This is a genomic window from Variovorax defluvii (assembly GCF_039541515.1).
In the GTDB taxonomy this organism is placed as follows: domain Bacteria; phylum Pseudomonadota; class Gammaproteobacteria; order Burkholderiales; family Burkholderiaceae_C; genus Variovorax; species Variovorax defluvii.
On sequence record NZ_BAABGJ010000021.1, the window covers coordinates 1 to 56,927 of the forward strand.

At 66.7% G+C, this 56,927-nt stretch carries 49 protein-coding genes, 1 pseudogene and 1 riboswitch (1 of these 51 running past the window's edge); of the genes and pseudogenes, 18 read left to right on the top strand and 32 right to left on the bottom strand.

Translation table 11 applies throughout. The features are described 5' to 3' along the window. Window positions 1–1,783, bottom strand: a pseudogene (locus ABEA07_RS12340) (hypothetical protein); the annotation flags it as partial. Between the two features lie 350 nt (window positions 1,784–2,133). Next, window positions 2,134–4,038 carry a hypothetical protein gene (locus ABEA07_RS12345; RefSeq protein WP_345538152.1) on the bottom strand — a complete coding sequence of 635 codons (1,905 nt, stop codon included), beginning with the start codon at window positions 4,036–4,038 and terminating at the stop codon, window positions 2,134–2,136. Between the two features lie 266 nt (window positions 4,039–4,304). On the opposite strand from ABEA07_RS12345, the gene ABEA07_RS12350 reads away from it, so the two are divergent. Then, window positions 4,305–5,690, top strand: a complete 1,386-nt coding sequence (locus tag ABEA07_RS12350; protein ID WP_345538153.1) for an aminopeptidase P N-terminal domain-containing protein — start codon at window positions 4,305–4,307, stop codon at window positions 5,688–5,690. 80 nt (window positions 5,691–5,770) lie between these two features. Here ABEA07_RS12350 and ABEA07_RS12355 read toward each other — a convergent pair whose 3' ends face one another. From ABEA07_RS12355 to ABEA07_RS12385, 7 genes are all read right to left on the bottom strand, one after another. Then, entirely contained in the window at window positions 5,771–6,367 is a 597-nt protein-coding gene (locus ABEA07_RS12355; protein WP_345538154.1) for an ATPase, read from the bottom strand. Continuing rightward, a complete protein-coding gene (locus ABEA07_RS12360; RefSeq protein ID WP_345538156.1) occupies window positions 6,367–6,747 on the bottom strand; it encodes a TA system antitoxin ParD family protein in 381 nt (126 codons plus the stop codon). The genes ABEA07_RS12355 and ABEA07_RS12360 overlap by 1 nt, the downstream gene beginning before the upstream one ends. A gap of 66 nt (window positions 6,748–6,813) precedes the next feature. Beyond that, window positions 6,814–8,385 carry an FAD-dependent oxidoreductase gene (locus ABEA07_RS12365; RefSeq protein WP_345538157.1) on the bottom strand — a complete coding sequence of 524 codons (1,572 nt, stop codon included), beginning with the start codon at window positions 8,383–8,385 and terminating at the stop codon, window positions 6,814–6,816. Window positions 8,386–8,388: 3 nt separating this feature from the next. Further along, window positions 8,389–9,948, bottom strand: a complete 1,560-nt coding sequence (locus tag ABEA07_RS12370; RefSeq protein ID WP_345538158.1) for a polyamine aminopropyltransferase — start codon at window positions 9,946–9,948, stop codon at window positions 8,389–8,391. Window positions 9,949–9,964: 16 nt separating this feature from the next. Further along, the gene (locus ABEA07_RS12375) at window positions 9,965–10,186 is read right to left on the bottom strand and encodes a DUF350 domain-containing protein (protein ID WP_345538159.1); all 222 of its coding nucleotides are present in this window, start codon (window positions 10,184–10,186) and stop codon (window positions 9,965–9,967) included. Between the two features lie 21 nt (window positions 10,187–10,207). Next, on the bottom strand, window positions 10,208–11,689 hold the full coding sequence (locus ABEA07_RS12380; RefSeq protein WP_345538379.1) for a DUF4178 domain-containing protein: 1,482 nt from the start codon (window positions 11,687–11,689) through the stop codon (window positions 10,208–10,210). 78 nt (window positions 11,690–11,767) lie between these two features. After that, on the bottom strand, window positions 11,768–12,820 hold the full coding sequence (locus ABEA07_RS12385) for an SPFH domain-containing protein (protein ID WP_345538160.1): 1,053 nt from the start codon (window positions 12,818–12,820) through the stop codon (window positions 11,768–11,770). A 155-nt stretch (window positions 12,821–12,975) separates the two neighbouring features. Between ABEA07_RS12385 and ABEA07_RS12390 the strand changes: the two genes are divergently transcribed. From ABEA07_RS12390 to ABEA07_RS12400, 3 genes are all read left to right on the top strand, one after another. Further along, complete coding sequence (locus ABEA07_RS12390) at window positions 12,976–15,315, top strand: NADP-dependent malic enzyme (protein WP_345538161.1); 2,340 nt, start codon at window positions 12,976–12,978, stop codon at window positions 15,313–15,315. Between the two features lie 183 nt (window positions 15,316–15,498). Continuing rightward, a complete protein-coding gene (locus tag ABEA07_RS12395) occupies window positions 15,499–15,912 on the top strand; it encodes a guanyl-specific ribonuclease (RefSeq protein WP_345538163.1) in 414 nt (137 codons plus the stop codon). Between the two features lie 47 nt (window positions 15,913–15,959). After that, the gene (locus ABEA07_RS12400; RefSeq protein WP_345538165.1) at window positions 15,960–16,394 is read left to right on the top strand and encodes a barstar family protein; all 435 of its coding nucleotides are present in this window, start codon (window positions 15,960–15,962) and stop codon (window positions 16,392–16,394) included. Window positions 16,395–16,784: 390 nt separating this feature from the next. Here the strand turns inward: ABEA07_RS12400 and rsmA are convergent, their stop codons facing one another. The 3 genes from rsmA to ABEA07_RS12415 are packed head-to-tail and all read right to left on the bottom strand — an operon-like array spanning window position 16,785 to window position 21,506. After that, the gene (gene rsmA / locus ABEA07_RS12405; RefSeq protein ID WP_345538166.1) at window positions 16,785–17,576 is read right to left on the bottom strand and encodes a 16S rRNA (adenine(1518)-N(6)/adenine(1519)-N(6))-dimethyltransferase RsmA; all 792 of its coding nucleotides are present in this window, start codon (window positions 17,574–17,576) and stop codon (window positions 16,785–16,787) included. A gap of 31 nt (window positions 17,577–17,607) precedes the next feature. Continuing rightward, window positions 17,608–19,014, bottom strand: a complete 1,407-nt coding sequence (locus ABEA07_RS12410; RefSeq protein ID WP_345538167.1) for a peptidylprolyl isomerase — start codon at window positions 19,012–19,014, stop codon at window positions 17,608–17,610. 11 nt (window positions 19,015–19,025) lie between these two features. Further along, entirely contained in the window at window positions 19,026–21,506 is a 2,481-nt protein-coding gene (locus ABEA07_RS12415) for an LPS-assembly protein LptD (RefSeq protein WP_345538168.1), read from the bottom strand. A 92-nt stretch (window positions 21,507–21,598) separates the two neighbouring features. Here ABEA07_RS12415 and ABEA07_RS12420 point away from each other — a divergent pair, with 92 nt between their 5' ends. The 4 genes from ABEA07_RS12420 to ABEA07_RS12435 all read left to right on the top strand — a co-directional run bounded on the left by ABEA07_RS12420 (window position 21,599) and on the right by ABEA07_RS12435 (window position 25,138). Next, window positions 21,599–22,693, top strand: a complete 1,095-nt coding sequence (locus ABEA07_RS12420) for an aminoglycoside phosphotransferase family protein (protein ID WP_345538170.1) — start codon at window positions 21,599–21,601, stop codon at window positions 22,691–22,693. After that, on the top strand, window positions 22,690–23,427 hold the full coding sequence (locus tag ABEA07_RS12425) for a 16S rRNA (uracil(1498)-N(3))-methyltransferase (RefSeq protein ID WP_345538171.1): 738 nt from the start codon (window positions 22,690–22,692) through the stop codon (window positions 23,425–23,427). The genes ABEA07_RS12420 and ABEA07_RS12425 overlap by 4 nt, the downstream gene beginning before the upstream one ends. An 82-nt stretch (window positions 23,428–23,509) precedes the next feature. Then, on the top strand, window positions 23,510–23,956 hold the full coding sequence (locus tag ABEA07_RS12430) for a YidB family protein (RefSeq protein ID WP_345538172.1): 447 nt from the start codon (window positions 23,510–23,512) through the stop codon (window positions 23,954–23,956). A 9-nt stretch (window positions 23,957–23,965) separates the two neighbouring features. Next, a complete protein-coding gene (locus tag ABEA07_RS12435; RefSeq protein ID WP_345538173.1) occupies window positions 23,966–25,138 on the top strand; it encodes an MFS transporter in 1,173 nt (390 codons plus the stop codon). On the opposite strand, the gene ABEA07_RS12440 is transcribed toward ABEA07_RS12435, so the two are convergent. Both ABEA07_RS12440 and ABEA07_RS12445 read right to left on the bottom strand, forming a co-directional pair. Then, on the bottom strand, window positions 25,135–25,974 hold the full coding sequence (locus ABEA07_RS12440) for an alpha/beta hydrolase (RefSeq protein WP_345538174.1): 840 nt from the start codon (window positions 25,972–25,974) through the stop codon (window positions 25,135–25,137). The two genes, ABEA07_RS12435 and ABEA07_RS12440, sit on opposite strands and share 4 nt — an antisense overlap. A gap of 2 nt (window positions 25,975–25,976) precedes the next feature. Further along, on the bottom strand, window positions 25,977–27,470 hold the full coding sequence (locus tag ABEA07_RS12445; RefSeq protein ID WP_345538176.1) for a M20 family metallopeptidase: 1,494 nt from the start codon (window positions 27,468–27,470) through the stop codon (window positions 25,977–25,979). Window positions 27,471–27,594: 124 nt separating this feature from the next. On the opposite strand from ABEA07_RS12445, the gene ABEA07_RS12450 reads away from it, so the two are divergent. Beyond that, a complete protein-coding gene (locus tag ABEA07_RS12450) occupies window positions 27,595–28,416 on the top strand; it encodes a DUF72 domain-containing protein (protein WP_345538177.1) in 822 nt (273 codons plus the stop codon). Between the two features lie 16 nt (window positions 28,417–28,432). Here ABEA07_RS12450 and ABEA07_RS12455 read toward each other — a convergent pair whose 3' ends face one another. From ABEA07_RS12455 to ABEA07_RS12475, 5 genes are all read right to left on the bottom strand, one after another. Continuing rightward, window positions 28,433–28,957, bottom strand: a complete 525-nt coding sequence (locus ABEA07_RS12455; RefSeq protein ID WP_345538179.1) for a bactofilin family protein — start codon at window positions 28,955–28,957, stop codon at window positions 28,433–28,435. Between the two features lie 186 nt (window positions 28,958–29,143). Beyond that, window positions 29,144–29,731, bottom strand: a complete 588-nt coding sequence (locus tag ABEA07_RS12460; protein ID WP_345538180.1) for an IMPACT family protein — start codon at window positions 29,729–29,731, stop codon at window positions 29,144–29,146. 27 nt (window positions 29,732–29,758) lie between these two features. Further along, window positions 29,759–30,346, bottom strand: coding sequence for a methionine biosynthesis protein MetW (metW, locus tag ABEA07_RS12465; protein WP_345538181.1), 588 nt, complete (start codon window positions 30,344–30,346; stop codon window positions 29,759–29,761). Then, entirely contained in the window at window positions 30,346–31,497 is a 1,152-nt protein-coding gene (gene metX / locus ABEA07_RS12470) for a homoserine O-succinyltransferase MetX (RefSeq protein ID WP_345538182.1), read from the bottom strand. The genes metW and metX overlap by 1 nt, the downstream gene beginning before the upstream one ends. A 117-nt stretch (window positions 31,498–31,614) precedes the next feature. Continuing rightward, window positions 31,615–32,181 (bottom strand): TMEM165/GDT1 family protein, encoded by a 567-nt coding sequence (locus ABEA07_RS12475; protein ID WP_345538183.1) that lies wholly within the window; start codon window positions 32,179–32,181, stop codon window positions 31,615–31,617. Between the two features lie 8 nt (window positions 32,182–32,189). After that, window positions 32,190–32,372: riboswitch (yybP-ykoY riboswitch) on the bottom strand. 246 nt (window positions 32,373–32,618) lie between these two features. Here ABEA07_RS12475 and ABEA07_RS12480 point away from each other — a divergent pair. Beyond that, window positions 32,619–33,128, top strand: a complete 510-nt coding sequence (locus tag ABEA07_RS12480; RefSeq protein ID WP_345538184.1) for an RNA recognition motif domain-containing protein — start codon at window positions 32,619–32,621, stop codon at window positions 33,126–33,128. Window positions 33,129–33,216: 88 nt separating this feature from the next. Here the strand turns inward: ABEA07_RS12480 and ABEA07_RS12485 are convergent, their stop codons facing one another. From ABEA07_RS12485 to ABEA07_RS12500, 4 genes are read right to left on the bottom strand one after another with little or no spacing between them, the layout of a single operon-like run. After that, window positions 33,217–33,990 (bottom strand): SDR family oxidoreductase, encoded by a 774-nt coding sequence (locus tag ABEA07_RS12485; protein WP_345538186.1) that lies wholly within the window; start codon window positions 33,988–33,990, stop codon window positions 33,217–33,219. Continuing rightward, complete coding sequence (gene lptC / locus ABEA07_RS12490) at window positions 33,987–34,628, bottom strand: LPS export ABC transporter periplasmic protein LptC (RefSeq protein ID WP_345538188.1); 642 nt, start codon at window positions 34,626–34,628, stop codon at window positions 33,987–33,989. Before lptC ends, ABEA07_RS12485 begins: the two co-directional genes overlap by 4 nt. Then, complete coding sequence (locus ABEA07_RS12495; protein WP_345538189.1) at window positions 34,625–35,173, bottom strand: KdsC family phosphatase; 549 nt, start codon at window positions 35,171–35,173, stop codon at window positions 34,625–34,627. The genes lptC and ABEA07_RS12495 overlap by 4 nt, the downstream gene beginning before the upstream one ends. After that, window positions 35,173–36,174 carry a KpsF/GutQ family sugar-phosphate isomerase gene (locus tag ABEA07_RS12500; RefSeq protein WP_345538191.1) on the bottom strand — a complete coding sequence of 334 codons (1,002 nt, stop codon included), beginning with the start codon at window positions 36,172–36,174 and terminating at the stop codon, window positions 35,173–35,175. The genes ABEA07_RS12495 and ABEA07_RS12500 overlap by 1 nt, the downstream gene beginning before the upstream one ends. A 65-nt stretch (window positions 36,175–36,239) precedes the next feature. Here ABEA07_RS12500 and ABEA07_RS12505 point away from each other — a divergent pair, with 65 nt between their 5' ends. After that, window positions 36,240–38,225 (top strand): monovalent cation:proton antiporter family protein, encoded by a 1,986-nt coding sequence (locus tag ABEA07_RS12505; RefSeq protein ID WP_345538193.1) that lies wholly within the window; start codon window positions 36,240–36,242, stop codon window positions 38,223–38,225. 1,153 nt (window positions 38,226–39,378) lie between these two features. Here the strand turns inward: ABEA07_RS12505 and ABEA07_RS12510 are convergent. From ABEA07_RS12510 to rpmH, 6 genes are all read right to left on the bottom strand, one after another. Then, complete coding sequence (locus tag ABEA07_RS12510) at window positions 39,379–39,846, bottom strand: cyclic nucleotide-binding domain-containing protein (protein ID WP_345538194.1); 468 nt, start codon at window positions 39,844–39,846, stop codon at window positions 39,379–39,381. Between the two features lie 92 nt (window positions 39,847–39,938). Continuing rightward, window positions 39,939–41,345: a tRNA uridine-5-carboxymethylaminomethyl(34) synthesis GTPase MnmE gene (mnmE, locus tag ABEA07_RS12515; protein WP_345538195.1), complete on the bottom strand. Its 1,407-nt coding sequence runs from the start codon at window positions 41,343–41,345 to the stop codon at window positions 39,939–39,941. 74 nt (window positions 41,346–41,419) lie between these two features. Beyond that, window positions 41,420–43,093: a membrane protein insertase YidC gene (yidC, locus tag ABEA07_RS12520; RefSeq protein WP_345538197.1), complete on the bottom strand. Its 1,674-nt coding sequence runs from the start codon at window positions 43,091–43,093 to the stop codon at window positions 41,420–41,422. Further along, window positions 43,090–43,377: a membrane protein insertion efficiency factor YidD gene (gene yidD, locus ABEA07_RS12525; protein ID WP_345538198.1), complete on the bottom strand. Its 288-nt coding sequence runs from the start codon at window positions 43,375–43,377 to the stop codon at window positions 43,090–43,092. The genes yidC and yidD overlap by 4 nt, the downstream gene beginning before the upstream one ends. Next, complete coding sequence (locus ABEA07_RS12530) at window positions 43,374–43,763, bottom strand: ribonuclease P protein component (RefSeq protein WP_345538199.1); 390 nt, start codon at window positions 43,761–43,763, stop codon at window positions 43,374–43,376. The genes yidD and ABEA07_RS12530 overlap by 4 nt, the downstream gene beginning before the upstream one ends. A gap of 76 nt (window positions 43,764–43,839) precedes the next feature. Further along, window positions 43,840–43,974 (bottom strand): 50S ribosomal protein L34, encoded by a 135-nt coding sequence (gene rpmH, locus ABEA07_RS12535; protein WP_088958522.1) that lies wholly within the window; start codon window positions 43,972–43,974, stop codon window positions 43,840–43,842. Window positions 43,975–44,265: 291 nt separating this feature from the next. Between rpmH and dnaA the strand changes: the two genes are divergently transcribed. From dnaA to ABEA07_RS12570, 7 genes are all read left to right on the top strand, one after another. Further along, entirely contained in the window at window positions 44,266–45,645 is a 1,380-nt protein-coding gene (gene dnaA, locus ABEA07_RS12540) for a chromosomal replication initiator protein DnaA (protein WP_345538202.1), read from the top strand. Between the two features lie 267 nt (window positions 45,646–45,912). Continuing rightward, window positions 45,913–47,019, top strand: coding sequence for a DNA polymerase III subunit beta (gene dnaN, locus ABEA07_RS12545; RefSeq protein WP_345538204.1), 1,107 nt, complete (start codon window positions 45,913–45,915; stop codon window positions 47,017–47,019). Between the two features lie 100 nt (window positions 47,020–47,119). Beyond that, window positions 47,120–49,741 (top strand): DNA topoisomerase (ATP-hydrolyzing) subunit B, encoded by a 2,622-nt coding sequence (gene gyrB / locus ABEA07_RS12550; RefSeq protein ID WP_425584126.1) that lies wholly within the window; start codon window positions 47,120–47,122, stop codon window positions 49,739–49,741. A 203-nt stretch (window positions 49,742–49,944) separates the two neighbouring features. Then, window positions 49,945–50,445 (top strand): hypothetical protein, encoded by a 501-nt coding sequence (locus tag ABEA07_RS12555; protein ID WP_345538205.1) that lies wholly within the window; start codon window positions 49,945–49,947, stop codon window positions 50,443–50,445. 104 nt (window positions 50,446–50,549) lie between these two features. Continuing rightward, window positions 50,550–51,014 (top strand): carboxypeptidase-like regulatory domain-containing protein, encoded by a 465-nt coding sequence (locus ABEA07_RS12560; RefSeq protein WP_345538207.1) that lies wholly within the window; start codon window positions 50,550–50,552, stop codon window positions 51,012–51,014. Window positions 51,015–51,204: 190 nt separating this feature from the next. Next, window positions 51,205–52,395: a metallophosphoesterase gene (locus tag ABEA07_RS12565; protein WP_345538208.1), complete on the top strand. Its 1,191-nt coding sequence runs from the start codon at window positions 51,205–51,207 to the stop codon at window positions 52,393–52,395. Window positions 52,396–52,614: 219 nt separating this feature from the next. Further along, entirely contained in the window at window positions 52,615–53,187 is a 573-nt protein-coding gene (locus ABEA07_RS12570; protein WP_345538210.1) for an acyloxyacyl hydrolase, read from the top strand. Here the strand turns inward: ABEA07_RS12570 and ABEA07_RS12575 are convergent. The 3 genes in view from ABEA07_RS12575 to ABEA07_RS12585 are tightly spaced (at most 42 nt apart) and all read right to left on the bottom strand, a layout consistent with a single transcriptional unit that may run on beyond the window. Then, window positions 53,175–54,686, bottom strand: coding sequence for a UdgX family uracil-DNA binding protein (locus ABEA07_RS12575; protein ID WP_345538212.1), 1,512 nt, complete (start codon window positions 54,684–54,686; stop codon window positions 53,175–53,177). The genes ABEA07_RS12570 and ABEA07_RS12575 overlap by 13 nt on opposite strands. Window positions 54,687–54,728: 42 nt before the next feature. Beyond that, window positions 54,729–56,009: a putative DNA modification/repair radical SAM protein gene (locus tag ABEA07_RS12580; RefSeq protein ID WP_345538213.1), complete on the bottom strand. Its 1,281-nt coding sequence runs from the start codon at window positions 56,007–56,009 to the stop codon at window positions 54,729–54,731. A 39-nt stretch (window positions 56,010–56,048) separates the two neighbouring features. Beyond that, a protein-coding gene (locus ABEA07_RS12585) for a lysylphosphatidylglycerol synthase domain-containing protein (RefSeq protein ID WP_345538214.1) crosses the window boundary here: on the bottom strand, window positions 56,049–56,927 show its 3' portion. Its footprint extends 123 nt past the window's final position; only the last 879 of its 1,002 coding nucleotides appear in the window; its start codon lies off the right edge, out of view; the stop codon is at window positions 56,049–56,051.

Here is a 56,927-nt window from a genome sequence, read left to right on the forward strand (position 1 = left end):
ACGAGAACAGCGGCTTCAGGTCGATGAAGGCAGCCTTCTTCTCCGACTTGGAGATCACCACGGCGACGCCCGCCTTGGCATAGCGGTTGTAGTTCTGGCCGCCCGGCGCGAAGCTGGCGCGCTTGGCCCCGTCGGTCAGCGGCGAGTAGGTCTGGCCCATGAACTCGCCGTACTTCTCCGGCAGCGCCGTCTGGAACTGGTCGAAGCCGGTGGTCACCGCAATTTCCGTCGGCGCGTTCATGCCCGGCAGGTCCACGTAGCCCAGCACCTTCATGAAGGCGATGTTGCCCATGTTCGGCAGGCCGGGGTAGACACCGAACCACTCGTGCCACCAGTCGTACCAGCGGTCGTAGGTGGTGTTGCGGATGCCGGTCGCGTTGCCGCCGTTGGGGTTGTACGGGTCGCAGTTGTTGCACAGGCCCGCCAGCGAGATGACCGCCACCTGGCCCTTGAGCGCCGTCGTGTCCCACACCGTGACCAGCGCGTATTCGCTGGTGTTGGTGATGGCGATGCCGGTGGGCACCTTGTTGGCCGGCAGCTTGACCGAGGCACGGTTGTTGGCCGTGTTGGAGCCGGCCGTGCCGATCAGGCCGTCGTTGAAGGCCACCAGCGAGGTCGCGCAGAAGCCGGTGCGGCCGCCGCAACGGGCCACCGCCACAGGATTGCCGGTGGTGAGGCCGGCCGCCTTGTAGGTGGTGGTGTTGTAGTTGTTGCGACCGGCGCTGCCGTCCCACGCCGCCGCGTTCTGCCAGGGCAGTTGCGGCTTTTGCGTGAAGGTGTTGTGGTCGATCGCCGTGATCGTCAGATCGCCCACGCCCAGGCGTGCGTTGGGATCGTCCGCGACGAAGCCCACGTGGGCCTGGTTGGTGGAGTACAGACCCGCGTCGGCCAGGACCGGGCCGCCCACTTGCCACGTGCCGTCGTGATAGCTCATGGTCTGGTCCCCACGCTGGTACAGCGTGGGGATGCCGCTGTTGTTCACGGCCGGGGCGTTGCCGTAGCGGTAGGCCAGGCCTTCGACCTTGGCCAGGCGGGGGGCCATGGCGCGGTAGGCGTCGGCCACCACTTTGCCGGTGCTGTCGACGACGTCACCGGAGATGGGAGCCGGAGCCGGAGCCGGAGCCGGAGCAGGAGCCGGAGCCGGAGCCGGAGCCGGAGCTGGAGCCGGAGCCGGAGCCGGAGCAGGAGCCGGAGCCGGGGCCGGGGCGGGCGCGGGAGCCGGAGCCGGAGCCGGCGCGGGCGCTGCCGCACCGTCGGAGTAGCAAGCCTTGGCGACGTAAGGCGCCGGATCACGGCCGAAGAAGTCGTTCGTGCACTGTGCGGTCCCGGTCACCGTTTTCGAGGTCCAGGAACTGTTGGCCCCGTAACGTACCTGCGTCGCGGACGCGACGGTGAACGACGCGCCTTCGGCAGCCAGGCGGGTGCCGGCGGCAGGCGCAGGCGCCGGAGCGGGTGCGGGAGCAGGTGCGGGCGCGGCGGTCTGCACATAGCAGGCCTTCGCCACATAGGGCAGCGGATCGCCGAAGGTGGCGTTGTCGCAGGCCACCGTGCCCGAGAGCGTCTTGCTCGCGAACGTCGTGTCGGCCCCGTACTGGACGACCGTCCCCGTGCCGACCGTGAAACGTTGGTCCTCGTTGGCGATCTTGGTCCAGGAGGCGTCGAGCGCCTTGGCGAGCGCGACGTCACCCTTGGCCGTCGCCCCGGCATCAGCCGTTGAAGAAGTGGTGGTCGTGGCCGGAGAAGTGGCTGCAGGCGTGTTCAAGCCCGCAGAAGAAGCGGTCAATCCACCGCCGTTGTTCCCACCTCCGCCGCCGCAACCGGCGAGTGCACCAGCTGCTACAAAAAGCAGAAGCGCGCTTTTGTCCGTGACTTTCAAGCAAATCCCTCCAATATTGGTGAAGTTCGGGTTTGTACGGGTTAGCCTTTGTCGAGGCAACCTGTCTTGCACTTCTTTTCCTATGTGTAATCGCGCCCCAGGGGGCGTGTTACTAAGGTTGTGCTTACTAACGAATGCAACGCAACTTTCCCCGCGTCCGCGCCACCGCTTTCCGCGACAGAACACATGCATTGCCCAAAAGATGGCCCGCACACAGGCGGGCCATTTCTGACCGGTTAACTAAAGATGCGTTCAGATCAGGGCACGTTGGCCGTTCGAATGGTGAAAGGCCGTCCGTCCACCGCATAGCTGCCACCGAACTCGACGTTCACATCACCGGTGGGCTGGACCGGGCAGCCGCCCGGGGGCTGGCAGGACCAGGATCCGCCGCGGTTGGCGAACACGATCGAGCCATAGCGGTAGTTCGAGATCTTCTTGCCGGCATAGTCGGCCACGCTGAGGACCATGTTGTCGCTGGCAAAGTTGTCAGCGTCTTCCACGGCGACCGGGTCGACCATGCGTTGGTCGCGGAACTCGCGCACCACGCTGCCGCTGTTGCCGTCGGCAGAGAAGCGCACCCACTGGATCTTCCGATCGCCGCGCGAGGCCACCAGGACCTGTCGATTCAGCGGCTCGAAGCTGCGATCGGCCGGGTCGATCTTCGAGATGGCCAGCGAGGTCGGGTTCTTGCCGATCTGCACGCGGCTACGCTCGACGACGTCTCCCGCGGTCGTACCCGAGGGCACATTGCCCAGACCGTAGATGCGCAGCGAGCCGCTCTCGGTGGCGATCCAGGCACGGTGGTTGGGGCCGAAGATGGTCGTACGGACCGCGGTCGGCCGGTCATCCAGCGTCACCGTGGAGATCACGGTCGGCGTCTGCTGCGGCTTGTTCGCGAAGGTGTACGGCCACTGGTTGTCGGCCTGTCCCAGATTGGTGAACTCCGTCGGGCCGGAACCGAAATAGACGCCGTTGACGTAGGTGAACAGCGGCTTCAGGTCGATGAAGGCAGCCTTCTTCTCGGACTTGGAGATCACCACGGCGACGCCCGCCTTGGCATAGCGGTCGTAGTTCTGGCCGCCCGCGGCGAAGGTGGCGCGCTTGGCCCCGTCGGTCAGCGGCGAGTAGGTCTGGCCCATGAACTCGCCGCCCTTGTCCGCCAGTGCCGTCTGGAACTGGTCGAAGCCGGTGGTCACCGCAATTTCCGTCGGCGCGTTCATGCCCGGCAGGTCCACGTAGCCCAGCACCTTCATGAAGGCGATGTTGCCCATGTTCGGCAGGCCGGGGTAGACACCGAACCACTCGTGCCACCAGTCGTACCAGCGGTCGTAGGTGGTGTTGCGGATGCCGGTCGCGTTGCCGCCGTTGGGGTTGTACGGGTCGCAGTTGTTGCACAGGCCCGCCAGCGAGATGACAGCCACCTGGCCCTTGAGCGCCGTCGTGTCCCACACCGTGACCAGCGCGTATTCGCTGGTGTTGGTGATGGCAATGCTCGTGGGCACCTTGTTGGCGGGCAGCTTCACAGTCGCCCGGTTGTTGGCCGTGTTGGAGCCGGCCGTGCCGATCAGGCCATTGGAGAAGGCCACCAGCGAGGTGGCGCAGAAGCCGGTGCGCCCACCGCAACGGGCCACCGCCACCGGGTCGCTGCCGACGAGACCCGCGGCTTTGTAGGTGGTGATGTTGTAGTTGTTGCGTCCGGCGCTGCCGTCCCAAGCCGCCGCGTTCTGCCAGGGCAGTTGCGGCTTCTGCGTGAAGGTGTTGTGGTCGATCGCCGTGATCGTCAGATCGCCCACGCCCACGCGGGTGTTCGGATCGTCCGCGACGAAGCCGATGTGCGCCTGGTTGGTCGAGTACAGACCGGCGTCGGCCAGGACAGGGCCACCCACCTGCCAGGTACCGGCGTGATAGCTCATGGTCTGGTCCGGTCGCTCGTGCAGCAGCGGAATGCCGGTGTTGTCCGCGGCAGCCGGCTGGCCATAGCGATACTCGACACCAGCGGTCTTGCCGAATTGGGCCGCGATCGCACGGTAGGCATCGCCCGCCGGGTTGCCGGAATTGTCGATGACTTCCTGGGTCGGATTGGTCGGCGCCTGGGTACCGGCGCCAGAACCGGTACCTGTCCCGGCATTGCCTGCGCCGCCTGCTCCGGTGCCCTCTCCCACACCGGCGGCACCCAGGGCGGCAAATCCGCCTCCGCCTCCGCCTCCGCCTCCGCCGCCTCCCCCGCAACCTGCAATGAGCGCGCTCGAGATCACCGTCAGCAGAAGCGCGCTTTTATATGAAAATTTCAACAAAAACACCTCCAGTTTGACAAGATCGTGATTTGTACGTGGGAGACCTCCTACAGGGCAACCCTTCTTGCAAATGTTTTCCTGGTGTGTTTCCACTCTCCTGGAGACCGGTTACAAAGGTAGAACCTGGACACGTTATGACCGCAAATCATCAAGCGCCTCGCCGCAAACAACTTTCTACATATTTGGGCACCGAGGCGATCGCCATCATTCCGACGGCACCTGAACGGCCCCGCAACCGAGACACGGACTTCCTCTTCAGGCACGACAGCTATTTCTATTACCTCACTGGTTTCACCGAGCCCAACGCCTGGCTGGTGCTGACAAGCGAGGGCCACGCCACGCTGTTTTGCGCCCCCAAGGACCAGGAGCGGGAAATCTGGGACGGCTACCGGCTGGGCCCGGAGGCGGCGCCGGCCGCCCTCGGTGTGGACGAGGCCTTCTCGATCGAGGAGCTGGACGCGCGCCTGCCCAAGCTGCTGGAGAACCGGCGCACGGTCTGGTACCCCTTCGCCACCCACAAGGGCCTGGAGTCGCGCATCGACGGCTGGCTGTCGGCAGTGCGCGCCCGCGTTCGCTACGGTGCGCTGTGTCCGGAGGAGCAGCGCGACCTCTGCGGGCCTCTGGATGAGATGCGGTTGATCAAGGACGCGCACGAGCAGGACACCATGCGTCGCGCCGCCGTGATCAGCGCGCGCGCCCACGTCCGGGCGATGCAGCTGTCGGCCCGCATGCTGCGCGAGGGCCTGGACGTGCGCGAGTACCACCTCGACGCCGAGTTGCTGCACGAGTTCCGCATGGGCGGCTCCCAGTACCCGGCCTACAACTCCATCGTGGCCGCGGGCGCCAATGCGTGCGTGCTGCACTACCGCGCCGACGTCGCGCCGGTGCGCAGCGGCGAACTGGTGCTGATCGACGCCGGCTGCGAGCTGGATGGCTACGCCAGCGACATCACCCGGACCTTTCCGGCCAACGGCGTGTTCACCGGTCCGCAGCGCGCCTTGTACGAACTGGTTCTGGCAAGCCAGGACGCAGCGGTCGCTGCGACGCGAGCAGGCGCTCGCTTCAATGACCCGCACGAGGCGACGGTGAAAGTGCTGTCGCAGGGCATGCTGGACCTGGGCCTGCTGGACCGCGACAAGGTGGGCACGGTCGACGACGTGATCGAGAAGCGCGCCTACTTCGCTTTCTATATGCACCGCACGGGCCACTGGCTGGGGATGGACGTGCATGACTGCGGCAGCTACGTCGAGCCGAGCGAAGCCGGCGAGGTCAGCGAGCGGCGCGACCCCTTGTCCAACGAGCTGATCAAGAACCGCCCCAGCCGAATCCTGAAGCCCGGCATGGTGCTGACCATCGAGCCGGGCATCTACGTGCGTCCGGGCGAAGGCGTGCCGGAGCAGTTTCACGACATCGGCATCCGCATCGAAGACGATGCGATCGTCACCGAAACGGGCTGCGAACTGATTTCGCGCGGCGTGCCGGTCAAGCCGGACGAGATCGAGGCGCTGATGCGGGCCTGAACCCCCCGTTTCGGGTGTTGCCAGAAACCGCCGACGGATCCGGCGCGTCCGACAACGCGGCAGGTTGGGTCACAGCTTCTTCAGGCCGCGGCGCCCGGACCGAGCAGCCGGCGGACCCAGGCCGGCATCCAGGGACCGTGGGGCTGAACCTGCCCGTTGACCACGGAGGCCACCAGGTGCGGCCCGCCGGCCTCCACCTCGGCCGCATCGAACAGCATCGCGAGCGGCACCTCGGCCAAGGCCAAGCGCAGGTTTTCCAATGTGCGAGGGTAGCGTGCCAGGATCTTGTCGGCCGGCACGCCGTGCCCGCCCTCGAGCACGCGCTGCTGCACCCGATCGAGCAGGCGGCGCGGATCGTCGAGGCACACGATGTAGAGCGCGACATCGAAGCCCCTCGTCCGCGCATCGGCCAGGAGCGCCAGCTTGGAGGGATGGGAAAAGACGGTTTCGCTCACGAAGGGGAGACCGCCCTCCAGGTGCGCGGCGCGCTGCGCGTCCGCCCAGGCACGCGCTGCTTCGGAGCGTCGCAACGCATTGCGGACGTGGCCGAGCCGCTCGCGCTCGTAGAGATCGGCGTTGATGAAGGGCAGTCGGGGGTAGCGCGGCTGGATCAGGTAGCGGTACAGCGTCGACTTGCCGGCGCCGTTGGGGCCCGCGATCAGGTGCAGAACCGGCATCAGGCCGCGCGGCGGCTGCGCGGACGGGGCTGGGCCTTGGCGCGGTTTTCGGCCACGGCCGTCTTGGCGCGCTCGGCCAGCGCCCCGGACTGGGCGAGTGCCAGGACATGGCCATGCAGGTCATCGAGTTCAGGGGAGAGCGCCGGGGAAAGCGCCGGGCGCGAGGCGTCGCTGACGATGTCGCGGCCGCCATCCTCGCGGGCGAGCAGGGCCAGGCTGTCCTGGGTGGACAGGCCCGCCCGTTCCAAGGCGCGCCCCAGGGCGGCCCAGTATTCGATCTGGCTCGCCACCGAGCGGCGCATGGGCTGGGCGGCGTCGCGTGCCTTGTCGACCAGGGCGACAGGCAGCTTGACGGAGACAAACGGGGAACCCGTGGACATCGAACCTCTCCTGATTGGCGCATTTTGCGCCACTGCGCCACACCCCGTCAACGCGACAGATTCCTTTTAACCCGCGGCGAGGTGGCCGCGGGTGAATGCCTCCTCGAACACTGAATAGCCCGACCAGTCGCTGTGCGCGAAGGCCAGGCGGCCGGCGCGGATGCGCTCGCGCGCCCCGAGCCGGGCAAGGACACCGGGTGCAGGAATGGCCATCGCATGGCCATAGCGCGTGATCTCGATGCGGGTGGCGAGCGCCGGCAGGTCGGGATGGGGCTCTGAGAGCTCCGCCAGCAATTCGTCGCGCCACGCGCTCCAGGGCCGATCGAGCAAACGGCGCCGTCCATCGGGTCCATCGTACGCGCTGGGGCCGAGCGGGCGGTACCAGCTCAGCACCGTCGCACGCGGGGTGGGGTCCAGCGCCTGGTGGCGCGCGTCGACATACCCGAGACCGCGCGTTCCGTAGACCACGTTGTCCCAGCTCGGCGCCGCGCCGGGGCGGTCGGCGAGCGGCTCGCGCACGTGCACGTTCGCCACCAGCCAGGGCGCATGGTGCAGCGACGCCGCCGCTTCGCGCAGGAAGTCGGGCGGGTTTTCCACGACGCGCGCCGCGATGAACACCGGCAGCGCGACGATGCAGCGCTCGGCCTGCCAGCGCACGCGCGAGCGCGCGGCGACGTCGAAGGCATCGACTTCGACGCCGTGCCGGGTCTCGGCGATGCGCAGGACGGCATGGGCGGGCCGGAAGCGCTCTCCGAGCGGCGCGGCCAGGCGTTGAGTGAGCCAGCCGTTGCCTTCGGGCCAGGTCAGGACGGCGTCGCGCTCGGCGCTGTCGTCGCCGGGTGCATGGAAGCCGTGCCGGCTCGCGAAATAGTGGATGCCTGCCCAGGCCGATACCTGGGCCAGGCCGGCGCCGTAGTCGTCGCGGCAGCAGTAGTCCAGGTACCAGCGCAGTTGAGGGTCGTCCAGCCCCTCGCGGTCGAGCCAGGTGGTGAAAGGGAGCGCATCCAGGTTCAGCAGCGGCGCCGCGAGTCCGGCGCGCAACACCGGCATGGTGAATCGTGCCTCGCGGCGCAGGGCCTCCACTCGCCCAGAGAAGCGCTGGTATTGCGCCAGCGTGCGTGGGGACACTCCTTGCATCGGCAACAAGCCGTCTTGCCAAGCGCCCTGGAAAAAGAGACGCTCCTGCGGGCTGTGGCAGAGGTGCCGCTCCTCATATTCCCAGCGTCCGGCTACGCGGCGTCGCAGGCCCAGCTCTTCCAGCAGGTCCTGCACCTCGTGCGCCTCGTCACCAGGCACCGGGAGGTAGTGCGCGCCCAGCGGGCAGGCGATGCCGGCCACCTGGCCGCCGCGGCTGTTGCCGCCGGGCTGGTCCTCGAGTTCGAGCAGCACCACATCCTCGACCCCCGCCAGCCTCGACGCGCGGGCGGCGGCCAGGCCGGCCACGCCCCCGCCGGCGATGACGACGCGCGTGCGCCGCACGACCGCGGGCGGCCCCGCATCGCTTCCGGCGTGGTCGCGCCACGCATGGCCGCGCTCGACGTTGACACCGGCGAAGCCGCCCAGGATGGGCTGTGTCGGCCCGCAGCCGGGCAAGGCGAGGGCGCCGGCCGCGGCGCCGAGGAATTCACGACGCTGCATCACTCAATGCCCGGTGACCTTGCCCCATTCCTGTTCGTAGGCCGTGACCAGGACCTGGTTCGACAGCCTGTTGACGTCGGCAGGAACGCGCGCCATGTCGTGCGGGAATTCGAAGAGCTGGGGCATGGCGGGCAACGCCAGAAAGCGCAGTCCCTCCGGCAAGGCCTCGGGCAGCCGATATGGCCGGCGGCTCGCGATGATGAAGCCCCATTCCCCGAAGCTGGGCACGTGCGCATGGTAGGGAGCCGCCCGCAGGCCGACGGATTCGACCGTCTCCACCACGGTCCAGAAGCTCTTGCGCGCGATCAGCGGCGAGGTGGTCTGGATCACGGCGTACCCGGCCGCCGCCAGGCGCTTGTCCAGCAGCGCGTAGAAGGAATTGGTGTAGAGCTTGCCGATCGCGAAGTTCGTGGGATCGGGAAAGTCGACCACGATCACATCGTACAGGTCACCCGGCTGCTGCAGCCATTGAAAGGCATCGGCGTTGACGACGTGGACCTTCGGCGACTGAAGCGCACCGCCGTTGAGCGCCGACAGGGTTTCGTGCGCGCTGAACAGGCGCGTCATGTTCGGATCGAGCTCGACCAGCGTGACGCTTTCCACCGACGCGTACTTGAGGACTTCGCGCACCGCCATGCCGTCGCCGCCGCCGAGCACGGCCACCTTCTTCGGCGCGCCCTGGGCCGCCATCGCCGGATGGACCAGGGCCTCGTGGTAACGGTACTCGTCGCGCTCGGCGAACTGCAGGTTGCCGTTGAGGAAGAGCCGGTGCCCGGCCCCGCCGCGCGTGACCACGATGCGCTGGTAGGGCGAGCTTTCGCTGAAGACGATGCGGTCCTGGTAGAACCTGTCTTCGGCCAGCGTGGTGACGTGCTCCGCGAAGAAGAATGCACCCACGAGCGAACCCAGCGTCAGAAGACAGGCGAGGGCATGTGCACCGAGTCCCCGCAACTCGTGCCGGAACAGCCACAGCGCCCACAGGGCGACCGCCGCATTCATGAACCCGAACAGCAGGCCGGTGCGGATCATGCCAAGCTGCGGCACCAGCAGCAGCGGGAAGGCGATCGACACGGCGAGTGCACCGAGGTAGTCGAAGGTCAGGACCTGCGAGACCAGGTCCTTGAGCACCACGTCCCGCCGTAGGATGCGCATGACCAGCGGGATCTCCAGTCCGACCAGCGTGCCCACCACCAGCACCAGCCCGTAGAGCAAGAGCCGGAAGGCGCCGGGAATGTAGGCGTTGGCGATGAAGAGCAGGGCCGGCAGCGCGCCTCCGATCAAGGCCACCAGCAACTCGATGCGCAGGAAATGCGCGGGCAGCTGGCGCTCGAAATAGCGCGAGAGCCAGGAGCCCACGCCCATCGCGAAGAGGTAGGTGCCGATGATGGTGCTGAACTGCAGCACCGAGTCGCCCAGCAGGTAGGAGCTGAGCGCGGCCGCGCTCAACTCGTAGACCAGGCCGCAGGCGGCGACGACGAACACGCTGGCCAGCAGCGCGATCTCCACGGGCTGGGGACGACGCGGCGCCGTCGCGGCCGAAGGCCCCAGGGCTGCCTCGCTCATGGGCTGCGGCGCAGGGTCAATGGATCGCTGCGGCGACGATGATGCAGATGCCCAGGCTCATGGCCGCCACCACCAGGCCGAGCGCGACGTTCTGCTTCTCGACGATCTCCTGCCAGAGGTCGTAGGGCGTGACCTTGTCGATGATGAGGAAGGTGATCCAGAACACCAGCACGCCGATGATCGCGTAGAGGATCGAGCCCAGGAAGGCCGCGGGCCTTAGCCATTCAATTCCCAACATGAGGACCTCCGGATAAAAACGTCACTTGTGGCCACCGCCACTGGAATAGCCGCCATAGGACCCGCCGTAGCCGCGCGAGCTGCCGCCCGAACTGCTGGTGCAGGTGCTGAGGATGATCAGCAGGATGATGATCACGACCAGGATCAGGATGATGGTGCCGCAGCCGAGCTTGCCCGCCGCGCTCACCGGCATCGCGTCGCTGCGCTTGAACATCTCCTTTTTGCCGTCGAGCTTGAAGGCGGCCGCCACGGCGGCACTGTCGATCTTGCTGCCCGAGGACCAGGTCACTTCGCGGGCCGAGCGCTCCATCGAGAGCAGGGCATTGCCGCTGGCGAAATCGCGGTTGAAGGTCTTCTGCCCGCGCTCGACCTGCCAGTAGAACTCGCCGGCCACGTACGTGGTCTCGGCGTTGTAGGCGTATTGCTGCTGGTAGCTCTTGCCCAGGTACCTGGCGGAGCTCCCGTTTTCCGCCATGGTGGGGGCACCGGTGGTGGGCTTGACCAGGCTCCAGCCGTCCTCCGCATCGACCAGGAAGTTGAAGCCGCGCTTCTTGTTGTACAGCAGGTACTCGTTCCAGCCGAAATGCTCGTCTTCTCCTGGTGCCACGCCCATGCGGTGTTGGAAACCCACCACCTGCCATTGCGCGCCCTGCAGCTGGCCGGTGGTGCCGATCGGGATCAGCGGCCGCACCGGCTCGTCCTGCTCGGCATGGCGCAGTTCGCCGCCGATGCCCTGCGTCAGGTCGATGATGCTGTTGCAGGAAGCGCAGGTGACGCTCTTGCTTTCGGCGAGGTTGACCGAGACGGGTGCGCCGCAATGGGGGCAGTTGAAGCTGCGGGCCTTGCCCTCCTTGGTCGACTCGTCCCGCAGTCCGGTGAGCTGCAGGTCCTCGAGCTGCACCGCACGGCCGAGGTAGGCACCGGGCGGGTGCGTGTCGTAGTCGAGGCTGAGCACCATCCCGGTATCGCTGCGCAGCTCGACCACGGCGAATGGCGCGCCGAGCTCCGGCAAGCGCGGCAGCTCGCCCTGCGCAGAGACCAGGCGGACCTCCTCGTTCGAAGCGACCGTGTAGTTCTGGCCATTGAAGGCGGTGGTCGCGCCGACGCGCAGTTCCGAGGGTGGCGGCGCCTCGCGCTGCAGGACGTACGGCAGCGAGAAGACGAAGGCGCCGTTGTCCTCGCTCAGAATGCCGGTGCGCTCGCCGTCGAGCGTCGCGACCCACTCGGTCCAGCGGCCGCCGTCATAGCTGTACTGCAGGCGGCCGACCAGTGTGAAGGGCTGGTCCTGGATGCGGCCGCTGGCGAAGAGCTGCAGCGGGCTGAAGTCGTCGAACAGCTCCGCCATCTTGCCGATGCGGGCCAGCGTCTCGCCTTGGCGCACGACGGTGCTTTGGCAGTAGGCGCAGACGGCATGGGTGGACTGCGCGGAGCGGAATTCGACCGGCGCGCCGCAACCGGGACAGGGGGCGCGGTAGTAGCGCTGCTGGGAGGAGTCGGTGGCCACGAAAGGCGACGGCAAGGGTCCGCTCACCGCGAGCTTGTCGAGCGCATGTCGACGAGCTTCAGCTGGAGCGGAGGGCGCTCAGACCAGCTTCTTCAGCAGTTCCGCCTTCTTGGCGTCGAATTCTTCCTGTGTCAGGATGCCCTTGGCCTTGAGTTCGCCGAGCTTTTCCAGCGTGGTCATCACGTCGGCAGGATTGACCACCGCGACGGCAGGCGCCTGCTGTGCCGCGGCCGCCGCTGCCGCAGGGTTGTTCGGGTTGAGTCCTTGCTGGAGGTTCTGCGCCAGCACCTGCCCGAGCGCAACGCCGGCGCCGAGGCCCATGGCGTCGCCGGCGATGCCGCTGCCCTGGCCGGCGCCTTCGGCGAACTTCGGAATCGCCTGCGCCGTCTGGTATTGCATGAACTTACCCATGTCGTTGCCGACCATCCCCATGCCGATCTTCTGGTCGAGGATCTTCTGCAGCTCCTCGGGCAAGGAGACGTTCTGGACGGTGATGGTCTCGAGCTGAATGCCGATCTTGGCGAATTCAGGCACCAGTTGCGCAGCGAGCGCCTGCGCGAACTGGATCTGGTTGGCGGCGAGGTCCAGGAAAGGCACGCCGCTGGACGCGATGGCGTTGCTGATGTTCTGCAGCACCAGGCCGCGCAGCTGGCCATCGAGGTCGGCCACGGTGTAGGCCTCGCGCGTGCCCGAAATCTCGGTGTGGAACAGCTTGGCGTCGCCGATGCGGAAGCTGTAGTTGCCGAAGGCTCGCAGCCGCACGGCGCCGAAGTCTTTGTCTCGGATGGTGATCGGCTGGGGCGTGCCCCACTTCTGGTCGACCTGCTGGCGCGTGCTGAAGAAGTAGACGTCGCTCTTGAACGGGGACTCGAAGAGCTTGTCCCAGTTCTTCAGATAAGTGAGGACCGGCAGCGTCTGCGTGGTGAGCTTGTACATGCCTGGACCGAATACGTCGGCCACCTGGCCTTCGTTGACGAAGACCGCGACCTGCGATTCGCGTACGGTGAGCGAGGCGCCGTTCTGGATTTCCATCTCGGCCATGGGGAAGCGCCAGGCCAAGGTGCCGTCACCGGTCTCGGTCCACTGGATGATGTCGATGAACTGCTTCTTGATGAAATCCATCAGCGCCATGGTCGCTCCTCGTCCTGTTCTCGGAGCCGAGCATATTGCCACATCGGCCTGGCGCCGCAGGGCCTTTTTGGCCGCACGGTCGTGCGGCAAGGCCCGTGCCACCGAGGTCTACAATCGGCGCCCCTCACAAGAAGCGTTGCACGGAGCCAAGGCACATGTCCGATCTGACTTCCCCGATCCCCACGCCCGAAGACAAGCGCGCCGAGTTGCGCCGGGCGGCTCTCGAATACCACGAGCTTCCGGTTCCGGGCAAGGTCGCGATTGCCGCGACCAAGCAGATGCTCAACCAACGTGACCTGGCACTGGCCTATTCGCCCGGGGTAGCCGCGCCTTGTGAAGAGATCGTCAAGGATCCGGTCAACGCCTTCAAATACACCTCCCGCGGCAACTTGGTGGCGGTGATCAGCAACGGCACCGCGGTGCTGGGGCTGGGCGACATCGGCCCGCTGGCCTCCAAGCCCGTGATGGAAGGCAAGGGCGTCCTGTTCAAGAAGTTCGCCGGCGTCGACGTGTTCGACATCGAGATCGACGAGAAGGACCCGGCGAAGCTGGTGGAGGTGATCGCCGCGCTGGAGCCCACCTTCGGTGCCGTCAATCTTGAAGACATCAAGGCGCCGGACTGCTTCTATGTCGAGCGCGAACTGCGCAAGCGCATGAAGATCCCGGTCTTCCACGATGACCAGCACGGCACCGCCATCACGGTGGCAGCGGCCATGCTCAACGGCTTGAAGGTGGTCGGCAAGGACATCTCGCAGGTCAAGCTGGTCACCTCGGGCGCCGGCGCCGCTGCGCTGGCGTGCCTCAACCTGCTGCTGAAAGTCGGCCTGAAGCGCGAGAACGTCTACGTGACAGATCTGGCGGGCGTGGTGTACGAGGGCCGCACCGAACTCATGGACGACGACAAGCGCGAGTTCATGCAGAAGACGGAGGCGCGCACGCTGGCAGAGGTGATCGAAGGCGCCGACGTGTTCCTCGGCCTGTCGGCCGGCGGCGTGCTCAAGCCCGCGATGGTGGCCAAGATGGCAGCGAGGCCTGTGATCTTTGCGCTGGCCAACCCGAATCCCGAGATCACGCCCGAGGATGCGAAGGCGGTGCGCGAGGATGTGGTGATGGCCACGGGTCGGACGGACTATCCGAACCAGGTCAACAACGTCCTGTGCTTCCCCTACATCTTCCGCGGCGCACTGGACTGCGGCGCCACCACCATTACTGACGAGATGGAGGTCGCTGCAGTGCACGCGATTGCCGAACTCGCGCAGGCCGAGCAGAGCGAGCGCGTCGCGGCGGCCTACGTGGGCGAGAAGCTCAGCTTCGGACCCGATTACCTCATTCCCAAGCCCTTCGATCCCCGGCTGATGATGAAGATCGCGCCGGCGGTCGCCAAGGCGGCGGCCGAGAGCGGCGTTGCATTGCGGCCCATCGCCGACCTGGATGCGTACCGTGACAAGCTGCAGAGCTTCGTCTACGCATCGGGCACCACGATGAAGCCGATCTTCGACGCCGCCAAGCGAGCGCCGAAGAAGCGGGTCGCTTACAGCGAGGGCGAGGAAGAGCGCGTGCTGCGCGCCGCGCAGATCGTGGTAGACGAAGGCTTGGCGCGGCCAACGCTGATCGGGCGCCCGGCGATCATCGCCCAGCGCATCGAGAAGTTCGGGCTGCGGCTGAAGGAGGAACTCGACTACGACGTCGTCAACACCGATTTCGACCATCGCTACCGCGACTTCTGGCAGACCTACCACCGGATGACCGAGCGCAAGGGCATCACGGTCCAGGTCGCCAAGATCGAAATGCGGCGACGCCTCACGCTGATCGGCGCCATGCTGCTGCACAAGGGCGATGTTGACGGGCTCATTTGCGGCACCTGGGGTACGACGGCCTTGCACCTGCGCTACATCGACCAGGTCATCGGCAAGCGCGCCGGCGGCTGCGCCAGCACGAAGCAGGACGTGCCCATCTATGCGTGCATGAACGGCCTGCTGTTGCCGGACCGCCAGGTGTTCCTGGTGGATACCCACGTCAATTACGACCCGACGCCTGAAGAACTGGCCGAGATCACCACCATGGCCGCCGAGGAAATGATGCGCTTCGGCATCAAGCCCAAGGCTGCACTGCTGTCGCACTCGAACTTCGGCACCAGTGACCACCCCAGCGCCATCAAGATGCGCCAGACGCTCGCGTTGCTGCGCGAGCAGGCGCCGTGGTTGGAGGTGGACGGAGAAATGCACGGGGACGTTGCTTTGGATGGCAGACAACGCGCCGCCGTCATGCCGCACAGCGCACTCGCAGGCAATGCCAATCTATTGGTATTTCCGAACATCGACGCCGCCAACATTTCGTACAACCTGCTCAAGACGGCCGCCGGCGGAAACATTGCGATCGGCCCGGTGCTGCTCGGTGCGGCCAAACCGGTGCACATCCTCACCGCCAGCGCCACCGTGCGCCGCATCGTGAACATGACCGCCCTGACGGTGGCCGACGCCAACGCCGAAAGATAGGCCACTCAGACGACAGTAGTCGCTAACTTTTTGGGGGCCGCAAAGAACCTGGCGCCTGCTCAAAGATTGGGCAGGCGCTTGCTATTTGGGCGTCCCTAGGGCACACTTGCGGCCTTGAATTTGCGGGTTAACCCGAAGGTTGACCCCGATTCGGCCCCCTCGCTCTTTTCCTTCTGGTGCTCCATGGCGGCTTACGCCTCGATCATGTCCCCGGTTTCCAAGTTTGCGCTTACTGGCTTGTTGCTGGCGGCACTTTCTTCCGGAATCCAGGCGCGTGAGTGGTTCGGCACCCGTGCCGGGCAACCGGCGGCGGAAACGATCGCGTTGGCCGAATTGCCGGTTCAGGGCCGGCGCACTTATGGGGCCATCTTGAACGGCGGTCCCTTCCCGTATGAAAAGGACGGCTCAGTGTTCGGGAATCGCGAACGCTTGTTGCCGCAAGCGCGCCGCGGCCACTATCGAGAGTACACGGTCGAGACACCTGGCTCGCGCGACCGGGGCGCACGGCGCATCGTCTGCGGAGGCGAACGCACGACGCCCTCGGCCTGCTGGTATACGGCAGACCACTACGCGAGTTTCAGGCGCATCGTGCCATGAGCGATGAATTGGATTGGAGCTGCGCACCCAGGCGCCCAGAGTTAAAGATGACTATCACAACCATGGAAAGACCAGCGGAGATGACCCCCACGCTTCGTGGCGTGCGACCCAACATCGTGCAGTCGATTCGCGCATTTCGCGTGAGCGATCTGCAGAAGGCGGCGCATGCGGCAGGACAGCACTTCCTCTATGCCAACCTGGGCAACGCCCAGACCAAGCAGGATGTGCTGGATCTGATCGCCCAGCAATTTACCTTCCCGCAGCACTTCGGCAAAAACTTCGACGCGCTGTACGACTGCATGACAGATCCCCTGCACAAATCGGGCCCGCAGCCCGGTTTCGTCATCGTGCTGGAGCAGATTCCTGCCAACGCCAAGTTTGACAAGGAAGCGCGCGAGCAGTTGCTCGACATCTTCCGCGACGCCGCCGACTACTGGGGCGATCGGAAGATCCCGTTCCGGTGCTTCTATTCTTTTCTGTAGCCCGTTCTGCATCCACCAGCCAAGCAGAACGGGCGAACGAGGCTAGCGGCAACGAGTCGGCACCCGGCATTGAGATCCAGAACGGCGACCCCACGGCCGAAAAGATGCCGACGGACAAGCTGACCGATGTGTCGCCCCTGGCGCTGCGCATGAGCAGCCCCTTCAACGCGGGCTATTGGCTCGCGGCCGCATAACCAGTCTTTTTCCGGAGAAAGCCCGTCCCTCGACGGGCTTTTTGTTCATCTATTCCGCTGAAATATTCAAATGGGTGGTGAAAGCCGCCCGAGACGGGATCCGATGCGGGACGTAAAACGCAGAAATACCCGTCGGTATCGCGAGCATTTGCAACGCCGCGGCGCGCCCGTATCGGGGTGGACGGTACCAGCCAATTCAGTGTTTCAGCGGACTAGCCCCCGCGACGGCCTGCGCCAGGGCGACGTATTCGGCCACCGGCACTTCCTCGGCGCGCCGTTGGGTGTCGAAGCGGCCGCTGAAGCCCCGCTGTTCCAGCCAGCGGCCCAGCGTGTGGCGCAGCAGCTTGCGGCGTTGGCTGAACGCGAGCTGGACGACCTCACCGAGCCGGTCTGCATCGACCGGCGGCGGACTGGCCAAAGGCACCATGCGCACGACCGCGCTGTCCACCCGCGGTGGCGGCTCGAAGCTTTCCGGCGGAACGAACAGCACATTCTCCATCGCATAGCGCCACTGCAGCATCACGCTCAGGCGGCCGTACGCAGCGCTGCCCGGCGTCGCAGTCATCCGATCGATGACTTCCTTCTGCAGCATGAAATGCTGGTCTGCGATCAGGTGGGCGAACCCGAGCAGGTGGAAGAGGATGGGCGTCGAGATGTTGTAGGGGAGGTTGCCTACCACCCGCAGCCCCGTCGCAGGCGGCGCGACCAGCCGGGCCGCCAGCGCTGCGAAATCCACCTTCAGCACGTCGGACTCGATCACCTCCAGGTGCTCGTGCGCGCGCAGCCGCAGCGCCAGATCGCGGTCCAGCTCGATGACGGTCAGCCGACCCAGCCGCTCGACCAGGGGCTGGGTGAGCGCCGCCAGGCCCGGACCGATCTCGACCATCGCGTCGCCGGGCCGCGGCGCGATCTCTCGCACGATGGTGTCGATGATGCCGGCGTCGGACAGGAAATGCTGGCCGAAGCGCTTGCGGGCAACGTGCTTCACCGATGGCCGCCGCAGCGCCTCGTCGTTGCCATCAAGATTGGGGCGCTTCGCGATACTCGACGTAGGCGCGCGCGCGCAGTTCCTGCGCCCAGGTCTCGTAGGCCTCCTCGAGTTTCTTTTCGCGCAGCGCCGCTCGCGCAACTTCACGCTGCTCGGACTGGCTCAGCTTGGCGTCGCGCCGCCCCACGACCTGGATCAGGTGCACACCGAAGCGGGACACGACCGGTTCGCTGATCTGCCCGGGCGCGAGCCGGTTCATCGCTTCCTCGAACTCCGGCACGAACTGGCCGGGACGTGACCAGCCGAGGTCGCCGCCTTCCTTCGCGCTCGCATCCTGCGAGTTGTCGCGCGCCAGGCCGGCAAAGTCGGCCGTGCCTCGTTGGATGCGGTCCTTGAACTCGGCCAGCTGGGCCACGGCCTGGGCCGTGGTGCGCTTGGCATCGGTGCGCAGCAGGATGTGGCGCACCTGGGTCTGCGTGACCACCGCATCGGCCGCGCCGGGCTGGCTCCTGGCCAGCACCTTCAGTACGTGGAAGCCGGCCCCCGAGCGGATCGGCCCGGCGATGCCGTTGACCGCAGTCGACTGCGTCGCCTCGACGAACAGGCTGGGATAGCGGTCGGCGCTGCGCATGCCCAGGGCGCCGCCATTGACGCGGTCAGGCGAATCGGAGAGTTCCTGCGCCAGCTTGGCGAAGTCTTCGCCGGCACGCGCGCGCTGTGCAATGCTCTGGGCGCGCTGCTGCAGAGTGGCGATCTGCGCCTCGGTGGCGGTCTCGGGCACCGCCACCAGCACCTGCGCGAGGTTGATGTCGGGCGCGATCGCATTGTTCGCGCCGTTGCGCTGTTCGCGCAGGAACTGGTCGACCTCGATGTCGCTGACCTTGACCTTGTTCTCGACTTCACGGTCGCGTACGCGCGTGAGATACAGCTGGTCGCGCAGGTCGTTGCGGAAGGCCTGCTGCGAAATGCCCTCGGCCGCAACGCGGCTGCGCAGCTCGGTCAGGCTGATCTGGTTCTGGCGGGCCACCGTCTGCTCGGCCTGGTCGATCGCCACCTCGTCGACCTTGATGCCGGCGTCCTTGGCGGCCTGCAACTGCGTGCGCTCCGAGATGAGGCGCTCGAGGACCAGCCGCGTCAGCTCCGCTCTCGGCACGCGCTGCGCCTCGGCATTTTCCTTGAGCAGACGCTCGACCCGCGACTGCACTTCGGTGTTGGTGATGGGTTCCGAGTTGACCAGCGCCACGATGTACTCGGCAGCGCGCTGCACCGGCGGTGCAGGCGGCGCGGCGGGGCGCGGCGCAGGCGGCGCCAGGCGTGGGCCCGCGCGCATGATGTCCGTGATGCCGATGCCGGGGCGCGAGCCCAGTCCCTGCGCACCGGCCGCCGCGGCCAGCGTCGCGAGGCACGCCAGGGTGAGGATGGAGCGGATGTGGTTCATGGCAAGGAAACTCAGTCGTAGTTGGTGAAGCGGCTGGGTGCCGGGTAGGGCTGCCGCAGGGGCTGGTAGCGCTGGATGTTCTGGGTGAGCGTGCGCATGGGGCTGGACCCGATGGCGGCGAAACCGACGAACTCGATCTGGAACATGAGTCGCGTGTTCGGCGTGGCCTGCCCCGTGGTGAGGCGCTCGAGCACGATGCGGCCGATCCAGCAGCAGCCGTCGTACTCGACGCCCAGCACGCCATCGGTGAGCTTGCGGTCTTGCAGGCTGTAGTTCAAACGGCCCACTGCATACCAGCGTCCGCCGCCCTGCCCGCGGCCGGGGCCGAGGTCCTTGCCCTTGTCGCCCCAGAGATCGTTGAGCGGCCACTGCCAGCTCACATCGATCGACTTGTTCCCGTCGTTGACGGTCGGCGTGCTGTTGGCCTGGAAGCGATAGGCTGCCGAGACGCTGCGGTAGGGGCCCGGGTTGTAGCGCGCGCTCAGCGCGGTTCGGGTCGACTTGTGGTCGTCGGGGTTGTACTGCACCGTGCCGTCGAAGCTCCACTGCGGTGTCCAGTTGATCTGGGCGCCGAGCAGCAGGTCGCTCACGCGGTCGGTCACCGGTGGGAGGCCCGGCAGCGTGACGCGCTGGTCCTTGAAGCGCAGCCGCTGCGCGATGCCGAAGCGCGCCGCCTCGGCGCCGCTGTCGGGATCGATGAGGCGCGAGGTCACGCCCACCGTCAGCGTGTTGCTGTCGGAAATGCGGTCATGGCCGGAGAAGGCGTTCTCGGTGTAGACGGTCGCGAAGTTGAAATCGTTGGCCGCCGAGTCGTAGTTCGGCAGCAGGCTCTGATCGCGGTAGGGCGTGTAGACGTAGAAAGCGCGCGGCTCCAGCGTCTGGCGGAAGGAGCGGCCGAAGTAGTTGGCGTCGCGCTCGAAGATCATGCCGCTGTCGAGGCTGAAGGTCGGCACTGTGCGGCTGGCGGAGGTCGCGCCGTTGGCGAGGGGCGCCTCGAACTGGTAGCTGCTCGCATGCAGTTGCAGCTTGGGGATGACGTAGGTGCCGGGCGTGAGGAAAGGCCGGCTGATCGACGCCTGCGCGAAGGCGCGTTCACCGTTGGGCTGCCGCTGCTGCACCGGGTCGGCCCGGAAGCGCGAGTAGTCGGTCTTGAGCGAGACGTCGAAACCCTTCCAGTCGTACTTGTCGTAGTTGGCGGTGATCTGCGGCAACCGGTCGTAGGGCGGCAGGATCGGCGCCAGGTCGTACTGGAGGGTCTGGTATTTGAGCGCACGCACCATGCCGCTCCAATCGCCCTTGCCCCAATTGAGCGAGGCGTCGTTCGACAACAGCCGCTGCGTGAGCGAGGGCGTGCGCGTGAAATCGCGCCAGTAGTCGTTGTCGCTGACGCGGTTAACGACGATGTTGGCCGTCAGCGAGTCGAGCCCGAGGGCCTTGGCGTCGAACTGCTGCTGATGGTTGGCCCAAAGACCCCAGCGTCTCGATTTCGGACGCCGCAGGTCGAGGTCGCCGACGCCGATCTCGCCATTCGCCAACTGCTGCATCTGGTTGGCGACCTTCTCGTCGTAGCGGTCGCCCACCAGGCGATCACTGCCCATCAGGTCCAGCCGGATCGTGCCGTTGTACTCCTTCTCCAGATACCGGAACTCGGTGCCGACGTTGAGCCCACGCTTGGTCATCAGCTCCGGATAGAAAGTCGCATCGCGATTCGGCGCGATGTTCCAGTAGTACGGGACGGTGACGTCCACGCCGTTGAGGTTGCCGACACCGATGGTCGGCGGCAGGAAGCCGCTCTTGCGTTCGTTGCCCAGCGGAAAGCTCAGCGAGGGAAAGGGTGGCGTGCTGATGCCCATGAAGCTCAGCCGTGCATCGGTCGCGACGCCGACGTTTTCCTCGGTGTCGGTGGTCAGCGTGGCGGCGCTGAGCATCCAGGCGGGCATCCAGCCGGGGTAGTCCTCGCGCCGGCAGGTGGTGTAGGTGCCGCGCCGGGCGACGGAGACATTGCTGTCGACGAAATCGATGCGCTCGGCGTCGCCGTGTCCGCCGGAGGCCAGCAGTTGATAGCGCGCGTTGTTGAAGAAGCCCTCGAAGGTCTCGAGCTTGAGCTGCAGCTCGGGCCCTTCGTAGACGTTGCCGGCCTGGTTGACCCGCACGTTGCCGGTGGCCTTGGCCAGATCCTCGGGCTGGTAGTACTCGAGCCGGTCGGCATGGATCACCACGTCGCCCCGGCGCAGCGAGGCTCGGCCCTCGACCACCGTTTCGAGATCCGGGCGGCCGGATATGCGGTCGCCGTCGACGAAGCTCGGCAGTTCGCCGCGCTGCGCCTTCGGGATCGTTTCCAGAAGCTGCGGCGTCCGCTTGAGGGTGATGGGCGCGTCCAGGCCCGTGTCTTGTGCCGACGCCCCCTGTGCTTGCAGCAGCGCGAGCGTCAGCACGGCCAACGGCAGGGGCGGGCGGCACCGGCGCCAGTCAGCTCGGGTCAGGTCAGGCATCGGTACGCAAAAGGAGATCTCTTGGGGGAAGGTCGCCGGATGGCTGGGAATTGGGGAATCCGCGCCGGGCAGATTTGTAGAATCAATTATCCATGACAGCCTCCTCGCCTCCGGACAGCGGCGCCGCGACGCCCAATCCCCCGATCAGCTGGAGCGACCCGGAGCGCGCCCGCGCCTTCGCGCAATGGCTGGCCGCCGTCGGGCCTCGCCACCAGTTGAATCCTGCAACGGTGCGCCCGGCTTCGGCCGACGCCAGCTTCCGGCGCTACTTCCGCGTCGACACGAACGGCCCGGCGGGCACGCGCATCATCATGGATGCGCCGCCAGCCAGGGAAGACAGCACCCCGTTCGTCCGAGTCGCCAGGCTGATGCGCGAGGCCGGGCTGGTGGTGCCACAGGTGCTCGAGTGGGACGAAGCGCAGGGCTTCCTGCTGCTCGACGACCTCGGCCACCGGACCATGCTGGAGGTGATCGACCCGATGGATCCCCCCGCCGCACGCCCGCTTTACGACCAGGCGATCGACGCCCTGGTCCGCTGGCAGCTCGCCTCCAAGCCCGCCGTCCTGCCCGCCTACGACCGCGCGCTGCTCGAGCGTGAACTCGCCCTGTTTCCCGACTGGTACGTCGCCCGGCATCGGGGCCTGCGCGTGGAAGGCCCACTCGCCGATCGGCTGCAGCGCAGCTTCCAGGTGATCGTGGAGAACAACCTGGCTGCGCCCAGCGTCTACGTGCATCGCGACTTCATGCCGCGCAACCTGATGATCACCGGCGGCCCGGCACTGGGTGTGCTGGACTTCCAGGACGCCGTGTACGGCCCCATCACCTACGACATCGCCAGCCTGATGCGCGATGCCTTCCTCAGCTGGGACGAAGAAGTCGTGATCGACGCCACGGTGCGCTATTGGGAAAAGGCGCGCAAGGCGGGGCTGCCGGTGGACGAGGACTTCGGTGCCTTCTATCGCGCGGTCGAATGGATGGGCCTGCAGCGCCATCTCAAGGTGGCCGGCATCTTCGCGCGGCTCACGCTGCGCGACGGCAAGCCGCGCTATCTGGCCGACGCGCCGCGCTTCATCACCTACATCCGCGCCACCGCCGGTCGCTACCGTGAGTTGGCACCGCTCCTGCGCGCGATCGACGAGATCGAGGGCACCGAGCCGGTCACCGGCTTCGCTTACGGGCGAGTGTGAGGCCGCGCTTTTACTGCATCGCCCCCTTGGCGGCACAGCGTACGCTGGCACTGCCGGCAGGCGCCGCACGCCATGTGCAGGTGCTGCGAATGCAGCCGGGCGATGGGCTCACGCTGTTCGACGGCAGCGGCGGCGAATGGGACGGCACCATCGAGCGCATGGGCCGCAGCGAGGTGACGGTCCGGGTCGGTCAGCATTCGGCGATCGAGCGAGAGGCGCCGCGCGCCGTTCACCTCGCAGTGGGCATGCCCGCCAACGAGCGCATGGATTGGCTGGTGGAAAAAGCGACCGAACTCGGCGTCGCCAGCATCCATCCGCTGATCACCGCGCACGGTGTGCTGCGCCTGGCGGGCGAGCGCGCCGAGAAGAAGCGTGCGCACTGGCAAGCGATCGCCGTCTCGGCCTGCGAGCAGTGCGGCCGCAACCGCGTGCCGCTGGTGCATCCGGTGCGCCCCTTCGCGACCTGGATCGACGCCCCCTCGATCGAGGAGGCCGAGCGCTTCGTGCTGAGCCTGGCTGACGGCGCGCACGCACTGCGCACCGATGCATCCCATGCCTCCGACGCCACGAAGCTGCACGGGGCCTGCGTGCTCAGCGGCCCCGAGGGTGGCCTCGGCGCCGCCGAGGAGCGCGAGGCGATCGCCCGCGGCTTTGCCCCTCGCACACTCGGCCCGCGCGTGCTGCGCGCCGAAACTGCCGCATTGGCTGCGCTTGCGCTGTTGACGTCAACGTGATCAGAATGCCCTTTCTTCACGCGCCCGCCGCGGCTGACGCAGCAGTCGGCTCGTTCCCATCCCCTCACTTCAGGACTCCATCATGGGATTGCTCGATTCGGTACTCGGACAAGTGCTCGGCGGTGTTCAGGCGCAGCAGCAAGCACCGTCAGGCAGCCTCGGTGACCTCGGCAATCTCGCCGGCGCGCTCGGGGGCCTGCTCGCCAACAACGGCGAGGTGGGCGGGCTCGGCGGACTGATTTCGAAGTTCGAGCAAGCCGGCATGGGTGATGTGATCGGCTCGTGGATCGGCTCGGGTCAGAACGCGCCGATCTCGGGCGGCCAGTTGCAGGACGTGCTGGGTGGCGACGTGATCTCCCACCTTTCGCAGAAGCTGGGCGTCCACGCCGGCGCGCTGCTGCCGATGCTGGCCGCGCTGCTGCCCACGCTGATCGACCAGCTCACGCCCCGCGGTCAGGCGCCCTCCGAGGGCCTGGGCAATCGGGACGAACTGCTCGGTTCGCTGTCCAGCCTGCTGCAGAAGGGTTAGAGCTCCTCGATGAACCGCCATCTCTGGCTGCTGGCGGCCTGCCAGGGCCTGTTCCTGACCAACAACGTCGCCTTCATCGCGATCAACGGTCTGGTCGGTCTGGCGCTCGCGCCACGCGGCTGGATGGCCACGCTGCCCGTGATGGGCTACGTGGTCGGCGGTGCGCTGTCCACCGGGTTGGTCGCGCGCGCGCAGCAGCGCTTCGGGCGCCGCCGCTCTTTCCAGATCGGGCTGGCCGTGGCATTGGGGTCCGCCCTGGTGTGCGCGCAGGCCGCCCTCCGGCAAGACTTCTGGCTGCTGTGCGCCGCGACGCTGGTGGCCGGCTACTACAACGCGAATGCCAGCCTCTATCGCTTTGCCGCCGCAGAACTGGCCGCGCCGGCCTGGCGCGAGAAGGCGGTTTCCCTGGTGATGGCCGGCGGGCTCATCGGCGCGGTCGCCGGCCCGAACCTGGCGGCGCTGACGCGCAACTGGTTTGCGGTGCCCTTCGCTGGCGTGTACATGGCGCTGGCCGCGGTCGCTCTGGTGGCCATGGTGTTGATGCACTTCATCGAATTTCCGGCCCCCGCCGCGAGGCATGCGGTGGACGCCGGACGGCCGCTGGGCGAGATTGCGCGCCAGCCGGTCTTCATCGTCGCAGCGCTGGCCGGTGCGCTGGGCTTCGGCGTGATGAACCTGCTCATGGCGGCGACGCCGATCGCGATGCAGGTGTGCAGCCTGCCTTTCAATGACGTGGCGCTGGTCCTCGAGTGGCATGTGATCGGCATGTTCGCGCCGGGCTTCTTCACTGGCCACTTGATCCGCCGCTTCGGCGCGCTGCCGGTGATGGGGGCGGGTCTGGTGCTCAACCTGGGCTGCATCGCCGTGGCCCTCGCGGGCGTGGATTTGCATCACTTCCTGGTCGCGCTGTTCCTGTTGGGCGTGGGTTGGAATTTCCTGTTCACCGGCAGCACCACGCTCTCGCTCTCGGCCTACACGGCCGAAGAGAAGGACCGCGCGCAGGGCGCGCTCAACTTCTGCGTGTTCGCGACGCTGGCCCTGACTTCCTTCGCCTCGGGCGTGCTGGTCACGACGCAGGGCTGGCAGCTGTTGAACATCGGCTCGCTGGTCCCGGTGCTGCTGACCGGTGCAGGTCTGCTGTGGCTGGCGCGGCGCTCGCGCGCGCGCGCCGCAGCCGTCTAAGGCGCAAAGCGGTCGTCGAGCCAGCGCCCGAGCGTGTCGAAAACGGGCAGCGCGTCCAGCTCGTTGAAGATCTCGTGGTAGAGCGCCGGAAAGCAGGTGGCACTCAAGACCGTGACCGGCGCAGCCTCGGCGAAGCGGCGACTGCCCTCGGGCTTCACCAAGCGATCGTCGCCCGCGTAGATCAGCAACGTGGGCACCCGCCAATTCGGCGCAGCGGACTGCACGACCGCACCCTCGTCGGCCAGGAAGCGGGCCAGCCGTGCACCGATGCGGTCATGGCACAGCGGGTCGTCGCGGTAGGCACGCACAACGGACGGATCATGCGAGAGATAGCGTTCGTCCAGGCCATTGCCGACGCGCACCGTCGGCGCCACACGTGACAATCCGGCGATCAGGCCTTGATGGAACAGGCTGAGCCCGGGGTCCAGGGCCGGCGAAGACATCACCAGCGCATCGACGGGACGGACGGCGCGTGCCACGAAACTGGCAGAGACCAGTCCGCCGAGGCTGTGGCCCAGGAGGACCAGCGGCAGGCTCTCGAACCGGCGGCGCGTGTCGTCCACGACAAGCGCCAGGTCGTCGACCAGTCGCATGACGCTGGGCAAGCCGCCGCGCGGGCCGGTGGATGCGCCGTGCCCGTAGTGATCCGCGGCGCGAGCCGCGAAGCCCCAGTCGTTGAGGCGCGCCGCGACGTGCGCGTATCGGCCCGCATGCTCGCCGATGCCATGCACCAGCACGACGACGGCGCGCGCGGCATCGCCCGGCGCGAGCGGCCATTCGTGGAGGGCCAGCGTTTCGCCGTCCGGCGTGCGCAAGGGCACGTCGGCCAGGCTCACCGTCAGGCGCCCGCGGCGTGCGCGGCCGGCAAGGCCGCGATCACCTCGGCCACGGCCGCGGTGAGCTTCTTCGCATAGGGCACGTGAAGGAACTCGTTGGGGCCGTGCGCATTGCTCTTGGGGCCGAGCACGCCGCAGACCATCATCTGCGCCTTCGGGAAGCCCGCGCTCAGCATGCTCATCAGCGGGATGGTGCCGCCCTGGCCGATGTAGCCGCAGCCCGCGCCGAAGTGCGCCTGGGAAGCGGCATTGAGCGCGCGCTCGAACCAGGGCGCGGTGGAAGGCGCGTTCCAGCCGGTGGCGCCGCCGTGGCTCTCGAAGGTGACCTTGGCCTGGTAGGGCGCGTTGTCCTCGAGCAGGGTCTTGAGCCGCTGCACGGCCTGGTCGGCGTCGACCAGCGGCGGCAGGCGCAGCGAGAGCTTGAAGGCGGTATAGGGGCGCAGCACGTTGCCGGCGTCCTTCAGCGCGGGAAAGCCTTCCGCACCCGTGACGGAGAGCGTGGGCCGCCAGGTGCGGTTGATCAGCGCCTCCACCGGATCGCTGGTGGTCGGCAACGCGAAGGTGGTCGCGCCGCCGCAGTCGTAGTGGGCCCAGGGGAAACGCTTGTAGACCTCGTCGCCGAGGATGGCGGCCGTGGCCTGCGCCTGGACCAGCCTGTCGGCGGGGATTTCACAGTGGAAGCTCTCGGGCAGCAGTCGCCCGGTCTTCGAATCTTCCAGCCGATCGAGCACCTGGCGCATGATGCGGAAGCTCGAGGGCACCAGGCCCGAGGCATCGCCGGAGTGCACGCCTTCCGTGAGGATCTCGACCTTCAGCGTCCCGCTCGCCATGCCGCGCAGGGAGGTGGTGAGCCACAGTTGGTCATAGTTGCCGGCGCCGGAATCGAGGCAGACCACGAGCCCCACTTCGCCAAGACGCGGACGAAGTACATCGATGTAGGGCAGCAGGTCGTAGGAGCCCGATTCCTCGCAAGTCTCGATCAGCCCGACCACGCGGGGATGCGCCGCGCCCTGCGCCTTGAGCGCCTGCAGCGCAGCGACGCTTGCATACACCGCGTAGCCGTCGTCGGCGCCGCCGCGGCCATAGAGCAGGCCGTCCTCGTACTTGGGGGTCCACGGGCCGAGGTCGCTGCGCCAGCCCGTGAACTCGGGCTGCTTGTCGAGGTGGCCGTACATCAGCACGGTCTCCTTCATGTCGGTCCCGGTGGCCGGCACCTCGAAGAAGAGCACCGGCGTGCGGCCCTCGAGTCGCACGATCTCGAGCTTCAGCCCTTCGACCTTCTGCGCGTCGACCCAGCTCGCCGCATTGCGCAGCACGGTGTCGAGGTAACCGTTCCTGACCCAGTCCTGGTCGAAGCCAGGCGACTTGGCGGGAATGGTGATGTAGTCGGTGAGCTGGTGGACGATGTCCTGGTCCCACTTCGCGGTGACGTCGGACAGGGCGCGCGCCGGATCGAGCAGGCCGGCGGGCATTTCGCGATGCAGGGGAGCGTTCATGGGGTTCTCCGCGTGACGGAACTGGCGAGGGATCCCGCGGATTATGGGCGCATGCCGCGCAGACCGCAGGCCTTTGGGCTAATCTCTGCCGGCTTCGAAGTGGCAACCGGATCGGGGGCAGATCTTGAGCAGCAGCAACGGGAAGAACAAACACAAGCGCGTGCGGGTCGGCGTCGGCGGCTGGACCTATGAGCCCTGGCGCGACAACTTCTATCCCGCCGGACTGCCGCACAGCCAGGAACTGCATTACGCCAGTCGCCAGGTGACCGCGATCGAGGTCAATGGCACCTACTACAGCAGCTTCAAGCCGCCGACCTTCAAGAAGTGGCACGACGAAACGCCGGAGGACTTCGTGTTCTCACTCAAGGCTTCGCGTTTCGCGACCAACCGCAAGCAGCTGTCGACGGCCGGCGAATCGATCGCGCGCTTCGTCGAAAGCGGCATCACCGAGTTGGGCGACAAGCTCGGCCCGATCGTGTGGCAGTTCATGCCGACGAAGGCCTTCGATCCCGAGGACTTCGAGGCCTTCCTGTCGCTGCTGCCGAAGAAGGAGGGCAGTCGCACGCTGCGCCACGTGCTGGACGTGCGGCATCCCAGCTTCATGACACCGGCCTATCTGGCGCTGGCGCGCAAGTACCGGTCGGCCACGGTCTTCACCGATGCCGACAAGTTTCCTTCCTTCGCCGACCTGACGGCCGACTTCGTCTATGCGCGGCTGATGATGAGCGATGCGAAGCAGAAAGCGGGGTATGCACCCCAGGCGCTGGACGCCTGGGCCGCCGCGTGCAAGACCTGGACCGCGGGCGGCCTGCCCGAGACCTTGCCCTATGTCGAGCAGGGCGCGAAAGGCAAGAAGACCACTCGCGAGGTCTACATCTACTTCATCAACGGCGCAAAAGAAAAGGCACCGGCCGCGGCCGGTGCCTTGATCCAGCGGCTCGCCTGAGCGAGCCTGCGCGGCCTCAGGCTGCGGCCTGCAGCGCGGGCTTGGTGGCGCTGCTGCTGCCGGCCGAGGTGCCGAAAGTGATCTCGCCGGAGAGTTGGCCGCCTTCCTCGATCACGATCTTGCCGTAGCGGATCTTGCCGGTGACCTTGCCGGTGGAATGGATGACGAGCTTTTCGCGCACCGTGAGACTGCCGTCGAACAGTCCGCGGATCTCCGCGATGTCGATCTCGGCCGAGCCTTTGAAGGCGCCCTGCTCGGCGATCTGCATCACGCGCGAGTCCATCGTCGCCTCGACCAGGCCTTCGACCACGAGCGTGTCGCAGTCCGTGATTTCGACGCCCTTGAGCTTGATGTTGGGGCCGACGGTGAGTTTGCTGCCGCCTTCCTTTGCCGCCGCACTCGACGTTTGCGCAGACAGACCCGACGGCGTGACCGGCGTGCCCGAGAGATTGGTTCCGGAACCCATCAGCGGCGCGGGACGAGAGGTGAGGGAATCGGCGTCGCGTTCACGCTTGCCGAAGAAGGGGGACTGTGTTGCCAATGGGAAGCTCCTCAAAAAGGAGCATCGTAAGAACGCCCTTCAGGCTCTCGGCACTTCATTGCGCAAGAAGCGTAACCAGTTACGTCTTACACCCGTTTCCTTTGAACTTTCGACTTCGCTTGGCCTTCGATGGCGCTCGCTCGAGGCCTACTCTCCAGGGGCTTTGCACGACTCGCCAACGCCGGATCAGCCTCTCTGCCAGACGGCGCGACCTTGTGCAGCATCGTCGATGCGCGCGATGAATCCCGCTGCCGCGGCCTCGGGCAGGGACAGCGAGAACCGGACGAGGCTTTCGTGCTGTACCTCTTCGAGCGTGGCGCCGATCGCAGCGACTTCGCGACGCACGAAGCCTTCGAGCGCGTAGGGCACGGCGCAGTACAGCCGGCATTGCCGCACCTGGGGCACCAGCGTCGCGCCGGACAGCGCCTGCGCTATGCATTCGGTGTACGCGCGCATCAGCCCGCCGGCACCCAGCTTGACGCCGCCGAAATAGCGGACCACGGTGGCGAGCGCGCCTTGGAGTTCATGGTGCCGCAGCACCTCCAGCATGGGACGGCCCGCGGTGCCACCGGGCTCGCCATCGTCATTGGCGGCCGATTGGCCCCCGGCCATCAGCGCCCAGCAGACATGCGCGGCGGTGGGATGCGCGCGCCGCAGCCCTTCGACGACGGCCTCGGCCGCCGTGCGATCGGCCACGGGCTGCACGCACCCGATGAAGCGGCTCTTCTTGATCAGCAGCTCGCTGTGCTGGGGCGATGCGAGGGTGAAGGCCATCGCGTGCGACGAATGCTCGAATCCTGCTCAGCGCTCTCGCTCGAACTTGAACACGGCCGTGGCAGCGCGCGCGTTCGGCAGCCATCGCACCTCGGCGCCGTTCTGCAGGCCGAACGCATCCAGCACACGCAAGCGGTTCTTGCGCGCGAGCACCTCGAAATCCTTGAAAGTGCCCACGCGGATGTTGGGCGTGTCGTACCACTGGTAGGGCAGACTGCGCGTCACAGGCATTCGGCCGCGCGCGATGCTGATGCGATTGGGCCAATGCGCGAAGTTGGGAAAGGCGACGATGCCGATGCGGCCGACGCGCGCCGTCTCGCGCAGCATCACCTCGGCGTTGCGCAGGTGCTGCAGCGTATCGATCTGCAGGACCACGTCGAAGGAGGCATCGTCGAACATCGCGAGTCCTTCGTCGAGGTTGAGCTGGATCACGTCCACGCCATGGCGGATGCATTGCAGGACGTTGCCGTCCGCGATCTCGACGCCGTAGCCGCTGCAGCCGCGCTCGCGCTGCAGCAGATCGAGCAAGGCGCCATCGCCGCAGCCGAGGTCGAGCACGCGCGAGCCCTCGGGCACGAGGCGGGCGATCAGGCGCTGGGTGTCGACGTCGCTCATCAGGCAACCTCTTGCTGCGCGATGCGCTCGAAGTAGGAACGTACCACGCTCATGTAGCGCACGTCGTCCAGCAGGAAGGCGTCGTGGCCGTGCGGGGCGTCGATCTCCGCGTAGCTCACGCTGCGGCGGTTGTCGAGCAGTGCCTTCACGATCTCGCGGCTGCGCGCCGGTGCGAAACGCCAGTCGGTGGTGAAGCTCACGATCAGGAAGCGGGCGGCGGCACGCGCCAAAGCGGCACGCAGGTCGCCGCCATGCGCGCGCGCGGGATCGAAATAATCGAGCGCGCGCGTGATCAGCAGGTAGGTGTTGGCGTCGAAGTACTCGCTGAACTTGTCGCCGTTGTAGCGCAGATAGCTTTCGATCTGGAACTCGACCTCCTGCGTCGAATACAGGAAGTCGGTGCCTGCCCGGTCGCCTCCGACGGCACTGCGCAAGGCGCGCCCGAACTTCTCGTTCATCAGGTCGTCGCTCTGGTAGGTAATGTGGCCGATCATGCGGGCGATGCGCAGGCCCCGCTTGGGCACCACACCATGCTCGTAGAAGTGGCCGCCGTTGAAGTCCGGGTCCGTCACGATGGCGCGCCGCGCCACCTCGTTGAAAGCGATGTTCTGCGCCGTCAGGCTGGGCGCGCTGGCGATCACGACCGCATGGTGCACGCGCTCGGGGTACTGCAGCGTCCAGGACAGGGCCTGCATGCCGCCCAGGCTGCCGCCCATCACGGCGGCGAGCGTGTCGATGCCCAGCCGGTCGAGCAAGGCGGCCTGCGCGCGCACCCAGTCCTCGACCGTCACGACCGGGAAGTCCGCCCCGTAGATGCGTCCGGTTGCGGGATTGGCGTGCATCGGGCCCGTGGAGCCGAAGCAGGAGCCGAGGTTGTTGACGCCGATCACGAAGAAGCGGTCGGTATCGACCGGCTTGCCGGGGCCGATCATGTTGTCCCACCAACCCTCGGACTTTTCCTGGCCTGCATAGACACCGGCCACGTGGTGCGAGGCATTCAGCGCATGGCACACCAGCACCGCGTTGCTGCGCTGCTTGTTTAGCGTGCCGTAGGTCTCGTAGGCAAGGCTGTAGTCGGAAATCGACGCGCCGCTGCTCAGCGGCAACGGCCCGGCAAAGGACATGGACTGCGAAGAGACAACCAGAGACATGGAAAAGAAAAACCCGGCCTCGCCAAAAACGAGCCGGGTCGGGCATCCGTCTTTAGCAGCATTTGTTAAGCGCCCGCAAGCTGGAGCAAATCGGCGCGTGCGGCGAGTATATGCCGGTCAAGACCAGCCTATCAACGCGCCTGCACCCAACACCAGGAACAAGGCGGCCGAGATGCCATGCACTAACTTGATGGGAACGCGCTTGACGATGCGCTCGCCCAGCCACACCACCGGCGCATTCGCCAGCATCATGCCCAACGTGGTGCCGAACACGACCCAGGCATAGGCATCGACGTAACGCGCGGCCAGCATGACCGTCGCGATCTGCGTCTTGTCGCCCATCTCGGCCAGGAAGAACGCAAGGAGCGTGGTGCCGAACACACCGAAGCGCGAAGCCTTGGGAAGCTCGTCGTCATCGAGCTTGTCGGGGATCAACATCCACAGCGCCATCGCGATGAAGGAGCCGCCGAGGATCCAGCGCAGCACATCGGGACCCAGCGTGTGCGTGACCCAGTTGCCGACCGCGCCGGCGAGCGCATGGTTGACGACGGTGGCCGCGAAGATACCCAGCACGATCGGCCAGGGCCGGCGAAAGCGCGCCGCGAGCACAAGCGAGAGCAACTGGGTCTTGTCGCCCATTTCGGCGAGTGCGACCACGCCGGTCGCAACGAGAAAAGCTTCCATGAGAATGTGATTCCTTGGGCCGAAGAGAACGCAATTGACCGTGCAACACCTTCGGCCACACCCGAAGTTGCACGGTCAAAGGTCTCGCCAGGTGGAACACTGTCTGCGCCATGTCCCGCACGAAGCCGGACAAGTCTGTTGACGCACACCCTTCTCGCGATGGAAGGCGGCTACTCCCCAATGACCAGCGGATTGTAGCCCCGCGGGGGCTCGCTTAGTGAGCGTGCACCAACTTTCAAATTATTTGCGGGGCCCCGATCCTTGCGGGCAAATTCCTACTTGCGCTGGAGGCATTTCACCCATAATGCACGAGCCTCGCTTCAATCTGGGGGAGTGGCAATTCGGTGATCGGTCAGTTTCGCGCGGCCCAGCGAGCCTTCGTGGGTGGTGCTCCCGGGACTCCATCGCTTTTTCCATGTGTTTATAGGAGTCCCTTCATGGGCAACAAACTGTACGTCGGCAACCTGCCCTATTCGGCACGCGACGGCGATCTCGAACATGCGTTCAGCCAATTCGGCACGGTGACCAGCGCGAAGGTCATGATGGAGCGCGATTCCAGCCCCCCCCGTTCCAAGGGTTTCGGCTTTGTGGAAATGGGCAGCGACGCGGAAGCGCAGGCCGCTATCAAGGGCATGAACGGGCAAGACATGGGCGGCCGTAGCGTCGTCGTGAATGAGGCCCGTCCGATGGAAGCCCGCCCCCCGCGTAGCGGTGGTTACGGCGGCGGTGGCTATGGCGGCGGTGGCGGCGGCGGCTACGGTGGTGGCGGCGGCGGCGGCGGCGGTGGCCGTGGCGGCTACGGTGGTGGTGGTGGCGGCGGTGGCCGTGGTGGCTACGGTGGTGGTGGTGGCGGTGGCGATGGCGGTTTCCGCAGCCCCTATGGCGCCGGCCCGCGTGGTGGTGGCCGCGGCGGCTATGGCGGCGGTGGCAATAACAGCGGCTACTGATCCCCCGCAGGCATCGCCGATGCCATAAGAAAAGGCTCCTTCGGGAGCCTTTTTTGTGGGCGCTCGCAACCGCGAGCAGCGCAAGCGGCTATTCGTTGCGCCGCTTCTTCCGGCCGCGCCCCTGGACAGCCCGGTCGAACACGATGTTGGGCAGCAGGCGCAGGAGCTTGGCCACCACGCCCATCTGCCACGGGATCACGCGATAGCTGGTGCCGGACTCGATGGCACGGAAGGCGCGCTCGGCAAAATCCTCCGCTCGCATCAGGAAGGGCATGCCATAGCGATTGCCCCGGGTGAGTGGCGTGTCGATGTAGCCCGGGCACAACGTGACCACCTTGACGCCACTGCCTCGCAGCTCACAGCGAAGGCTTTCGCAATAGGCCACGACGCCGGCCTTGCTCGCGCAGTACGCCCCGTGGCCCGGCAGCCCCCGGATGGCAGCGACGCTGCCGATGCCGACCAGCCGCCCGCCGCCGCGCTGTCGCATCGCCGCGACGAAAGGATGGAAGGTGGCGGCCAGCCCGACATTGTTGATGGCCAGCGTCTCGACAAACACATCGAGGTCGCCTCGATCCTCGGTGTCGATGCCGACGCTGATGCCGGCATTGGCGATCACCACATCCGGGACGCCCTGGCGCTCGATGCAGGCCGCACCCGCCGCCACGATGCTGTCGATCCGGGCCACGTCGGCGCCATAGACCTGGGCCTCGTCTGCCCCGATGCCGCGGGCGGCCACCCAGGCCTCGATGTCGGCGGTGCGCCGCGCGCTCAGCGCCAGCCGGTAGCCGGCTTCGTGGAAGCGCGCCGCGAGCGCCTGGCCGATGCCGCTGGACGCACCGGTGATGAAGACCAGCGGCTTCAACGCCTCGCCCCCGGCGTGGACGGCATCAGCAAGCCGCGCACGCGGCCCTGCAAATGGGCCACGCCGGTCAGGTTGTCGTAGTCCAGGGTGTCGGCGGTGAACTGGTCCGAGCCGCGAATCAGCGTGACCGGCTTGTGCGACTTCACGCGCTCGGTGTCGAGGAACGCGTGCAGGAACTCGCCGCGAAACTCCAGGCGGGGATTGGCCTTGCCGTTCGCCGAGGTCGAGGCCTCGCGCACCACGATTGCGTTGCCGAAGAGCTGAATCTCGCTGCCGTCGGCATTCGAGACGCCGCGATTGGCGGTGGCGCGCGTGACCAGGCCCTCGGGGGAGACCGATCGCAGGCGGACCTGGTCGACCTCGATGGTGTCGGTGTCCGGATAGTGCCGGCCTTCGGTGCCGAACAGTTCGCTGCGCAGATCGCCGCTCGGCAGAAAGTTCTTGATCACGAAGCCACGCATGAAGAAGTCCGGCTCGTGCTTGGGCGCCTCCTTGGGTACAGGCTCGAGCAACTTCGGCGCGTTGCGCACCAGCCAATAGGTGCCGAGCGCCAAGACGAGCGTGACGATGATCGGCAGGTAGATCGTCACCCGGTCGAAGCCATCCCGCAGCAGATTCCAGACCCTCTTGGCCGTCATGCCGAAGGGCCTCGCGCGATATCCAGAAGCCTTCGATAGTGCCCGCCCGCGGTCAGCAGCAGGTCGCAGAATTCGCGCGCCGCCCCTTCGCCTCCGCGCGCCGAGGTCACATGGTGGGCCACGGCCCGCACCTCCGCATGCGCGTTGGCCGGCGCTGCCGCCAAGGCGACGCGGGTGAGCACGGGCAGGTCCGGCCAGTCGTCGCCGATGGCGGCGGCCTGTGCCCACGTCAGCCCCAGTTGCGCAAGGATGGCCTCGGCGGCCGGCAGCTTGTCTTCGGTCCCGTAGCGCACGTGGTCGACGCCTAACGCCTGCAGGCGAAAACGCAAGGGCTTCGAGTCGCGGCCGGTGACCACCGCGGGCGTGATACCTGCCAGGCGCAACAGCTTGATGCCATAACCATCGAGGATGTTGAAACGCTTGAGGGTTTCGCCGTGCTCGCTGAAGTAAACACCGCCGTCGGTGAGCACGCCGTCCACGTCGAAGAAGGCAACGCGGATGTCCTGCGCGGCCAGCAGGGTCTGCACATCGAATGCGAGGGACATCAGATGACCTTCGCGCGCATCAGGTCGTTGATGCTGAGGGCGCCGATCAGCACGCCATTCGCGTCGACCACCAGCACGCTGGTGATCCGGTGTTGCTCCATCAGTTCGGCCGCCTCGACCGCCAGCGCGTCCGCGCGCAGCGTGCGCGGGGCGGGATGCATCACCTCGGCCGCCGTGAGCGCGCGCAGATCGGCGCCGGTTTCGATCTGGCGGCGCAGATCGCCGTCGGTAAAGATGCCGATGGGCCGGCCTTCGCGCTCCACCACGGCCGCAGCGCCCATACCCTTGGCGCTCATCTCGCGCATCAGCGCGCTGAAGCTGGCATCCGGCCGCACGCTTGGCACGGCGTCGCCCGAACGCATCACGTCGCTGACATGGGTGAGCAGCTTGCGGCCCAGGGCGCCGCCCGGATGTGACCGCGCGAAGTCCTCGGTTCCGAAGCCGCGCGCGTCGAGCAGGGCGACGGCCAGCGCATCGCCCATCGCCATCTGCGCAGTGGTGCTCGCGGTGGGCGCCAGGTTGAGCGGGCAGGCTTCCTTTTCGACACCGCTGTCGAGGACGACGTCGGCGTGGCGTGCCAGCGTGGACTCGGCGCCACCGGTGATCGCAATAAGGGGAACGCCCAAGCGCTTGACGACGGGCAGGATGACGGTCAGTTCGTCGACTTCGCCGCTGTTGGAAACGGCCAGCACCAGGTCGACGGCCTTGATCATTCCGAGGTCGCCGTGGCTGGCCTCGGCCGGGTGGACGAACATCGCGGGCGTGCCGGTCGACGCCAGGGTGGCAGCGATCTTGCGTCCCACGTGGCCGCTCTTGCCCATGCCCATGACCACCACGCGCCCGCGCACGCCGAGGATCTTCTGGACCGCCTCGACGAAGCTGGCGCCGATGCGCTGCTTGAGGCCGAGAACGGCCGCCGCTTCGATGTCGAAGGTGGTGCGGGCCCGCGCGAGCATCGCGTCGGCGGAGGTCGCGAGGATTGGAACGGGGCTGGAACTCATCGCGGAATTTTATCGGCCGCGAATCGGCAGGCCGCGCCGAGGGCTGCATTCAGTAGCATCGCGCCATGTCCTCGCTCGACCTGACGCTGATGTACCTGCTGGCCGCAGTGGTCGGCGTCGTCGCCTGCCGGTACCTGCGCCTTCCGCCGATGTTGGGTTACCTGGGAGCGGGCGTACTGATCGGCCCACACGCCCTGGCCTTTGCCCAGAACGTGGAGGGCATCCGGCACCTCGGCGAGTTCGGGGTGGTCTTCCTCATGTTCGTGATCGGGCTGGAGTTCAGCCTGCCGAAGCTGCGCGCCATGCGCAAGCACGTGTTCGGCCTTGGCCTGCTGCAGGTGGCGCTGACCATGGCGATGGCGACCGCCGGCAGCCTGCTGCTGGCCTCCTGGCTGCCGCCCGAATGGCAGCTGGGCTGGCAGACGGCCCTCGCGCTCTCGGGCGCCCTGACGATGAGCAGCACCGCCATCGTGATCAAGCTCATGGCCGAACGGCTGGAACTGGAAAGCGAGCACGGCAAGCGGGTGATCGGCGTGCTGCTGTTTCAGGATCTGGCCGTGGTGCCTCTGCTGGTGCTGATCCCGGCGCTGGGTGCGCCGCCGGAAACCTTGCTGAAGGCGCTGGGCATCGCGGTGCTGAAGGCGAGTTTTCTGGTAGGCGTACTGCTCTATGGCGGCCCGCGCGTCATGCGCTGGTGGCTCACCCTGGTCGCACGCCGACGCAGCGAAGAGTTGTTCATGCTCAACCTGCTGTTGGTCACGCTGGGCCTGGCATGGTTGACGGAGCTGGCGGGCTTGAGCCTGGCGCTCGGGGCCTTCGTCGCCGGCATGCTGGTGTCGGAGACCGAATTCAAGCACCAGGTCGAGAGCGATATCCGGCCATTCCACGACGTGCTGCTGGGGCTGTTTTTCATCACGATCGGCATGTCGCTCGACTGGCACATCGTGGTGGATCGCTGGGCGCTGGTGGGGGTGCTTCTGGTGCTGCCGTTGGCCTTCAAGCTGATGCTGGTCTCTGTGCTGGCGCGGCTCCTGGGCGCGACGGCCGGCGTGTCTCTGCGCACCGGCCTGTACCTGGCGCAGGCCGGCGAGTTCGGCTTCGTGCTCCTGAGCCTGGCTCAGGGGCGGGAATTGCTTCCGGAATGGCTGGCGAACCCGGTGCTTGCCTCGATGGTGCTGTCGATGATGGCCACGCCCTTCATCGTGATGTACAGCAACCGCATCGTGCGCCGGCTGGTGGCCAGCGATTGGCTGCAGCAGTCGCTGCAGATGACGTCGATCGCGCGCAAGACCATCAACACCGCGAAGCACGTGATCATCTGCGGCTATGGGCGCTGCGGCCAGAACCTTGCCCGGATGCTGGAACGGGAAGGGATCCCTTACCTCGCACTGGACCTGGACCCGGACCGAGTGCACCAGGCAGCAGCCGCCGGCGACTCGGTGGTCTTCGGCGACGCGGCCCGTCTGCAGGCCCTGATGGCGGCCGGCCTCGCGCGCGCGAGCGCGGTGGTCGTGACCTACCTGGACGTCCCGGGCGCGCTCAAGGTGCTGGCCAACACGCGTGCACACGCGCCGCAAGTGCCGGTGATCGTGCGGACCAAGGACGATCTCGACCTGGAGAAACTGCAGAGCGCCGGCGCGACCGAGGTGGTGCCTGAGGCGATCGAGGGTTCGTTGATGCTCGCCAGCCATGCCCTGGCGCTGGTCGGCGTGCCGATGCGCCGGGTGATCCGGGTCGTGCAGGAACAGCGTGATGCGCGTTACAACCTCCTGCGCGGCTACTTTCACGGCGCGGACGACGACAAGGCCGGCGAGCTGGACCACGAGCGGCTCAACAGCTTCACGCTCACCGCGGATGCGCGCGCAACGGGCCAGCCGCTCGATCGCCTGGCGTTGGAGGCAGTGGGCGTGCGGGTCGCCAGCCTGCGGCGGCGCAACGGCAAAGCCGAAGAAGCGCGCGAGGACACCGTGCTGGCCGACGGCGACACGCTGGTCCTGTCGGGCAAGCCCGCTGCGCTCGCCATGGCGGTCGAATTGCTGCAGAAGGGCTGAGAAACTGTGAACTCCGGAGCAGGCTAGCCCCGTCAGACTGATTCCGGCCCGGGCAAGGCTCAATCGAGCTGGCTCGGGTTGCGCTTCTCTTCGTCGATCTGCTGCTGGCGCCGTACCGCTTCGCATTGAGCCAGCGCCCCGTTCTCGGGCTTGGCGCACTGCGCGGCCATACAACGCGCCCGAGCGAAGAAGCTCTGGCCGGCACATGCGGCTTCCGGCGTGGGCGGAGCCGGCGGCGCGGGCGGCGGTGCGACGGCCACGACGGGGGCCGGCTCAGGGGCTGGCTGCGGAGCGGCGGGCGCAGGGGACTTGCGAGGTCTGGGTGTCGGCGCAGGTGCGGATGTGACAACTGCTTCCTTCCGGACCGCTGCTTTGGCCGCGGGTGGCCGCAGTGTCGCCTTCACGGGCGGCGGCTCATCGACCTTCGCAGCGGGCGCAGGCACTGCAGGCGGCGGCACCGGTGTTGCGGAGACAGGCGACGGTGTTGGCGTCGGCGGGGGTGCCGGCGGCAGGGGTGGCGCCTCCGGCGCAGGTGTCGGCGGTGCGATCGCTACCGGTCCTCCTACCGCGCCGGTTTGTGCCGCCAACGGGGCAGGGACGGCGGGACCGCCGAAGGCATACCAAGCCCCGCCGGCCACCACCACGGCGAGCAGCCCCAGCACTCCCCATATCGTGCCGGTTCGTCGTGACGCCGGCGATACCGCAGGCGGGGAGGCGAGCGCTGCAGGCCGCGTTGTCGCCTTGGACTTGGACACCGGGGGCGACGGCGGAAGCGGCGCAGGCCGTGACGGCCTGGAAGCCACGTCGGAAGAAGACGCCGCGGCAGGCAGTAGCGGCGGCATCTGGCTTGTCGCCTCGTCAACCGGCACGGATCCCTCGGGGGCCGGTGGGGGCGGCGATCCCTCGGGCAAGGCCAGGGCATCCGTGGCCGGCCAGCTATTGCCGGGCGGCTGCCGCTCGATCGAGCCGGCCGAACCGTGCGCCGCGGAGACCAGCCTGTGGCCGCAGTTCCTGCAAAACTTGGCGCCATGGCGGTTCTCCGCCTGGCATGACGCGCACAACACAACCATCTCTGGAGTTCCTCCGACTCGACGCTTGCATGATCAGCGGCGCGGCAGGCGGGCCCGCCGCGCCCGGCGTCAAGCCGAAGGCCTCAGGTCACTGCCACGCGTTTGGGCTTGTTGACCATTCTCTTCGCAATGACCGCACCCAGCGCCATCGACAGTTCCAGCGCCAAGCTGGGTTGCCGGTTCGACATCTCGGCAAAGCGGATCGCCGTCAGGCGCCAGACCCGGGCCGCGCCGGTGGCAACCACGTTGGCGGAGCGGGGCAGACGGGAGAAGAAGGCACCTTCGCCCACCACCGAGCCGGGATTGAGGATGGCGAGCCGCATCTGCCCCTGGCTGCCGAGCATATGCACGCTGAGCGCGCCACGCTCGATGAAAAAGAGCGTCCTGTCGTGCGCGCCCTGGTCGATCAGCACCTGGCCCGCGGACAGGTCGAAGGCCTGCAAATAGCTCCCGAGGGTTTCCCATTGCTGGGCATTGAAAGCGGGCGCGAAGGCGTCGTAGCTCGTGTTCTGTGCGACGGCGCGGCAAAGTTCCTGGATGCTCGTGGACATGGCGACTTCCCTGCTGCTGTGCGTGCGGCGCCGAGTATGGACCATCGCGACAATTTGCAGTGACAGAAGTCACGAAATTTAACGCTAAACGTCTACTTTCCGATACAAAACCGGGAAAAAATCACGCCCAGCAGGTCGTCGGCGCCGAACTCACCGGTGATCTCATTCAGTGCGTTCTGGGCCAGGCGCAACTCCTCGGCCAGCAGATCAAGGGATTGCTCCCGCGCCGCCAGATGCTCGTCGGCCAACGCCAGATGCTCGGCGACCCGTGACAGCGCGTCGACGTGGCGCGCCCGCGCCAGGTAGAGGCCGTCCGGTACGGCCTGCCAGCCGGCGATCTCGAGCAGTCGTTGCCTGAGTGCTTCGATGCCGAAGCCCGTCCGCGCGGAAAGGGTGATGCCGACCTCGGGTGCCTCCGAAGGGGCGGCGTCCTGCTTGCTCCAGACATCCAGCACCGGCACGCTGGAGGGCAGCTTCTCGCTCAGCAGGCGCAGAATCTCGGCATCGGCTTCGGCGTATTCGGCACCCCCCGTCCGCGTAAGGTCGTGCAGAAACAGGACAGCATCAGCGGCTTCGATCTGGTCCCAGGCCCGCGCCACCCCGATCTGTTCCACCAAGTCGGCGCTGTCGCGAAGGCCGGCGGTGTCGACCACGTGCAGGGGCACACCCTGGATCTGGATGGTTTGCGAGACCACGTCGCGAGTGGTGCCCGGAACGGGGCTCACGATGGCAAGTTCGGCTCCCGCCAAGGCATTGAGCAAGGAACTCTTGCCCGCATTGGGCTGACCGGCGATCACGACCTTGATCCCCTCGCGCAGCAGTGCGCCCTGCCTGGCGCGCTGCCTGACCCCATCCAGCCGCATCTGCAAGGCGACGAGCTGCCCCTGTGCATCGGCCTTCTGCAGAAAGTCGATCTCCTCTTCCGGAAAATCCAGCGTGGCCTCTACCAGCATGCGCAGGTGAATCAAGGCATCGCGCAGCGCATGGATTTCGTGCGAGAACGCGCCCGAGAGCGAACGGCCCGCACTGCGCGCTGCCGCCTCCGTGCTGGCATCGATCAGGTCGGCGATGGCCTCGGCCTGCGCGAGGTCGATTTTCCCGTTCAGGAAGGCCCGCTGACTGAACTCGCCCGGCTCGGCCACGCGCAAGCCGGGCAGCCGCGGCCGGCCCGAGATGGCGTCCTTCTCAGCAGCCGCTTCCAGGCAGCGCGCCAGCAGCAACTGGAGCACGACCGGTCCGCCGTGCGCCTGGAGCTCAAGCACGTCTTCGCCCGTGTAGGAATGGGGCGCGGGAAAGTGGATGGCCAGGCCCTGGTCGATGGCGCCACCGGCCGCGTCGCGAAAGGGCAGGTAGGTGGCTTCTCGAGGGCGCAGGCTGCGACCGAAGATGGCGTCGAGCAAGGGCGCCAGCCGCGCGCCGGACAACCGCACGATCCCGACCGCGCCGCGGCCGGCCGCCGTGGCGATGGCAACGATGGGATCGGTGGAACGGGCCAGCATGGAATCGATGATGCTTCAATAAAGAGAAGGGCCGCATTCTGCGGCCCTTGATCAAGAAGGCGTGCGCTCGGCCGCTATTTGCCGAGCACGCCCAGGCGCTTGTTGATGAACCACTGCTGCGCGATCGACAGCACGTTGTTGGTGATCCAGTACAGCACCAGGCCGGCGGGGAAGAAGATGAACATCACGCTGAAGGCGAGCGGCATGATCCACATCAGCTTGGCCTGCATGGGGTCCGGCGGCGTCGGGTTGAGCCAGGTCTGGAACAGCGAAGTCGCGGTCATCACGATCGGCAGGATGAACCAGGGGTCCGGCGCCGACAGATCCTTGATCCAGCCGATCCAGGGCGCATGGCGCATCTCGACCGAGGACAGCAGCACCCAGTACAGCGCGATGAACACGGGGATCTGGATCAGGATCGGGAAGCAGCCGCCCATCGGATTGACCTTCTCCTCGCGATAGATGCGCATCATCTCCTGCTGCATCTCCTGCGGCTTTTCCTTGAGCCGCTCGCGCATTTCCATGATCTTCGGATTGATCGCCTTCATCTTGGCCATGCTGGCGTAGGCCTTGGCATTGAGCCAGTAGAAGGCGGCCTTCAGCAGAACCACCAGCGCCACGATGGCCCAGCCCCAGTTCCCCAAGATGCCGTGCAGCTTGTCGAGCAGCCAGTACAGCGGTTTGGAAATGATGGTGAAGATGCCGTAGTCCTTGACCAGCTCGAGGCCCGGCGCGACCGCCTCCAGCGTCTTCTCGGCCTGTGGTCCGACGAAGAACTCGGCGTCGATCGCCTTGGCCGTGCCCGGCGCCACCGCCCCGGCCGGGGTGATCATGCCGACCGCGTAAAGGTTGTTGTCGACCTTGCGCGCGAACAGGTCGCGCTGGATGCCGTCTTTCAGCAGCCAGGCACTGGCAAAGTAGTGCTGGACCATCGCGACATACCCGTTGGGCGATTCCTTGACGAAATCGGCCTTGTTGTTCTCGATGTCCTTGAACTCGATCTTCTGGTACTTCTTGGCCTCGGTGTAGACCGCTGGGCCGGTGAAAGTGGAATAGAAGGAGGACTCGCCGGGGGGCTTGTTGCCATCGCGCACGATCTGCAAGTACAGCTGGGGCGAGACCGGCGCTGCCCCCGTGTTGACGATCTCGTGGCGCACGGCCATGTCATAGGCGCCGCGCTTGAGCGTCCAAGTCTTGACCAGCTTGACGCCACCCAGATCGACCGACTCGAAGCGAAGCACCAGCTCGTTGGCACCATCCTTCAAGGCGCGCTCGCCGGTGAAATGCATCGGCGTCTTGTGCGTGGGGAAGTTACCGCCGATCAAGCCGGTCTGGGCCACGTAATAACGGTTCGGGCTCTGGTCGAGCAGGATGAACGGCTTGTCCTTCTCGGTCAGGTCATCGTGCTGGATGAACTCACTCTGGATCAGCGAGCCGCCTTCGGTGTCGAAGGTCAGCTTGAGCACGTCGGTCGTGACGACCACGCGTTCGCTTGCTGTCGGTGCCGCCGTCTTGCCGTCCGGAACGGCGCCGGCACCGCTCGCCGCGGCCGGCGTGCTACTGGCCTGCGGCACCGCGCTCGATGCCGCGCCGCCAGCCGCGGGTGCCGGTGCATTCGCCGTCGCAGGCGGCTTGGTCGACGGCAGAAAGGTGGGATTGCGGCCGTTGTAGACCTGCCATTGGTCCCACAGCAGTACGAGCGAGAAACCAAAGACCACCCACAGGATGGTGCGGCGAATATCGTTCATGAAGAAGACTTCTTGTCGTCGGAGAACAGGGAAGAGAACAGCGCACTCGCGCGACGGGCCCGATGCTCTTCCTTGGGAGGAACGGGATCGTGCCCGCCCTGGCACCAGGGTTGACAGCGTGCGAGACGGCGCAGGGTGAGATAGCCGCCGGCCGCCGCACCGTGGCGCTCCAGCGCCTCGATGGCGTAGACCGAGCACGTGGGCTCGAAGCGGCAGGACTGGCCGAGCCAGGGGCTCAGCAACAGGCGGTAGGCTTTCACCAAGCCGATCAATAGCGCCTTCATGATGCGCGCGCCGTCGAGGCGCGCTCCAACAGCTGCCAAAGCTCGGCACGAACGGCAGCCGTGAGCCGCTCGGAGGTCGCGCTCCGGAATTCCTTGCGATCGAAAGCCGCACGCAGGCGCACCACGTACGCGGCTATCGGCAACGAAGCCGCGGCGTCGGCGCTCATGCGGTAGATCTGGCGCTTGATGGCACTGCGGGTAACCGCCCGGCGCGCCCAGCGCTTGGGCACCATGGCACCGACCCACAGAGCCTGCGTCGCGAACAGCGATACCGCACCGGCCTGCGCGTCCAGCGCGCAGCGGTGCAAGGCAAAGTGGGCGGTGCGCGCCACGGTGGCACCTGCGAGAACAGCCTGGAACTGCGCGCGGGTCTGGAGCCGCTGCATGGAGGCCAACCGCGAAGCGCCGGCGGCAGAGGACGGCGGCAGCGGGAGGACTGGCAACGGCGCCGGCGAAATGCCCTTAGACGGAAAGGCGCTTGCGGCCCTTGGCGCGGCGCGCGTTGATGACGGCGCGGCCGCCGCGGGTTTTCATGCGGACCAGAAAGCCGTGGGTACGGGCACGACGGGTCTTGGAGGCTTGGTAGGTGCGTTTCATGATGGATTTCCTGGTGGGCCCGAGCGGCTCAGCGCTTGCGGGCTAGCGGACTCTGGCTCTGTTGGCTCTCTGATACCCCGAAACACACAAAGAGGCTTTCAGGGAAACCCGCGATTATCGCAAATATTCGGCCACACAACAATCGCGGTTCGTGCGGGCGCGCGGCCGCCGGGCCTGGAAAACCGTGTGGATAAGGTTTTGACAAGTTAGAATCACCGGCCCACCCCAAGGGCGACTATCCACAAGTCAAAACGAAAATGAACGAGGGACATTTCACCCTTCTGCGCCTCCATGCCGAGTGAAGGCATCGGAGACAGTCTTTGGCAGGCCTGCGTCGACCAGCTCGCGCAGGAGCTGTCCGAGCAGCAATTCAACACCTGGATCAAGCCGCTGACCGCCAAGGTCGCGGACGATCTGTCCAGGGTCACCGTCTTTGTGGCCAACCGCTTCAAGCTGGACTGGATCCGAGCCCAGTATGCCGGCAAGATTGCAGCCATGGCCGAGAAGTTATACGGCCAGCCGGTCATCATCGAGTTAGCGCTTGCTCCTCGGGAGATTGTTGCCCGGCCTGTCTCCATGGCCCTGGTCGCCGAGACCGACGTGCCACGCGACGTCGCCGGCCCCAATGACGATCCGCCCGGCGGCGCGTTCAAGAACCGGCTGAACGCCGCACTGACCTTCGAGACCCTTGTCGAAGGCACTGCCAACCGGATGGCGCGCGCCGCCGCCATGCACGTCGCCAGCACGCCGGGCCATCTCTACAACCCGTTGTTCATCTACGGCGGCGTCGGCCTGGGCAAGACCCATCTGATGCATGCCGTGGGTAACCGCCTCCTGTCGGACCGCCAGGACGCCAAAGTTCTCTACATCCACGCCGAGCAGTTCGTCTCGGATGTGGTCAAAGCCTATCAGCGCAAGACTTTCGACGAGTTCAAGGAACGCTACCACTCTCTCGATCTGCTGCTGATCGACGACGTCCAGTTCTTCGCCAACAAGGACCGGACGCAGGAGGAATTCTTCAACGCCTTCGAGGCGTTGCTGGCCAAAAAGTCGCACATCGTCATGACGAGCGACACCTATCCCAAGGGGCTGGCGGACATCCACGAACGGTTGGTCTCGCGCTTCGATTCCGGGCTGACCGTGGCGATCGAGCCGCCCGAGCTCGAGATGCGTGTGGCGATCCTGATCAACAAGGCCCGGGCCGAAGGCGCCGAGATGCCGGAGGAAGTGGCCTTTTTCGTGGCCAAGAACGTGCGCTCCAATGTGCGCGAGCTCGAGGGCGCGCTGCGCAAGATCCTGGCGTACTCCCGCTTCAACCAGAAGGAGATCTCGATCGCCCTGGCGCGCGAGGCGCTGCGTGACCTGCTGTCGATCCAGAACCGGCAGATCTCGGTCGAGAACATCCAGAAGACGGTCGCTGACTACTACAAGATCAAGGTCGCCGACATGTATTCGAAGAAGCGTCCCGCCTCGATCGCCCGGCCGCGCCAGATCGCGATGTACCTGGCCAAGGAATTGACCCAGAAGAGCCTGCCCGAGATCGGCGAGCTCTTCGGCGGCCGGGACCACACGACCGTGCTGCACGCGGTACGCAAGATCTCAAGCGAACGTCAGCAGCTCACCGAACTCAACCAGCAGTTGCACGTGCTGGAACAGACCCTCAAGGGTTGATGGAGGGCTGTCATCGCAGATTCACGAAGCCCTGTCAAAGGACAACTCTGGGGAAAGTTTCGGCACAAGCGAAGGCTTGTCCACAGGCGAGGCGCGTGTCCTAAAGTTATCCGTTTCGGAGCGACAGCACCGAAGCGCGCCTGCGCACAGCCAACCGGCCACGACAAGTGCCTGTCGCAAAAGCGGAAAATCACTCTGTCCACAGCGGGTTGCGTCCCTTATCTACTACTACTAATTTGAATTAAAGAAATAAAGGAAGAGGTAAGCATGATCGTTTTGAAGGCTACCCAGGACAAAGTCCTCGCCGCGCTGCAGTCGGTCGCGGGCATCGTCGAGCGACGCCACACCCTGCCCATCCTGGCCAACGTGCTGATCCGCAAGACCGGCTCCCGCCTGCAACTCACCACCAGCGACCTGGAAATCCAGATCCGCACCCATGCGGAGCTCGGCGGCGACGAAGGCAACTTCACCACCACCGTGGGTGCGCGCAAGTTGATCGACATCCTGCGCACCATGCCGGCCGACCAGACGGTGAGCCTCGAATCCAACGCGAACAAGCTGGTGCTCAAGGGCGGCAAGAGCCGGTTCACGCTTCAATCGCTGCCGGCCGAGGACTTCCCGCTCGTGCAGGAGTCGGCCAACTTCGGGCCGGTGTTCAGCGTGCCGCAGAAGGCGCTCAAGGACCTGCTCAGCCAAGTGTCCTTTGCGATGGCGGTGCACGACATCCGCTACTACCTGAACGGCATCCTCTTCGTCGCCGAAGGCAAGCAGCTGAGCCTGGTCGCCACCGATGGCCATCGGCTGGCCTTTGCCTCGGCCACGCTGGACGTGGAAGTGCCGCGCCAGGAAGTCATCCTGCCGCGCAAGACGGTGCTGGAAATGCAGCGCCTGCTGTCCGACGCCGAGGGCGCGATAGAGATGCAGTTCGCGAACAACCAGGCCAAGTTCGCTTTCGAGGGCATGGAATTCGTCACCAAGCTGGTCGAAGGCAAGTTCCCCGACTACAACCGCGTGATCCCCAAGAACCACAAGAACACGGTGACGCTGGGTCGAGCGCCGCTGCTGGCCAGCCTGCAGCGCACCGCGATCCTCACCAGCGAGAAGTTCAAGGGCGTGCGCCTCAACATCGAGCCCGGCACGCTGCGCATCGCTTCCAACAATGCAGAGCAGGAAGAAGCGCAGGATGAACTCGACATCGACTACGGTGGCGATACCATCGAGATCGGCTTCAACGTCAGCTACCTGATCGATGCGCTGGCCAACATGAGCCAGGACATGGTGAAGCTGGACCTGGCCGATTCCAACAGCTCGGTGCTGATGACCATCCCCGAGAACACCTCCTTCAAGTACGTCGTCATGCCGATGCGCATCTGACGTTGCGCCTCAGGGAGATGCGAGACCGCCCGCGGCATTCCGCGGGCTTGGTCTTTCAAGAGACAACAGAAAACCCGGTTCCCGAGACTGAAAGATCCTGATGAGCGAAGCCAACAAGCCGGACACACCGCACACCGAGCCCGTCTATACCCCCGAAATCGACAACGCGATCCCCATCGAAGTCACGCCGCCCGCTGCGGACAGCTACGGCGAAGGGTCGATCACGATCCTCGAGGGGCTGGAGGCGGTGCGCAAGCGCCCCGGCATGTACATCGGCGACACCTCCGACGGCACGGGCCTGCACCATCTGGTGTTCGAGGTGGTCGACAACTCCATCGACGAGGCGCTGGCCGGCCATTGCGACGACATCGTCGTTACCATCCACACCGACAACTCGATCTCGGTGGTCGATAACGGTCGTGGCATTCCGACCGGCGTCAAGATGGACGACAAGCACGAGCCCAAGCGCTCGGCGGCCGAGATCGCGCTGACCGAACTGCATGCCGGCGGCAAGTTCAACCAGAACAGCTACAAGGTTTCCGGTGGCCTGCACGGCGTGGGTGTGAGCTGCGTGAACGCGCTGTCCAAGATGCTGCGCCTCACCGTGCGGCGCGAGGGCAAGGTGCACGTGCTGGAGTTCAGCAAGGGCTTCGTGCAGAACCGTATCGTGGAGACGGTCAATGGCGTTGAGGTCTCGCCCATGAAGGTGACGGGCGAAACCGAGAAGCGCGGTACCGAGGTGCACTTCCTGCCCGACACCGAGATCTTCAAGGAAAACGCCGATTTCCACTACGAGATCCTGAGCAAGCGTCTGCGCGAACTCAGTTTCCTCAACAACGGCGTGCGCATCCGCCTGCTGGATGAGCGCACCGGCAAGGAAGACGACTTCTCCGGCGCCGGCGGCGTCAAAGGCTTCGTCGAGTTCATCAACAAGGGCAAGACGGTCCTGCATCCCAACGTGTTCTATGCGGTCGGGGAGCGCCCGGCCGATACCTACGGCGGCATCCCGGGCACGCACATCGGCGTCGAGGTCGCGATGCAGTGGAACAGCGGCTACAACGAGCAGGTGCTGTGCTTCACCAACAACATCCCCCAGCGTGACGGCGGCACCCACCTCACCGGCCTGCGCGCGGCGATGACGCGGGTGATCAACAAGTACATCGAGGAGAACGAGCTCGCCAAGAAGGCCAAGGTCGAGGTCACCGGCGACGACATGCGCGAAGGCCTGTGCTGTGTGCTGAGCGTGAAGGTGCCCGAGCCCAAATTCTCCAGCCAGACCAAGGACAAGCTGGTGTCCAGCGAGGTGCGCGCGCCGGTCGAGGACATCGTCGGCCGCCTTCTCAGCGACTACCTGCAGGAGCGTCCCAATGACGCCAAGATCATCTGCGGCAAGATCGTCGAGGCCGCGCGCGCCCGAGAGGCCGCCCGCAAGGCTCGCGAAATGACGCGCCGCAAGGGCGTGCTCGACGGGATGGGCTTGCCCGGCAAGCTGGCCGACTGCCAGGAGAAGGACCCGGCGCTGTGCGAGGTCTACCTGGTGGAGGGCGATTCCGCTGGCGGCTCTGCCAAGCAGGGCCGCGACCGGAAGTTCCAGGCCATCCTGCCGCTGCGCGGCAAGATCCTGAACGTGGAAAAGGCCCGCTACGAGAAGCTGCTGACCAGCAACGAGATCCTGACCATGATCACCGCCCTTGGCACCGGCATCGGCCGCGCGGGCGCGACGACCGCCGGCGGCGGTGCCGACGACTTCAACGTCGCCAAGCTGCGCTACCACCGCATCATCATCATGACCGATGCCGACGTGGACGGCGCCCACATCCGAACGCTGCTCCTGACCTTCTTCTATCGGCAAATGCCCGAGTTGGTCGAGCGCGGCCACATCTACATCGCGCAGCCCCCGCTCTACAAGGTAAAGGTCGGCAAGGAGGAGCAGTACCTCAAGGACGGACCGGCGCTCGATGCTTTCCTGCTGAAGGTGGCACTCAAGGACGCCAGTATCCAGACCGGCGGCGACAAGCCCAGTACGCTCAGTGGCGACACGCTGGCTGAGCTCGCGCGCAAGCATCAGCTCGCCGAGGCCGTGATCGCGCGCCTGGGCAGCTTTCTCGATGCCGAGGCACTGCGTGCCATCGCGGACGGCGTGAACCTGGACCTGGACACCACCGCCGCGGCCGAGGCCTCGGCCGTGGCACTGCAGGCCAAGCTGCGCGAACTCGCCAGCACCGGCGTGCCGGCCGAGGTGGCCAGCGAGTTCGACGCCCGCACCGACAAGCCGCTCCTGCGCATCAGCCGCCGCCACCACGGCAACATCAAGAGCAGCGTGATCACACAGGACTTCGTGCACGGCGCTGACTACGCGGCCCTGGCCGAGGCCGCCAAGACTTTTCACAACCTGCTGGGCGAAGGCGCCGTGGTGCGTCGCGGCGAGGGCGAGAAGGCCAAGGAGGAAAAAGTCGGCGACTTCCGCGAAGCCATGCGCTGGTTGATCGGCCAGGCCGAGAACGCAACCTCGCGCCAGCGCTACAAGGGCCTGGGCGAGATGAACCCCGAGCAGCTGTGGGAAACCACCATGGACCCGAACGTGCGGCGCCTGCTCAAGGTGCAGATCGACGACGCGATCGAGGCCGACCGGGTGTTCACCATGCTGATGGGCGACGAAGTCGAGCCGCGGCGCGAGTTCATCGAGCAGAACGCGCTGCGCGCCGCCAACATCGACGTCTGAGGTCTGTCTGAAGCGCGCGCGACAGTGGGAGAGCGGCGCGAAAGGCCAGGCACCTTTCACCTGCCGTGAAAAATCGCGCGCCAGACTCGCGAACGCAGTCTCCGTCTGTCTGCGCATTGGGTGAAACGCTATAGCTAGCCCGACTCTTGCTAAGGAAAATTCCGGCGGTTTGACGCCGATTTTTTGGAGCGAGGACAGCAGCGATGACACCGATCCGTTTCGGAGGGCCCACGGCGGCATTGGCAGCGGCCATGATCTGGGCAGCCTGCACGCCAGCGCAGGCGCTGACCAACCCGCCGATCCGCATGGCGCAGGGGATCGAGTACATGTGCGGCGGAACCAGCAGCGACGAGGCCGCCTTCATGCGCATGGTGTCACCGCGCTGGGCAGCCACCCTGGAATTCACGGTCCACCGCGCCAAGGTCGGCCCCATGCCATCGGACATCCAGGTGCTGGTGCGGGAGCGCTACACGGGCCGCCCCGTCATGGAAGCCGTGGCCACGGCCCCCTATTTCCTGGCACGGCTCGATCCCGGTGCCTATGAGATCGAAGCGACGCTGTCCGGAGTGACCTTGAGGCAGCCGCTGGTGGTGTTCAACGGCGTGGGCTCGCGAGCCACCTTCGTCTGGCCCTCCAACGTTGACTTTGCCAATGCCGGGCGCCTGTGGCCCGAGCAGCAGGCGGCAATGCGCAGCCGCGACTGAGCCGACCGGCCCGAATTTCAGCTTCTTCTAAGCCTGTCCACTCACAGTTCGGGCGTGGGACGAACGCTTCGTCCCTCTTCCCCAACGCGAACAAGGACACGGCTATGAACACCCTTCGTATTTCACGGCGGCCCGTGGCCGCACTGGCCATCGGCGTTGCATCGCTGGTGGGTGCGCTCTCGGCGCATGCAGCCTACAACCCCCCCATCCACATGGTCAACGGCATCGAGTACATGAGTGGCGGCATCAGCAGCGACGAAGCCACGTTGATGCAAACCGTGGCACCGCGCTGGCCCGCCACTTTCGAGTTCGCGATCAAGCACGGCAGCCGTTCGGACTTCGCGGCCAACGTGGCCGTGACAGTGCGCGATGCATCGGGCCGCGCGGTGCTGTCGCACGTGACCGCCGATGGTCCGTTCATGGTGGCGCGCCTGGACCCGGGCCGCTACGAGGTGGAAGCCACGCTGGCCGACCAGACGCTCAAACAGGCCATCGAGGTGCACGCCGGCGCCCCGACCCGGGCCCTTTTCCTGTGGCCGCCGGGCACCGACATGAGCGCGCATTCGTGAGTGAGCACCGGTGGGAGCGCTGCAGCTCCCGCCCATCCCCATCCCGTCGACCGCGGAGCGGCCGGTGCCCGGCGCCTTCGCGATCCACTGACGCGGGCATCTTGGCTGGCACGCGCCTTGCGCACCTTGAAGCGGGCGCTCGGCGCTTTCATATGCGGGGCGCGCGATTGCGTTACCGTGCAAGGCTCCGATGCCGCTTCGTCCCCTGACCCTTCTGACCACGCTGCTGCATGCCTACATCGGCCTGCGGCTGCTGCCGGCGCTCGCCTCAGGGGGCATGGGCTGGGCGTGGTTGCTGCTCGCCGCGCTGCTGCTGTCGGCCGCCACCATGCCGCTGCCCTTCGTCGGCCAGCGCAGGGGACGCCGGCGGCCCCTGGCGGACGGGTGGAAGTGGTTGGGCCTGTTGAGCATGGGCTGGTTCTCCTCGATGTTCGTCCTCACGCTGGTGCGCGATGCCGGCCTCTTGCTGGGCTGGCTGCTCGCCCTCGCCGGCGGCTGGCCCGTCGACTGGCCTCGCGTGCATTCCTGGAGCGCCGCCGCGGTTCCCTTCGTGGCGACCCTGGTCACGCTGATCGGCTTCTTCAATGCACGGCGCGTCGCCGGCGTGGTGCGCGTCGAGGTGCCGATCCGGGATCTGCCGGCCGGTCTCGAGGGCTTCACCATCGCGCAGCTCAGCGACATCCACGTCGGGCCGACCATCCGGCGTGGTTACATTCAGCGCATCGTCGAGGCGGTCAATTCGCTGGGCGCCGACATGGTCGCGATCACCGGCGACCTGGTCGACGGGACGGTGGCCGAGCTGCGTGAGCACGTGGCACCGCTGGCCGGGCTGCGGGCGCGCCACGGCACCTTCGTGGTGACAGGCAACCACGAGTACTACGCGGGCGCCCACGCGTGGATCGACGAGTTGCGGCGCCTGGGCTTGCGCGTGCTGCTCAATGAGCACGTGGTGCTGCAGACGCGCAACGTGAAGGGTGCGCAAACCGATGAGGAGGTGCTCGACAGTGCCCTGGTCGTGGCGGGCGTGACCGACTACACCGCGGCCCATTTCGATGCGGCCCATGCGAGCGACCCGGAGGGCGCGCTGGACGGTGCACCGCCACTGGTGCACACCCGGCTGCTGCTGGCGCACCAGCCGCGCACGGCGCCTGCGGCGGCGGAGGCCGGCTATCACCTGCAAATCTCGGGCCACACGCACGGCGGTCAGTTCTTCCCGTGGAACCTGTTCGTGCCCTTGCAGCAGCCCTTCACCGCGGGGCTCCATCGGCTGCAGGAGATGTGGGTCTACACCAGCCGCGGCACGGGCTACTGGGGCCCGCCCAAGCGCTTCGGCGCACCTTCGGAGATCACGCTGCTGAGGCTGGTTCCGGAGCGTCCCTGACCCTGGCCGGTGCCTCGCGCGCAACACTGCTTCGCCCGCGGCACACCAGCGCGGCCCGCTCCCTCGGGCAAAGGCGGCTGCGTGTAGGCCTTCACCGCGATGTGACAACGCCTTCGAGTGTTTTGAGCGAAGATTTGCGACTGTTTTTCCGGCCTTTTTCGCTGCTGCCCATTTGGCAGTGGTGCTTGCCCGTTTTTTTTGTCGCAAGTCCCCCTCAAGATGCCAAACAACAACACCGCACCGCGCGCCGTCCTGCTCACCACGGCACTCCTGGCGCTTTCCCTCTCGGCGCAGGCCGTCGAGGACCGCAAGACAACCCTTTACGTCGACGCCGGTCGCGCGCCGCACAACAACACCGCGACCAACTCGCTCACGCTCGGCGTGATCCTGCCCTGGGGTTCGGAGCGCCGGTTATGGGGCACGGCGGTCACCTCGTACGCGGACCTGTTCGTGAGCCAGTGGCGTGCACCCTCGCCTGATCGCACCAGCCACAACAACTTCACGCAGCTCGGCGCGATCGCGCTCTGGCGCTTCCGCTTCGACGAGGGCGCTTCACCCTGGTTCGCCGAGGCAGGTATCGGCATCACGCAGATGAATGAACAGTACGAGACGCCGGACCGGCGTTTCAGCACGCTCTTCCAGTTCACCGAGCAGCTGGGCATCGGCCGCACCTTCGGTGCGCGCGGCGAGCACGAGATCTCCTTGCGCTTTCAGCACTTTTCGAACGCGAGCATCCGCAAGCCGAACCCGGGCGAGAACTTCTACAGGCTGCGCTACGCCTATCGCTTCTGAGGCGGTGGGCGGGGCCGCCCCAGGTGCTCGCCGGCGTGGGCCAGGTCGTCGAGCCATTGCGCATAGGCCGACTCGCGTTCCTGGGGGTCGCCTCGCAACAGCGCCGAAGGGTGCAGCGTGACGAGTACCGGCAGTCCCCGCGCATCGGTGTGCCACTGGCCCCGTTCGCGCGTCACGGCCACGGGCCGCCCGAGCAGGGCGCGTGCCGCGGTGCCGCCCAGGGCGACGAGGGCGCGCGGGCGCACCTGATCGATCTCGCTGTCCAGCCAGTGCAGGCAGGCCGCGACCTCGCGCTGGCCCGGCGTCTTGTGCATGCGCCGCTTGCCGCGCAGCTCGAACTTGAAGTGCTTGACGGCATTGGTCACGTAGAGCGCTTCGCGAGACCAGCCCAGGTCGGCGACAGCCTGGTCGAACAGGCGCCCTGCGGGGCCGACGAAGGGCCGTCCCTGCAGATCTTCCTGGTCGCCGGGCTGCTCGCCGACCACCATCACGGCGGCTCGCACCGGTCCTTCGCCGAACACCGACTGTGTGGCGTGGGCACCGATGGGGCATTCCCGGCAGTGATCGGTGGCCTCGTGCAGGATGCGAAGGGCCTGCTCCGGATCGTCGGGCAGGGCCGGAAAGTCAATGCGGGTGGCCATGGCAAGCTCCTTGGCGTGCCCACCCTGCACGGCGACGGGAATGCGGCGTGCCGGGATGGTCGGCGCCGCGTCGATCATCGTGGCACTGCGCGCCGGTGCCTCGCGCGCCAGCGTGTCGATGAGGGGTGACTCGGGCAGGTTGGGCCAGTAGCGGCGCGGCATCTCGCGGCGCATGTGCGCGAGGTTCAGACGCGCCGGGTTGAAGGTGTGACGGTAATAGGTGAGCCAGAGGGCCTCGCCCGCATCCGGCGGAGGCGCATCCCCTCGCACGGCGCCAGGGCCGCATTCGAGCACTTTGCCGGTCCAGCGGATGCTGCGCAGGGGTGTGAGGAGGGCCCAGCGCATCTGCGCGAAGCGGCCCATGAAGAATGGGGCGACCGCCTCGACCACGTGGTGCTCCGGTTCGAACCATGCCACGTGCAGCGGCGCATCGCCGTCCTGCGCGTCGACCGTCCGGAAACGCACATAAGCCGTCATCTTGTGCATCTCGTTCTTGACGGCCCGTGCCATGCGCTGCGCGTGCAGCCGGTCCGTGTCCAGCGGATCGTTGCGCAGCCCGGGCTCATGGACCAGGCGCCACAGCAATCGGTAGAGCAGGGCGAAGCGCTCCGCGCTGGCGTGGAGGATCGCGGCCTTGCACAAGGCGACGAAGGAAGCGGGCACGACGAGCTGGCTGCCGGGCACCACGCGCGCTTCGTCCTGCGCCGGGTCGGCCATCGCGGCGAAGAGGCCGGTGTGCTTCCCGGTGGACCAGTCGACTTCCTCCGGCGGCACCAGTCTCGCGATGAGTGAGCGCGCCTCGCGCCGGAAGCCGGGCCAGTCGGTTTCCCCGTCCAGCGTGATCAGGTACTGCGCCATGCCGCAGGGTAGGAAGCCGACGGGATGCGGTCTTGTAGGTCTTCAGCCGGAAAACAGCGAGGCCTGGACCGGCGCAGGCCGGAAGTGCGCGCCGAAGTCGGCAGCCTCGAACGAGCGGCCCGGGCGATGGTCGGCGGTGACCACGAAATGCATCACCTTCGACAAGGGAACACGGAGCCGTCGCAGGTCCTCGCTGCGCAGGCGCCGCACGCGCCGCGCGGCCAGGATCCGGTCAACCGCTTTCACGCCCAGGCCCGGCACCCGCAGGAGCAGCTCGCGCGGCGCCTGGTTCAGGTCCACCGGAAAGCGATCCCGGTGCGCGAGCGCCCATGCGAGCTTGGGATCGACATCGAGCCGCAGCATGCCGCCCGCGTCGGCGGAGGGCACGATCTCCTCGTGCGAGAAGCCATAGTGCCGCATCAGCCAGTCGGCCTGGTAAAGGCGATGCTCGCGCAGCAGAGGCGGTGACTTCAGCGGCAAAGCCGAAGCGGCATCCGGAATGGGGCTGAAGGCGGAGTAGTACACGCGGCGCAGCCCGTAGGCGCCATAGAGAGTCGCGCTGGTCGTCAGGATCGCCCGATCGTCCGTCGCGTCCGCGCCGACGATCATCTGCGTGCTCTGGCCGGCGGGTGCGAAGGGTGTGGGCATCGCGCGTCGAGGCACCGCGCCGGGCATCGAGGCGGCCGGCGCGGCCCGGGCTTCCTTCCCGGCGTTTCGCGCATCGTCGATGTGCACGCGCATGCGGGCCATGGAGCGCCGGATCGCCAGTGCGTTCTTCTCCGGCGCGAGCGAGGCGAGGCCCTGCTCGGTCGGCAGCTCGACGTTGATGCTGAGCCGGTCGGCGTAGCGGCCCGCGCGCTCGAGCAAACCGGGCGCGGCGTCGGGGATGGTCTTGAGATGGATGTAGCCGCGGAAGCCGTGCTCCTCGCGCAGGACCCGCGCCACCTCGACCACCTGCTCCATGGTGTAGTCCGGGCTGCGGATGATCCCGGAGCTGAGGAACAGGCCCTCGATGCAGTTGCGGCGATAGAAGTCCAGCGTCAGCGCCACCACTTCGTCGACGGTAAAGCGGGCGCGCGGCACGTTGCTGCTCACGCGATTGACGCAGTAGAGGCAGTCGTAGCCGCAGTAGTTGGTGAGCAGGATCTTGAGCAGAGAGACGCAGCGCCCGTCCGGCGTGAAGCTGTGGCAGATGCCGTGCCCGTCCACGGAGCCGATGCCGCGCCCGCCGCGGGAATCGCGCACGGTGCCGCCGCTGGAGGCGCAGGATGCGTCGTACTTGGCCGCGTCGGCGAGGATGGCGAGTTTTTGCTGGACGTCCACTGGACGAATATACAGTGTGGAAGGACGACCCTGCCGCCGTCAAGGTCGAAGCGCTGCCTCCGTTTTGCGGCGCCGCCGCGCCCGCATTTCGGTGCCCAGGTAGGCCGCCGTCGCGATGCCCAGCGGCAGCAGGTAGTAGATCGCGCGGTAGGCCAGCAGCGCGGCGAGCAGGCGGTCCGACGGCACGAGATGCGACAGCAGCGCGACGAACACCGCCTCCAGCACGCCCAGGCCCGCCGGCACGTGGGTGATGACGCCGGCCACCGCGGCCACCAGCAGCACCGCCAGCACTTGCGGGTAGGGCAGTTGCCCTTGCAGCAGGAACCAGATCACGCCGCCGATGAGCGACCAGTTGGTGCAGGACAGCAGCAATTGCAGCAGCGCCATGCCCAACGCGGGTGTCTGCAGCTCATGGCCCCGGATGTTCCAGGTGTGCTCGCGTGCCACGGCGCATAGCACGAGGTAGGCCGCCGCCAGCACCAGCAAGGCCCCGCCGAGCACGCGCAGGCCTTCGCTTTCGATCTTCCAGTCGGGCGGCAAGCCCAGCGGCCAGAAGAAAAAGGCCACGCCCGCCACCACCAGGTAGCCCAGCCAGTTGGTCAGCATGCTGAAGCCGAGGATGCGGGTGATGGTGAGGTTGTCGAGCCCGAGGCGCGAGTAGAGGCGGTAGCGGAATGCCACGCCGCCCACCAGCGCGCCCATGTTGAGGTTGAAGGCGTAGCTGATGAAGGTCACGCCCATCACCGTGCGGGCACCGAGCGAATGGCCGGTCATGTGCCGGCCCAGCACGTCGTAGGTGCTGTAGAGCGTGAAGCTGCAGGCCGCGAGCAGCAGCGCGGCCATCAGCGCCGGCAAGGGGATTTCGCGCACCGCCGACAGCACCTGGGCCCAGTCGATGGTGCGTGCCTGGCGCACCAG

Coding starts and splice junctions, on each gene's coding strand:
- ABEA07_RS12350 (WP_345538153.1), top strand. CDS start 4,305: ATGACCGCAAATCATCAAGCGCCTCGCCGCAAACAACTTTCTACATAT.
- ABEA07_RS12355 (WP_345538154.1), bottom strand. CDS start 6,367: ATGCCGGTTCTGCACCTGATCGCGGGCCCCAACGGCGCCGGCAAGTCG.
- ABEA07_RS12360 (WP_345538156.1), bottom strand. CDS start 6,747: ATGTCCACGGGTTCCCCGTTTGTCTCCGTCAAGCTGCCTGTCGCCCTG.
- ABEA07_RS12365 (WP_345538157.1), bottom strand. CDS start 8,385: ATGCAGCGTCGTGAATTCCTCGGCGCCGCGGCCGGCGCCCTCGCCTTG.
- ABEA07_RS12370 (WP_345538158.1), bottom strand. CDS start 9,948: ATGAGCGAGGCAGCCCTGGGGCCTTCGGCCGCGACGGCGCCGCGTCGT.
- ABEA07_RS12375 (WP_345538159.1), bottom strand. CDS start 10,186: ATGTTGGGAATTGAATGGCTAAGGCCCGCGGCCTTCCTGGGCTCGATC.
- ABEA07_RS12385 (WP_345538160.1), bottom strand. CDS start 12,820: ATGGCGCTGATGGATTTCATCAAGAAGCAGTTCATCGACATCATCCAG.
- ABEA07_RS12390 (WP_345538161.1), top strand. CDS start 12,976: ATGTCCGATCTGACTTCCCCGATCCCCACGCCCGAAGACAAGCGCGCC.
- ABEA07_RS12395 (WP_345538163.1), top strand. CDS start 15,499: ATGGCGGCTTACGCCTCGATCATGTCCCCGGTTTCCAAGTTTGCGCTT.
- ABEA07_RS12400 (WP_345538165.1), top strand. CDS start 15,960: ATGACTATCACAACCATGGAAAGACCAGCGGAGATGACCCCCACGCTT.
- ABEA07_RS12410 (WP_345538167.1), bottom strand. CDS start 19,014: ATGAACCACATCCGCTCCATCCTCACCCTGGCGTGCCTCGCGACGCTG.
- ABEA07_RS12415 (WP_345538168.1), bottom strand. CDS start 21,506: ATGCCTGACCTGACCCGAGCTGACTGGCGCCGGTGCCGCCCGCCCCTG.
- ABEA07_RS12420 (WP_345538170.1), top strand. CDS start 21,599: ATGACAGCCTCCTCGCCTCCGGACAGCGGCGCCGCGACGCCCAATCCC.
- ABEA07_RS12430 (WP_345538172.1), top strand. CDS start 23,510: ATGGGATTGCTCGATTCGGTACTCGGACAAGTGCTCGGCGGTGTTCAG.
- ABEA07_RS12435 (WP_345538173.1), top strand. CDS start 23,966: ATGAACCGCCATCTCTGGCTGCTGGCGGCCTGCCAGGGCCTGTTCCTG.
- ABEA07_RS12445 (WP_345538176.1), bottom strand. CDS start 27,470: ATGAACGCTCCCCTGCATCGCGAAATGCCCGCCGGCCTGCTCGATCCG.
- ABEA07_RS12460 (WP_345538180.1), bottom strand. CDS start 29,731: ATGGCCTTCACCCTCGCATCGCCCCAGCACAGCGAGCTGCTGATCAAG.
- metW (WP_345538181.1), bottom strand. CDS start 30,346: ATGAGCGACGTCGACACCCAGCGCCTGATCGCCCGCCTCGTGCCCGAG.
- metX (WP_345538182.1), bottom strand. CDS start 31,497: ATGTCTCTGGTTGTCTCTTCGCAGTCCATGTCCTTTGCCGGGCCGTTG.
- ABEA07_RS12475 (WP_345538183.1), bottom strand. CDS start 32,181: ATGGAAGCTTTTCTCGTTGCGACCGGCGTGGTCGCACTCGCCGAAATG.
- ABEA07_RS12480 (WP_345538184.1), top strand. CDS start 32,619: ATGGGCAACAAACTGTACGTCGGCAACCTGCCCTATTCGGCACGCGAC.
- lptC (WP_345538188.1), bottom strand. CDS start 34,628: ATGACGGCCAAGAGGGTCTGGAATCTGCTGCGGGATGGCTTCGACCGG.
- ABEA07_RS12495 (WP_345538189.1), bottom strand. CDS start 35,173: ATGTCCCTCGCATTCGATGTGCAGACCCTGCTGGCCGCGCAGGACATC.
- ABEA07_RS12500 (WP_345538191.1), bottom strand. CDS start 36,174: ATGAGTTCCAGCCCCGTTCCAATCCTCGCGACCTCCGCCGACGCGATG.
- ABEA07_RS12505 (WP_345538193.1), top strand. CDS start 36,240: ATGTCCTCGCTCGACCTGACGCTGATGTACCTGCTGGCCGCAGTGGTC.
- ABEA07_RS12510 (WP_345538194.1), bottom strand. CDS start 39,846: ATGTCCACGAGCATCCAGGAACTTTGCCGCGCCGTCGCACAGAACACG.
- mnmE (WP_345538195.1), bottom strand. CDS start 41,345: ATGCTGGCCCGTTCCACCGATCCCATCGTTGCCATCGCCACGGCGGCC.
- yidC (WP_345538197.1), bottom strand. CDS start 43,093: ATGAACGATATTCGCCGCACCATCCTGTGGGTGGTCTTTGGTTTCTCG.
- yidD (WP_345538198.1), bottom strand. CDS start 43,377: ATGAAGGCGCTATTGATCGGCTTGGTGAAAGCCTACCGCCTGTTGCTG.
- ABEA07_RS12530 (WP_345538199.1), bottom strand. CDS start 43,763: ATGCAGCGGCTCCAGACCCGCGCGCAGTTCCAGGCTGTTCTCGCAGGT.
- rpmH (WP_088958522.1), bottom strand. CDS start 43,974: ATGAAACGCACCTACCAAGCCTCCAAGACCCGTCGTGCCCGTACCCAC.
- dnaA (WP_345538202.1), top strand. CDS start 44,266: ATGCCGAGTGAAGGCATCGGAGACAGTCTTTGGCAGGCCTGCGTCGAC.
- dnaN (WP_345538204.1), top strand. CDS start 45,913: ATGATCGTTTTGAAGGCTACCCAGGACAAAGTCCTCGCCGCGCTGCAG.
- gyrB (WP_425584126.1), top strand. CDS start 47,120: ATGAGCGAAGCCAACAAGCCGGACACACCGCACACCGAGCCCGTCTAT.
- ABEA07_RS12555 (WP_345538205.1), top strand. CDS start 49,945: ATGACACCGATCCGTTTCGGAGGGCCCACGGCGGCATTGGCAGCGGCC.
- ABEA07_RS12560 (WP_345538207.1), top strand. CDS start 50,550: ATGAACACCCTTCGTATTTCACGGCGGCCCGTGGCCGCACTGGCCATC.
- ABEA07_RS12565 (WP_345538208.1), top strand. CDS start 51,205: ATGCCGCTTCGTCCCCTGACCCTTCTGACCACGCTGCTGCATGCCTAC.
- ABEA07_RS12570 (WP_345538210.1), top strand. CDS start 52,615: ATGCCAAACAACAACACCGCACCGCGCGCCGTCCTGCTCACCACGGCA.
- ABEA07_RS12575 (WP_345538212.1), bottom strand. CDS start 54,686: ATGGCGCAGTACCTGATCACGCTGGACGGGGAAACCGACTGGCCCGGC.